Source organism: Parapedobacter sp., from assembly GCF_053550995.1.
Window position 1 is genome coordinate 1 of the sequence record NZ_JBMQOC010000053.1, and the last position, 55,409, is coordinate 55,409.

General features: G+C 49.7%; 52 protein-coding genes and 1 tRNA gene. 25 read left to right on the forward strand and 28 right to left on the reverse strand.

Going from position 1 to position 55,409, the window contains the following annotated elements:
• On the forward strand, positions 1-206 hold a 206-nt coding region (locus ACO1NT_RS07585), incomplete at its 5' end, for a crossover junction endodeoxyribonuclease RuvC (RefSeq protein ID WP_449047916.1).
• A 4-nt stretch (positions 207-210) separates the two neighbouring features.
• Here ACO1NT_RS07585 and ACO1NT_RS07590 read toward each other — a convergent pair.
• The gene (locus ACO1NT_RS07590; protein WP_449047979.1) at positions 211-1,254 is read right to left on the reverse strand and encodes a hypothetical protein; all 1,044 of its coding nucleotides are present in this window, start codon (positions 1,252-1,254) and stop codon (positions 211-213) included.
• A 181-nt stretch (positions 1,255-1,435) separates the two neighbouring features.
• Between ACO1NT_RS07590 and ACO1NT_RS07595 the strand changes: the two genes are divergently transcribed.
• A complete protein-coding gene (locus tag ACO1NT_RS07595; protein WP_449047917.1) occupies positions 1,436-1,909 on the forward strand; it encodes an Lrp/AsnC ligand binding domain-containing protein in 474 nt (157 codons plus the stop codon).
• Here ACO1NT_RS07595 and ACO1NT_RS07600 read toward each other — a convergent pair whose 3' ends face one another.
• Positions 1,910-3,208, reverse strand: a complete 1,299-nt coding sequence (locus ACO1NT_RS07600; protein WP_449047918.1) for an FAD-dependent oxidoreductase — start codon at positions 3,206-3,208, stop codon at positions 1,910-1,912.
• Between the two features lie 64 nt (positions 3,209-3,272).
• Between ACO1NT_RS07600 and ACO1NT_RS07605 the strand changes: the two genes are divergently transcribed.
• Positions 3,273-4,943, forward strand: a complete 1,671-nt coding sequence (locus ACO1NT_RS07605; RefSeq protein WP_449047919.1) for a glutamine--tRNA ligase/YqeY domain fusion protein — start codon at positions 3,273-3,275, stop codon at positions 4,941-4,943.
• A gap of 11 nt (positions 4,944-4,954) precedes the next feature.
• Here the strand turns inward: ACO1NT_RS07605 and ACO1NT_RS07610 are convergent, their stop codons facing one another.
• From ACO1NT_RS07610 to era, 4 genes are all read right to left on the reverse strand, one after another.
• Complete coding sequence (locus tag ACO1NT_RS07610; RefSeq protein ID WP_449047920.1) at positions 4,955-5,911, reverse strand: methylenetetrahydrofolate reductase; 957 nt, start codon at positions 5,909-5,911, stop codon at positions 4,955-4,957.
• A gap of 183 nt (positions 5,912-6,094) precedes the next feature.
• Positions 6,095-6,616, reverse strand: coding sequence for a ribosome maturation factor RimM (gene rimM, locus ACO1NT_RS07615; RefSeq protein WP_449047922.1), 522 nt, complete (start codon positions 6,614-6,616; stop codon positions 6,095-6,097).
• 93 nt (positions 6,617-6,709) lie between these two features.
• Positions 6,710-7,342 carry a 30S ribosomal protein S16 gene (locus tag ACO1NT_RS07620; RefSeq protein WP_449047924.1) on the reverse strand — a complete coding sequence of 211 codons (633 nt, stop codon included), beginning with the start codon at positions 7,340-7,342 and terminating at the stop codon, positions 6,710-6,712.
• 117 nt (positions 7,343-7,459) lie between these two features.
• Complete coding sequence (era, locus tag ACO1NT_RS07625; protein ID WP_449047925.1) at positions 7,460-8,338, reverse strand: GTPase Era; 879 nt, start codon at positions 8,336-8,338, stop codon at positions 7,460-7,462.
• A gap of 80 nt (positions 8,339-8,418) precedes the next feature.
• Here era and ACO1NT_RS07630 point away from each other — a divergent pair.
• A tRNA-Met gene (locus ACO1NT_RS07630) sits at positions 8,419-8,491 on the forward strand.
• A gap of 149 nt (positions 8,492-8,640) precedes the next feature.
• On the opposite strand, the gene ACO1NT_RS07635 is transcribed toward ACO1NT_RS07630, so the two are convergent.
• The 12 genes from ACO1NT_RS07635 to ACO1NT_RS07690 all read right to left on the reverse strand — a co-directional run bounded on the left by ACO1NT_RS07635 (position 8,641) and on the right by ACO1NT_RS07690 (position 21,073).
• On the reverse strand, positions 8,641-8,847 hold the full coding sequence (locus tag ACO1NT_RS07635; protein WP_449047927.1) for a hypothetical protein: 207 nt from the start codon (positions 8,845-8,847) through the stop codon (positions 8,641-8,643).
• A 17-nt stretch (positions 8,848-8,864) separates the two neighbouring features.
• Positions 8,865-10,331 (reverse strand): recombinase family protein, encoded by a 1,467-nt coding sequence (locus ACO1NT_RS07640; RefSeq protein ID WP_449047981.1) that lies wholly within the window; start codon positions 10,329-10,331, stop codon positions 8,865-8,867.
• A gap of 135 nt (positions 10,332-10,466) precedes the next feature.
• On the reverse strand, positions 10,467-10,820 hold the full coding sequence (locus ACO1NT_RS07645; protein WP_449047929.1) for a hypothetical protein: 354 nt from the start codon (positions 10,818-10,820) through the stop codon (positions 10,467-10,469).
• A gap of 276 nt (positions 10,821-11,096) precedes the next feature.
• Positions 11,097-11,462 carry a nuclear transport factor 2 family protein gene (locus tag ACO1NT_RS07650; RefSeq protein WP_449047931.1) on the reverse strand — a complete coding sequence of 122 codons (366 nt, stop codon included), beginning with the start codon at positions 11,460-11,462 and terminating at the stop codon, positions 11,097-11,099.
• Between the two features lie 190 nt (positions 11,463-11,652).
• Positions 11,653-12,429: an acyl-CoA desaturase gene (locus ACO1NT_RS07655; RefSeq protein WP_449047932.1), complete on the reverse strand. Its 777-nt coding sequence runs from the start codon at positions 12,427-12,429 to the stop codon at positions 11,653-11,655.
• 186 nt (positions 12,430-12,615) lie between these two features.
• A complete protein-coding gene (locus ACO1NT_RS07660) occupies positions 12,616-14,844 on the reverse strand; it encodes a glycosyltransferase (RefSeq protein WP_449047933.1) in 2,229 nt (742 codons plus the stop codon).
• 411 nt (positions 14,845-15,255) lie between these two features.
• The gene (locus ACO1NT_RS07665; RefSeq protein ID WP_374745198.1) at positions 15,256-16,116 is read right to left on the reverse strand and encodes a sigma-70 family RNA polymerase sigma factor; all 861 of its coding nucleotides are present in this window, start codon (positions 16,114-16,116) and stop codon (positions 15,256-15,258) included.
• A gap of 300 nt (positions 16,117-16,416) precedes the next feature.
• Positions 16,417-16,608 (reverse strand): cold-shock protein, encoded by a 192-nt coding sequence (locus tag ACO1NT_RS07670; RefSeq protein WP_188505341.1) that lies wholly within the window; start codon positions 16,606-16,608, stop codon positions 16,417-16,419.
• Between the two features lie 222 nt (positions 16,609-16,830).
• The gene (locus ACO1NT_RS07675; protein WP_449047934.1) at positions 16,831-17,919 is read right to left on the reverse strand and encodes a 3-oxoacyl-ACP synthase III family protein; all 1,089 of its coding nucleotides are present in this window, start codon (positions 17,917-17,919) and stop codon (positions 16,831-16,833) included.
• Between the two features lie 23 nt (positions 17,920-17,942).
• Positions 17,943-19,052 (reverse strand): fatty acid desaturase family protein, encoded by a 1,110-nt coding sequence (locus ACO1NT_RS07680; protein WP_325636707.1) that lies wholly within the window; start codon positions 19,050-19,052, stop codon positions 17,943-17,945.
• 154 nt (positions 19,053-19,206) lie between these two features.
• Complete coding sequence (locus ACO1NT_RS07685) at positions 19,207-19,776, reverse strand: hypothetical protein (protein ID WP_449047935.1); 570 nt, start codon at positions 19,774-19,776, stop codon at positions 19,207-19,209.
• A gap of 487 nt (positions 19,777-20,263) precedes the next feature.
• The gene (locus ACO1NT_RS07690; RefSeq protein ID WP_449047936.1) at positions 20,264-21,073 is read right to left on the reverse strand and encodes a DUF4382 domain-containing protein; all 810 of its coding nucleotides are present in this window, start codon (positions 21,071-21,073) and stop codon (positions 20,264-20,266) included.
• A 432-nt stretch (positions 21,074-21,505) separates the two neighbouring features.
• Here ACO1NT_RS07690 and ACO1NT_RS07695 point away from each other — a divergent pair, with 432 nt between their 5' ends.
• The 4 genes from ACO1NT_RS07695 (at position 21,506) to ACO1NT_RS07710 (ending at position 24,284) form a co-directional block, all read left to right on the forward strand.
• Positions 21,506-22,213: a hypothetical protein gene (locus ACO1NT_RS07695; RefSeq protein WP_449047937.1), complete on the forward strand. Its 708-nt coding sequence runs from the start codon at positions 21,506-21,508 to the stop codon at positions 22,211-22,213.
• 1 nt (position 22,214) lies between these two features.
• A complete protein-coding gene (locus ACO1NT_RS07700) occupies positions 22,215-22,634 on the forward strand; it encodes a hypothetical protein (protein WP_449047939.1) in 420 nt (139 codons plus the stop codon).
• A 165-nt stretch (positions 22,635-22,799) separates the two neighbouring features.
• On the forward strand, positions 22,800-23,132 hold the full coding sequence (locus ACO1NT_RS07705; protein WP_449047941.1) for a YegP family protein: 333 nt from the start codon (positions 22,800-22,802) through the stop codon (positions 23,130-23,132).
• A gap of 81 nt (positions 23,133-23,213) precedes the next feature.
• Complete coding sequence (locus ACO1NT_RS07710) at positions 23,214-24,284, forward strand: branched-chain amino acid aminotransferase (protein ID WP_449047942.1); 1,071 nt, start codon at positions 23,214-23,216, stop codon at positions 24,282-24,284.
• On the opposite strand, the gene miaA is transcribed toward ACO1NT_RS07710, so the two are convergent.
• From miaA to pdxA, 4 genes are all read right to left on the reverse strand, one after another.
• Positions 24,271-25,185 carry a tRNA (adenosine(37)-N6)-dimethylallyltransferase MiaA gene (gene miaA / locus ACO1NT_RS07715; protein WP_449047944.1) on the reverse strand — a complete coding sequence of 305 codons (915 nt, stop codon included), beginning with the start codon at positions 25,183-25,185 and terminating at the stop codon, positions 24,271-24,273. The two genes, ACO1NT_RS07710 and miaA, sit on opposite strands and share 14 nt — an antisense overlap.
• Positions 25,185-25,763: an IS1096 element passenger TnpR family protein gene (locus ACO1NT_RS07720; RefSeq protein ID WP_449047945.1), complete on the reverse strand. Its 579-nt coding sequence runs from the start codon at positions 25,761-25,763 to the stop codon at positions 25,185-25,187. The genes miaA and ACO1NT_RS07720 overlap by 1 nt, the downstream gene beginning before the upstream one ends.
• 55 nt (positions 25,764-25,818) lie before the next feature.
• The gene (locus ACO1NT_RS07725; protein ID WP_449047983.1) at positions 25,819-27,231 is read right to left on the reverse strand and encodes a CCA tRNA nucleotidyltransferase; all 1,413 of its coding nucleotides are present in this window, start codon (positions 27,229-27,231) and stop codon (positions 25,819-25,821) included.
• 81 nt (positions 27,232-27,312) lie between these two features.
• On the reverse strand, positions 27,313-28,368 hold the full coding sequence (gene pdxA, locus ACO1NT_RS07730; protein WP_449047946.1) for a 4-hydroxythreonine-4-phosphate dehydrogenase PdxA: 1,056 nt from the start codon (positions 28,366-28,368) through the stop codon (positions 27,313-27,315).
• Between the two features lie 102 nt (positions 28,369-28,470).
• On the opposite strand from pdxA, the gene rsmA reads away from it, so the two are divergent.
• Positions 28,471-29,250 carry a 16S rRNA (adenine(1518)-N(6)/adenine(1519)-N(6))-dimethyltransferase RsmA gene (gene rsmA / locus ACO1NT_RS07735; protein WP_449047947.1) on the forward strand — a complete coding sequence of 260 codons (780 nt, stop codon included), beginning with the start codon at positions 28,471-28,473 and terminating at the stop codon, positions 29,248-29,250.
• Positions 29,247-30,209, forward strand: a complete 963-nt coding sequence (locus ACO1NT_RS07740) for an NAD(P)-dependent oxidoreductase (protein ID WP_449047948.1) — start codon at positions 29,247-29,249, stop codon at positions 30,207-30,209. Before rsmA ends, ACO1NT_RS07740 begins: the two co-directional genes overlap by 4 nt.
• Before the next feature lie 5 nt (positions 30,210-30,214).
• Here the strand turns inward: ACO1NT_RS07740 and ACO1NT_RS07745 are convergent, their stop codons facing one another.
• Positions 30,215-31,084, reverse strand: coding sequence for a UbiA family prenyltransferase (locus ACO1NT_RS07745; protein WP_449047949.1), 870 nt, complete (start codon positions 31,082-31,084; stop codon positions 30,215-30,217).
• Positions 31,085-31,192: 108 nt separating this feature from the next.
• On the opposite strand from ACO1NT_RS07745, the gene acs reads away from it, so the two are divergent.
• On the forward strand, positions 31,193-33,112 hold the full coding sequence (acs, locus tag ACO1NT_RS07750; protein ID WP_449047950.1) for an acetate--CoA ligase: 1,920 nt from the start codon (positions 31,193-31,195) through the stop codon (positions 33,110-33,112).
• Positions 33,113-33,212: 100 nt separating this feature from the next.
• Here the strand turns inward: acs and ACO1NT_RS07755 are convergent, their stop codons facing one another.
• Genes ACO1NT_RS07755 through ACO1NT_RS07765 form a run of 3 tightly spaced genes read right to left on the reverse strand, consistent with a single transcriptional unit; the run spans position 33,213 to position 36,443 of the window.
• A complete protein-coding gene (locus ACO1NT_RS07755; protein ID WP_449047952.1) occupies positions 33,213-34,295 on the reverse strand; it encodes a metallophosphoesterase in 1,083 nt (360 codons plus the stop codon).
• A gap of 51 nt (positions 34,296-34,346) precedes the next feature.
• Positions 34,347-35,480, reverse strand: coding sequence for a glycerate kinase (locus ACO1NT_RS07760; RefSeq protein ID WP_449047953.1), 1,134 nt, complete (start codon positions 35,478-35,480; stop codon positions 34,347-34,349).
• A gap of 3 nt (positions 35,481-35,483) precedes the next feature.
• Entirely contained in the window at positions 35,484-36,443 is a 960-nt protein-coding gene (locus tag ACO1NT_RS07765; protein WP_449047955.1) for a D-2-hydroxyacid dehydrogenase, read from the reverse strand.
• A 143-nt stretch (positions 36,444-36,586) separates the two neighbouring features.
• Here ACO1NT_RS07765 and ACO1NT_RS07770 point away from each other — a divergent pair, with 143 nt between their 5' ends.
• From ACO1NT_RS07770 to mnhG, 7 genes are read left to right on the forward strand one after another with little or no spacing between them, the layout of a single operon-like run.
• On the forward strand, positions 36,587-38,896 hold the full coding sequence (locus ACO1NT_RS07770) for a putative monovalent cation/H+ antiporter subunit A (RefSeq protein WP_449047956.1): 2,310 nt from the start codon (positions 36,587-36,589) through the stop codon (positions 38,894-38,896).
• A 1-nt stretch (position 38,897) separates the two neighbouring features.
• The gene (locus tag ACO1NT_RS07775) at positions 38,898-39,311 is read left to right on the forward strand and encodes a Na+/H+ antiporter subunit B (RefSeq protein WP_449047958.1); all 414 of its coding nucleotides are present in this window, start codon (positions 38,898-38,900) and stop codon (positions 39,309-39,311) included.
• 2 nt (positions 39,312-39,313) lie between these two features.
• A complete protein-coding gene (locus tag ACO1NT_RS07780; protein WP_449047959.1) occupies positions 39,314-39,670 on the forward strand; it encodes a Na+/H+ antiporter subunit C in 357 nt (118 codons plus the stop codon).
• Positions 39,667-41,190, forward strand: a complete 1,524-nt coding sequence (locus ACO1NT_RS07785) for a proton-conducting transporter transmembrane domain-containing protein (protein ID WP_449047960.1) — start codon at positions 39,667-39,669, stop codon at positions 41,188-41,190. The genes ACO1NT_RS07780 and ACO1NT_RS07785 overlap by 4 nt, the downstream gene beginning before the upstream one ends.
• A gap of 11 nt (positions 41,191-41,201) precedes the next feature.
• A complete protein-coding gene (locus tag ACO1NT_RS07790) occupies positions 41,202-41,678 on the forward strand; it encodes a Na+/H+ antiporter subunit E (RefSeq protein ID WP_449047961.1) in 477 nt (158 codons plus the stop codon).
• Positions 41,675-41,947 carry a cation:proton antiporter gene (locus ACO1NT_RS07795; RefSeq protein ID WP_449047962.1) on the forward strand — a complete coding sequence of 91 codons (273 nt, stop codon included), beginning with the start codon at positions 41,675-41,677 and terminating at the stop codon, positions 41,945-41,947. The genes ACO1NT_RS07790 and ACO1NT_RS07795 overlap by 4 nt, the downstream gene beginning before the upstream one ends.
• Complete coding sequence (gene mnhG / locus ACO1NT_RS07800) at positions 41,944-42,315, forward strand: monovalent cation/H(+) antiporter subunit G (RefSeq protein WP_449047964.1); 372 nt, start codon at positions 41,944-41,946, stop codon at positions 42,313-42,315. The genes ACO1NT_RS07795 and mnhG overlap by 4 nt, the downstream gene beginning before the upstream one ends.
• A 57-nt stretch (positions 42,316-42,372) precedes the next feature.
• Here the strand turns inward: mnhG and ACO1NT_RS07805 are convergent, their stop codons facing one another.
• Entirely contained in the window at positions 42,373-43,494 is a 1,122-nt protein-coding gene (locus ACO1NT_RS07805) for a lactonase family protein (protein ID WP_449047965.1), read from the reverse strand.
• Between the two features lie 75 nt (positions 43,495-43,569).
• On the opposite strand from ACO1NT_RS07805, the gene ACO1NT_RS07810 reads away from it, so the two are divergent.
• The 7 genes from ACO1NT_RS07810 to ACO1NT_RS07840 all read left to right on the forward strand — a co-directional run bounded on the left by ACO1NT_RS07810 (position 43,570) and on the right by ACO1NT_RS07840 (position 54,466).
• A complete protein-coding gene (locus tag ACO1NT_RS07810; protein WP_449047967.1) occupies positions 43,570-43,938 on the forward strand; it encodes a hypothetical protein in 369 nt (122 codons plus the stop codon).
• Positions 43,939-43,941: 3 nt separating this feature from the next.
• Positions 43,942-44,409: a hypothetical protein gene (locus tag ACO1NT_RS07815; protein WP_449047969.1), complete on the forward strand. Its 468-nt coding sequence runs from the start codon at positions 43,942-43,944 to the stop codon at positions 44,407-44,409.
• A 14-nt stretch (positions 44,410-44,423) separates the two neighbouring features.
• Positions 44,424-45,608: a DUF2062 domain-containing protein gene (locus ACO1NT_RS07820; protein WP_449047970.1), complete on the forward strand. Its 1,185-nt coding sequence runs from the start codon at positions 44,424-44,426 to the stop codon at positions 45,606-45,608.
• Between the two features lie 433 nt (positions 45,609-46,041).
• Positions 46,042-49,719 (forward strand): 1-acyl-sn-glycerol-3-phosphate acyltransferase, encoded by a 3,678-nt coding sequence (locus tag ACO1NT_RS07825; RefSeq protein WP_449047971.1) that lies wholly within the window; start codon positions 46,042-46,044, stop codon positions 49,717-49,719.
• A gap of 70 nt (positions 49,720-49,789) precedes the next feature.
• Positions 49,790-50,284, forward strand: a complete 495-nt coding sequence (locus tag ACO1NT_RS07830) for a hypothetical protein (RefSeq protein ID WP_449047972.1) — start codon at positions 49,790-49,792, stop codon at positions 50,282-50,284.
• Positions 50,285-50,399: 115 nt separating this feature from the next.
• On the forward strand, positions 50,400-53,303 hold the full coding sequence (locus ACO1NT_RS07835; RefSeq protein ID WP_449047973.1) for a DNA gyrase/topoisomerase IV subunit A: 2,904 nt from the start codon (positions 50,400-50,402) through the stop codon (positions 53,301-53,303).
• 128 nt (positions 53,304-53,431) lie between these two features.
• Positions 53,432-54,466 (forward strand): threonine aldolase family protein, encoded by a 1,035-nt coding sequence (locus ACO1NT_RS07840; protein ID WP_449047974.1) that lies wholly within the window; start codon positions 53,432-53,434, stop codon positions 54,464-54,466.
• Positions 54,467-54,493: 27 nt separating this feature from the next.
• Here the strand turns inward: ACO1NT_RS07840 and ACO1NT_RS07845 are convergent.
• Positions 54,494-55,409 (reverse strand): phenylacetate--CoA ligase family protein (locus tag ACO1NT_RS07845; protein WP_449047977.1); only part of this gene is annotated, 916 nt, incomplete at its 5' end.

A 55,409-nucleotide genomic window follows, 5' to 3' on the forward strand; every position in this document is an offset into this window, starting at 1 on the left:
GCAACGGGAGCGCTGCCAAAGAACAAGTGGCAGCTATGCTGAAGACCTTGCTTAAATTTGATGAGACACCCCAATTTTTGGATGCCACCGACGGGCTGGCGGCGGCCGTATGCCATGCCTTCCAAAACCAACGGATGGCCGGTTCGAAAGGCAACTACTCCGGATGGGCTGCATTTGTAAAAGATAACGCCGACCGACTGAAGTAACGCGTCAAAGTTTGACCTGCCTAATGACATTCTTTATGTTGAGTTCGATGATATCGGTCATGGTGTGGCATTTCAGGTATTGGCTGTTGTCGTAATAAGCAGCATACCCTTCCCTCAGCTGCTTTACGTTTTCAGGGGTAGAAAGTTCCTCTGTGTTGGAAACATCACGTAACGCAGCGATGCGATGTCGCTCGCTGCGCACCCGGTGCACAATGGATGACCGCTCTTCCTGTTGGTATTGGAGTGCCGTCCGGTCGGTCAAATGCTCCATACACAACTGGACATATGCCAGGTTGTCTTTGAAGTACTGGGGCATATATATTTTGGGATTGCCCTCATAAAACTGCTGGTCAAAATCGATGGCCCGGATACGGAACTGGAAATCATCGAAATCGGGGGTAATCTGCACAACGAAATTATAGGATCGCATATCGCCTAGCAAGGTAATGATGCACCGTTCGTTAAACTTCACGAACTCCTTGGCGATCCGCTTGGGGTTATAATCTGGATTATGCATTAGCGATTTCGTAAATACGTCGCCGGGTATCCCTACAATATGTTCCTCCACAAGGGTCTGCCCACCCACCAGGTAATTCACCGTATTGGGCGATATGATCTGTTCCAATTCCAATCCATATATCCGTGATGCGTCGGCCTGCTTCACGTAGAAGTAGTCGTACACATCATTCAACCGGTTCACGATCCGGATCCGGAACGGATGCGTGTTGCCAAAAGCGCAGTATTCAACACGGTCGATGTATTTATGCTCCACAATGCGGGTATTGCCCGATGCCTTCAGTTCGGCATAGATGATTTTCAGCCCGTTGTATAAATTTTCCTGGACATGCGGCGGGTAAATGGGCGTTTCCCATAAGGTATCCCGGCCATGTTTATCGATTACCGGTAACGTCTCGTAAAAATCGAGCAGGTGTTCATAATCGATGGGCATACGCGCTTCCCGCTCGTAATGGCGTAAGTATTTTCGCAACGCCGGGGTGACGGCATATACCGGCTTCTTCCGGGAAATCTTGACATCTTCCATACGTATCCAGGGGTAACTTGTATTAGGTAAATATACGGTTTTGATACCCTACATCAACAAATTGAAATATTTTCATAAATAATCGAAATTTAGTGCCTAATTTTGAAGAATTGGCAACAAACACCTATTATAACGTTAAATTGAACAAATATCCAAAAAACAATTTGAGCTAATTACCAGATCAATTATGGAAAAACGAAACGACAATTACGAGCTAGATAACTTAGACACACAGATATTGTCTATTTTGATGAATAACGCATCCATACCCTATACCGAAATAGCAAAAAAACTGATTGTTTCCGGCGGCACCATCCATGTACGTATGAAAAAGATGGAAGAGCTAGGCATCATACGGGGATCCAACCTGATCATCAACCCACAGAAAATCGGTTTCGATATCACCGCATTCCTCGGCATTTACCTGGAGAAAGGCTCGCAATACAACAATGCGGTGGAACAATTGAAACAGGTGAAAGAGGTGGTCGAACTGCATTATTGCACCGGTACCTACAGTATGTTTGCCAAAATCGTGTGCCGCGACACCACCCATTTACGAAAAGTACTCAATGAAGACATTCAGGCCGTAAAAGGTATACAAAGGACAGAAACAATCATCTCATTGGAAGAGAGCATAAAACGGCAAATCAGCCTAACTTAATTATCGCTGGATGGACCCGTCCAACCCGACCTTCACATCGAACGGGTCGCAATAGGCATCGAGGAGGACCGCTACATGCGTCCGGGTTGCCTGCTGCTTTTCATCATATTCGCCTTGGAAATGGTACCTGCGCTTCCAATATTTTTCTACCTGCTCCTCCAATTCGTCTCCCCGTTGGCCCACAAACTTGATGTAGCTGAACAAGTCGGCCATGGTGAGCGTATCGACATCGTCGTGGTTGATAAACCAAATCTGGCTCCTCGAAAAAAGGCTATTGAGCACCGGTCGAACCTCATCGGCAGTGACAATCGCATCACCGTCAAAATAGAGCTGACCATCTTCACCCGTCCTGCCCAACAACATGGCGGTAGCGCCGACCCGTTGGACAGCGTCGAAATGCGGGCTTTCCAAGGGCACGTCCACAAACGGCAACAGTCGTACCCCATACTGCAGCAACTCGCCCTGCACACTGCGTGCGTCTAGCTTATCCGGTGTCGTTTTGAAAAATGCCGTATATGCGGCGGCGGCCCCGACCGCCTGGCCTACATGCATCAATAAAGGGATATCGGCTTCGGCGCCGGTGGCTAACTGCTGCACCGCTGGTATAAACCGGGTCAAAAACAGGTTTTCTTCGCCCCTAGGCACAAGTGCGCCCAATGGCAACGTATAACCGTACCCATCCTGCTCACCCACTGCGACCCCTGTGCGGGCGAGCCCCGCATCGGGCACCGACCGGAAATAATCCGCCGGAATATCTTTTCGGACACGGAAGCTATCCACTGTGCCATACACCATGCTGTAAAGCCGCGCATCCGTGGATGCATCGATTATGGCACGCACCTTGAAACGGCTCCGGTCGTTCAGCTCCACGCGCCAGTTTTTTCCCGATTTCTTTACCGAACGTAGCGTACCCCCCTCGATGACCGTTAGGTTGTCGAATGTTTTCAATATACTGTCGACAGCATTTTGGACCAGCTGTGGGTTTATTCGCCGCTTCACTACGGCCACTAGCGAATCGCTCGCCTTCTCCTTTTTGGTCGCCGCCAAGAGGTTAGCCCAAACTCCCGCATCCAAATGGGCATTGTTCGTTAGCGAAATGAACTCCGAAGTTAAATCTGGCACCAAGCGATCGCCGTTGACCACCCACACCGTATTTAAGTTCGACATTGCCGACTGTATCGCCGCCGCATACGCATCCGGCCCGTAGCCATACACCAACACTTGCGGCCGCTTGCGCTGCGCATTTCCCAAAAACGGGATCACCAAGAACATACAAAAGAACACGTATCGTTTATCCATATCGACCGATTTAGAAGAAAACGTAAAATTAGACATAATAGCCGAAAACAGCTACCTTTGCGCTATGGAAAATGAAGAAAAATCCCTCAATTTCATAGAAGAAATCATTGAGAAAGATATCCAAAGCGGCAAGCACGGCGGTCGGGTGCTCACCCGCTTTCCGCCCGAACCGAATGGCTACCTGCATATCGGCCATGCCAAATCCATTGTACTCAATTTCGGATTGGCCCAAAAATACGGCGGTGAGACAAACCTACGCTTCGACGATACGAACCCCTTAACCGAAGAAACAGCTTACGTAGAAAGCATTAAAAACGACATCAAATGGCTCGGATTTGAATGGGCGGAAGAATTATACACCTCCGACTACTTCGATATGTTGTACGACTTCGCCGTCAAACTCATCAAAAACGGTTTGGCCTATGTAGACGATAGCTCGTCTGAAGGCATTGCCGCTTCCAAGGGCACACCCACCGAGCCTGGTAAACCTTCCCCCTATCGCGACCGGAGTGTGGACGAGAACCTGCGCCTGCTTGAAGAAATGCGTGACGGAAAATATAGCGACGGTGCAAAAGTGCTCCGTGCTAAAATCGATCTTGCCAATCCCAACATGCACCTGCGCGACCCCCTGCTATACCGGATCAAACATGCACACCATCATCGCACGGGCAATAAATGGTGTATTTATCCAATGTATGATTTCGCACACGGACAAAGTGATTCGATTGAGCAGATCACCCACTCGGTCTGCACCCTCGAGTTCGTACCCCATAGGCCGCTATACGACTGGCTCATTGAAAAACTTGAGATTTTCCCTTCCAAGCAATACGAATTTGCACGGCTCAATTTGAATTACACGGTGATGAGCAAGCGGAAATTGCTCCAGTTGGTTAATGAGAAATACGTGGAAAGCTGGGATGATCCCCGCATGCCCACCATTAGCGGACTACGTCGACGGGGTTATACGCCGGCAAGTATCCGCAATTTCTGCGACCGTATCGGGGTAGCCAAGCGAGAAAACATCATCGATGTGGGGCTGCTGGAATTCTGCATCCGTGAAGACCTCAACAAAACCGCATGGCGTAGGATGGCCGTACTCGACCCCATCAAGCTCGTCATCACCAATTATCCCGCAGGTGAGGAGGAAGTCTTGTCCGGCGAAAACAACCCCGAAGCCGACGATGGTGAGGGCAGCAGGAGCATTCCATTCAGCAACACATTATGGATTGAGCGGGAAGATTTCATGGAAAATCCACCCAAGAAATTCTTCCGGCTTGGCCCAGGATTGATGGTTAGGTTGAAACATGCTTATATCGTCAAATGTGAGGATTTCCTGAAGGATGCGGACGGAAACGTCACCGAAATCCGCTGTACGTATATACCCGAATCGAAAAGCGGCGAAGATACGAGCGGCATCAAAGTAAAAGGGACCATCCATTGGGTGAGCGTACCCCATGCCGGAACCGTTGAAGTACGGCTATATGACCGCTTATTCAATGTAGAAAATCCAGCGGCTGAAGAAGATTTCCGAGCAACCATCAATCCGGACAGCCTGCAGGTCATCGAAACGGCGTATGTGGAGCCTGATTTGTTGAGTGCGGCCCCGGGGAAAGGCTATCAGTTTATCCGAAAGGGTTATTTTACGCTTGACAGCAAGTCGACACCCGATAAATTGGTATTCAATCGGACGGTAACCCTCCGGGATACGTGGGCAAAGGAAGCGAATAAGAATTAGGGAATGGCGGTTTAAAAAACCGCCTCTATAATCCGTTTGGTAGGCTTCGGATTACCCATGGTATAGAAATGCAATACCGGTGCGTCCATTGCCTTGAGTTCTTTACACTGTTGAATCATCCATTCAACCCCAACATCACGTACCTCTTGCTCTGACTTGCACGCATGTACGGCCTCGCTCAACTCCAATGGGATATCGAGGTGGAATATCTTGGGGAGGCTGACCAGCTGTTTGCTGTTCGTAAGTGGTTTTAACCCGGGGATGATGGGTATGTGGATACCGTGTGCCCGGCATTTGTCTACGAACGCTTTATACTTACTGTTGTCGAAAAACATCTGGGTAACGATAAAGTCGGCCCCCAGCTCCACTTTTTTCTTTAAGTAATTGAAGTCGGTATCCAGATTGGGCGACTCAAAATGCTTTTCGGGATATCCCGCCACCCCAATACAGAAGTCGGTCTTTTCCGAATTTTCCATATCCTCGTGGAGATATCGGCCATTATTCATGTTGACTACGTGCTGCAGTAGCTCCGAAGCATACGCATGGCCTCCGGGTGTGGGGATAAAGGAGCTGTCGCTCTTACGTGCATCGCCCCGCAACACCAATACATTGTCGATACCCAAAAACTGCAAGTCAATGAGGGCATTCTCCGTTTCTTCTTTGGTAAACCCACCGCAGATGAGGTGGGGCACGGCGTCAACTTTATACTTATTCATAATCGCAGCGCAGGTAGCCACCGTGCTTGGCCGCTTCCGGTAAGCCACCTTTTCCAACAGCCCATTGGAGTGCTGTTTGTAAATGTAATCCTCTCGCAGGTAAGTAACGTCGATGAAAGGCGGTGCGAACTCCATCAACGGATCGATCGCATTAAAAATAGACTGTATACTCTGTCCCTTTATGGGTGGGAGTATCTCAAATGAGTAAAGGGTTTTCCCTTTAGCATTTTTAATGTGTTCGCTTATTTTCATTCGAATAATTTGTTTCTTAAATAGCCCTGAAGCTGGTATAAATCATCCATATACGCTAACCCTGTCAGGCAGCCGCCAAACTTAGCCAAATTCTCTTTTAAAGCAAAGTGAATTTGTCGCGCGGCCCATGCGATTGGACTTCCATTTTCTGGTCAAAGGAGCCTCATACGCCAAGGGCGAATTTCATGAATAGATGTCGATCAGGCCTTCGGGTAGATCTACCTTGAGCGTGTTGTTTTCCCTATCGATTGTCAATATCCACTCATCAGTTAGCGGAAATAACACCTCGTTTCCCTGATGCATTACTGCGGCAACATACTGTTGCGGGTATTGGTGCACTTCGATGATCTCACCTAATGTACCATGCGCTTTATCGATCACCACGAACCCTTTCAAATCAGTCAGGCGGAAATCGTCGGGGTCCCGTTCAGGAAATTTGTTGTTCGGCAGGTAAACACGCTTTCGGACTAACGTTTTCGCCACCTCAATATGATCTACGTCGTCAAAAAACAAATAGGCGGTACGGTTAGGCAATATGGTCGAGCGTTCTACAAAATAAGGTACCAGCTTACCATTGACCTGCAAGAATAATACATCCAGTTCCAGGCTCCTATAGTCGTCAAACTCAAAAAACAGCTGCACCTCGCCTTTTAATCCACGGGTCTTGCTGATGTATCCAATATAAAAATGGTCGGCTATTTCCATTTCAACATGCCTTATCGGCCCAAAACAAAAGCCGCTCGGGGTGGATAGGCTTCCCTCCTGAGCGGCTTTCTTCCATACTGACTAAATAAAATGCTATTCTTCCGCTTTCTTTTCTTCGTCAGCAGCAGCTTCAGTCACTTCTCCTGCAGCAGTCTCGGTTGCTTCGGCGGCAGGTGCATCGGATGCGGCATTTTCTTCCGCTACCACTGGTGCTTCAGCTGTCGCCCCTTCAGTTGCTTCTTCGGCTTCGGGCGTCTCCTCCACCGGTGGCGTGTTCTTGGCAGCTACCGCGGCAGCCACAGCTGCTTTGCGCTTCGCTTCGGCGGCCAACGCAGCCTTCTTAACTTCCGCCTTCGTTTGGGCTAAATTCTCTTCCTTGCCTTGTATTTTTGCCTCTTTGGCTTTCAGCCATTCTTCAAATTTGGCATCAGCGGCAGCTTCATCAAACGCACCTTTCTTCACACCGCCCAATAAATGCTTTTTGTAAAGCACTCCTTTGTACGATAGGATCGCCCGGGTTGTATCCGTGGGTTGCGCGCCTTTGTCCAACCAATCAAGGGCCTTATCAAAATTCAAATCGATGGTTGCCGGATTTGTGTTGGGGTTATAAGAGCCGATACGCTCGATAAATTTACCGTCGCGCGGTGAACGCGAGTCGGCCACTACTACATGGTAGAAAGGCCTTCCCTTTTTACCGTGTCTTTGCAATCTAATTTTAACTGCCATTTTTCTATTAATAATTATGTATCCAACATAGTTCCCGGTAGCCTTGTGCTGCGGGGCTGCAAAGATAATTAATTATTTGATAACTAAGCGTAACGACCATTTTTATTTTTCATCGGCCTACTGTTCGTAGCCAAACCGCTTCAGGTAATTGTCTTTTTTCCGCCAATCGGGAATCACCTTCACGAAGAGCTCCAAAAACACCTTCCTTTGCAGGAATTCCTCGATATCCTGCCGCGCGTAGGTTCCCACTTTCTTGATCATGCTGCCGCCTTTCCCTATGATGATATTCTTTTGTGAATCGCGCTCAACGATGATCTCTCCGCTGATACGTGTGATATATTGTTCCTCTTTGAATGCGGTGATGACTACCTCAGTGCTATATGGAATTTCCTTTTCATACAGCTTGAACACTTTCTCCCGAATAATCTCCGACACAAAAAAACGCTCATTTTTATCCGTAAGTGCATCCTGCTCGTAATAGGGTGGGTGCTCGGGCAAGTGATCGAGGATAAATTGCATCACCGCTTGGATATTGTGGTCGTGCAGCGCGGATATGGCCAGGATTACCTTCGGTGATACCGTCTCTTGCCAATAGGCGATCTTGCTTTTCACTTCCTCGGCCGTAGACTTATCGATTTTATTAATCAGCACCGCCACCGGCGATGCTGTTTTCTTGAGTTTCTCGATAATATCGCTTTCATCGTACCGCTCATGTATATCGGTAACGAGCAAAATGATATCGGCGTCGATTAACGAACCTTGCACGGCACTCATCATCGACGTCTGCAGCGTATAGGTCGGTTTGATTACGCCGGGTGTATCTGAAAACACAATTTGGTACCCTGGCTCATTGACAATACCAATAATACGATGCCGCGTCGTCTGGGCTTTGGGCGTGATGATCGACATCTTCTCGCCGACTAAAGCATTCATTAAGGTAGACTTACCTGCATTGGGCTTTCCGATAATGCTGACAAAACCTGCTTTGTAGGGCATTTTTTTCAAATCTGATTTGTTTTGCAAAGAAACAAATTATATCTTTGCAGTCCAATTCGGAAACAGAATTGAAAATACAGTGCGGGGTGGAGCAGTTGGTAGCTCGTCGGGCTCATAACCCGAAGGTCATTGGTTCGAGTCCAATCCCCGCTACATAGGGAAACACCATACAATGGCAGTTTCCCTTTTTTATGCCAATAAAATCCTGTTGCCCAAACTATTACAAGTCGGCCAAAGCCAGTTCGACAATCACTACAACGCTTCTTATACTTTTATCCCTATCAGTCTAAAAAGTAATATTATCAACGACCTGATGATGTTTTTAGGGAGTTCGACATCTCCTTTGGGATATAGGTTTCTTGTACAGCCTCTCTCTTTCCGTAATTCTTTGCTACTAGATAGAGAAAATCCAAGATGACGCCGGCTTCCTGCTCATCAACTTCAACACCATTCTTAGACAGAATTGAAATTGTCCTTTTAACGGAAATCTTTCTTTCTACAAAGTTCATTTTAATAATTTAATCCCCTATTTCAATACCAGTATTTTTGACAATGCACTACTAAGTTCCAAAGAAAGCTCACCCGTTACGAAATTCACTTCCGCTGGAGGAATGAATTTTAGAAGGTATTTTTTATCGGCTGTATCCAATAGTTCGTATCCACTGAAAATTTCTAATAAGGAGCCGTGATCCAACCGGCGTTGCAGGTCAATACCATTCAGCTTTTCAATATTATCACCTAGTTCTTTTTTCAGGCGAGCACAACACGCGACGTATTCGCTTTTGAATTCGCTATAGTCGTCAAACTTCAACATATCTTCAACGAATAGTTTCCTGGCTTTGGAAAGTGCTAATTGTCGCCTAGCCAATTGCCTCAGGATACCAGCTCTTTCGTTGAGACAAGCAGTCCTACTCGTATTTAGATTAGCATCATCCAAAATATAATTAAAAAGCTGGACCGCCTTACTCGAAAGCATAAGCTGTCGAAGTTGGCTTTCATAACTGTAGTTTAGCAAAACAGCATTGGTTCTGGCTCTACATCTTCCCCGACAATGGTAATAAGGATATCTATATCTTGACCCTTTGGAAAAGCTACCGCAAATCCTTTTACCACAAAGCGGACAAGTCAAAAAACCCGTAAGAAAAAAAGTAGCTTTTAGCTCTTCGGACCTTTTTGACATCCTTATTTTTGTATTTATAATATCCTGTACCCGATAAAAAATAGACATGGATATGAGTGCTTCATGGTTCCCTTTTACCATCTCCTTTTCGTTATCACCTAACACTATCGGAATCAGACCGCAATAGACTGGATTTCGGATAAGCTTGGAAAAATTGGACGAAGAACAGTGAAAGCCCTGTGTGGCGGCCATTCTTCTTATCTCTGTCATTTTGTAGATGTTTTTTGCAAGCTGAAGGAATATCCATTTGATAATGCCAGCTTCCGGCTGCTTTGGAGCGATATATTTTTTTCCATCCGTTGTTGTAAGGTTCGAATATCCTACTGGCGCTTTATTAGGATGTCTCCCCATTTGCCTTGCCCTACGCATTCCATTTGCTGTATTCATTGCACGCCTGCTATTTTCTGCTTCCGGAACCGACAGGTAAACGGCGAGCATCACCGAACTCTCCGGAATATCCAGATCAACCGGCTGGTCAATAGCCATCACTTTGGCATGGTATTTCCTTAATATTCCTATCATCTCATATGCGTATTGTATGTTACGGCTGAACCGATCCCATTTGATAAATAGGATATTCTTCTCTTCCTTGCCACGCTCCTTTTTAATTACGGAAATTAGCTTCTTCCACTCTGGCCTGTTGAAGTTCTTTGCGGAAAAATCCTCACGGTATATCCCTTTAACAAGAATATTATTGGATTCACAATATTTAAGTAACCGGTCTTCCTGTTCCGGCAGGGAATAACCCTTTCTTTTTTGTTCGTCCGTGCTGACACGGACGTATAAATAAGCTGATTTGATAAAACGGGAAATATAACTTCAATTATCCTAACAAATAAAGACCGGGTATGGGTTTAAGATAATATACCCGGCAAAATATCATTATGACTGAAGATATTTTTTCCAGCAATGTATAGCGGTGCTCATACCCAATATTGGGATGAAGGCTTAAAGAAATATTTGCTGATCGACTAATGAATCGAGAAACGATCTTACTTTATCAACAAGCGCTGTGTACAGCTTAGAGTCAGCAACTGTTTCGGAAACCTTCTGCTCGCCCTTGTCTAGTCCCTCAAACTCGATTTTATCCTTTCTGAGGAACCTACTTACTTCATATAGCTTGGCATAATCAGCACTTCTTGACAATTTATGATAGGGTGCTAATTTTACTTTCCTTAGTTTTCCCTTATTTACCCAAAGAAGAGACCTTTCATTTTTATCTTTCGTATATCCGATAATTAAATCACCAATGAAATCCATCTTTTCATTGAAACAGGATTCATGCTCAATTTGATTAAACATTGTTTTAGTTAGCCGTTTGTTACCTACGACAACCTCTTCTTACGACATTTAGGTTTTCCAGAATCATCTGCTCATCTTCGGCCGAGTATTTTAGATTATTCAGTAAGTTATGCCAGATACTCCCATGATAGCTTCTTCGGAAATCCGGACTTTCGACGAAATTCATAGACCTTATGCCCAATTGTACATTTTTTGTGATGTATATCCGCTGTCGGTTGTACAGCTGTGTTGTTTCGAATCCTAACCGACTCAATAATCACTTCAGCTAATGATTTTTCAGTTTGATTGGAAAGAAAGCTGTTCTGATTTTAGGCGTGGTAATTTTTCCTGATAACTCCGTTGGGAAATTATCTTGTTGCGCTTAAACTGTATGACTTCGCAGGCAAAAAATCCCGCGGTATCCTTCCATTCAAGAATCAGGTTGTCGCCGTCTTCAAAAATGTTTTTCGGGATGCATGTCCTTTCCCCCGATGAAAATAGCCAGCGATATATTTTTCGTATGCTATTTCTTCCGATTCCGATTAACGGATACTTCGCCACGAGACAAAGCGCAGCAGTGTCCGCGTAAAGTTCCATGATTGCCTCTATGTTCTCCGAGTTGAAGGCGTCAACCCATTCCGTTAAAATTTCCCTATTAGCCATTATAAACTACTATTCCTTCCCGACATCCGGCCCCATAACGCGGTAATCTTAGCGGTATCGTTGCAATCAAGCAGACCTACAGAAGATAACAACGATGAGTATAAAAAGTTATTTTTTTGGTTTGAGCAAATAATAGCTTCGGATTCCCGCCTTCCCTTCGAGTATTGGATGATGCCAAACTTCTTCATTGTTAAATTTGATTTGACGGATCGTCTGGACGAACCTCCGGAGCCGACATGCTTGCCTTCGGGAAATTGATAACCCGTAGCCACTTCAATAAGAGGACAACAGGGTATACCGGATCGATTTCGTGCCAGCGCCTACCGAAGTTAGCCGAAGAAGGATGTTTATGGTGATTGTTGTGATAAGACTCGCCGAGCATCAGTACGTCAACCACCAGCAGGTTGCGTGAAGTGTTTTTAAGCCTGAAATTGATGTAACCGTATTTATGCGCAAACCAATTGATCACAGCCCCGTGGAAGGCACCCATGGTAATGACGATGGGAAGTAGCAGGAACCACCACAAGCTGCTGGAAAACAGCAGAAAAAAGGCAATGTAGGCGACTCCCCACAGCACCCTCGAAAGCGGGGAATTGCCCCACCGATCAAGCCGCTCCCAGTTTGGTAGGTTTTTTGTAAATCGCTCCTCCACCTGCATACGCCGCCTGTCAATGTCGAGGTAGATGTTCCGTGTACGCCACATCATGGCAAAGATATTTGATGAGAAGTTAGGCGAATGGGGATCCCGCTCGGTATCGGTATACGCGTGATGCATACGGTGCATGATGGCGTAAGCCCGTGGGCTCATGTAGGAAGAGCCCTGCGTAATATATGAAAACACGAAGAAAAAACGTTCCCAGAACCGGCTCATCGTAAATGAGCCATGCGCTGCATACCGATGCTGGAAAAAGGTCTGCGAAAACAACGAGAGATACCATATCCCTATGAAAAAAAACAAAATGACCATGATAATGGGCTTTAAAATGTAAACGATGGATGCAGAGATCGAATATTAAAGCCCACTTTGGCTGTGGTAAGAGGAAAGTGGTAACCCGGAGACGTGTATCTGTATCTTATTAATTATCATAAAGGTAGGTTATTTAGTTGGAAAACACCAAACTAATGCCTGTATTTATTTTCTGATCGCGCCCATTCATGATACGATGCTGCCGTAGGGCTTTTCAAAGGTATGTTGCAGCGCCAGATACGAAATAAGATACGCCAGCGTGCTTTCTGCACCCTGGTTACGATTTACGCCGTCGCGTTGCAATCCATCGCAGCAACCGTGGGTGTCAAAATCATACATACTCACGCGGAGATCGTTCTCGCCCAAGAACCACATGAATGACGTATACAGCCGGCTGAGGTAACGGGGATCTCCTGCATAGCTGTAGGCCTGGAAGTAAAGCAGCACCATAGCCATGGCATCAACAGGCTGTTGGGCAAATGGTGAGGGAACGCCGGTTTGCCTGTACCAATTCTCATTGCCGATGAGGCTCAGATGTCCTTTGGAAAGCGTATGCGATTCCAGGAATTCCAGACTTTCAAATGCCACATCCCTGAACGACGCATTGTTTGTCACCTCTGCGGCACATAGCATGGCCATGGGCAGCAGCCCATTGTCGTAGGCCAAAAGCGATTCATACCAATGCCAGGTGTCTGTCCGGTGTAGCTGATAGACATCATTAAGACGTTGGGCCAGCTTCCGCGTTAGTTCGGACATCTCTTCGTTTGACGGATTGTCTTTCAAATAATAATAGAGACCGATAAGCGTATTGGCAATGCTCCGGATGGACTTCAGGTGTTCAAAATGGGGCGCTGCATTGGAGAACAGCCGTTGCACAACCTGATAATAGGCATCCATCGGCGAATAGGCAATGGCATAGCCGAGCGCCCAGATAGCCCTTCCAAAGGCGTCCTCCGAGCCCACATCATCGAGGAAACTCCGATTGAACCCCATAAAGTTCCGGAAGGTGCCATCCGTGTTCTGCGCATAATTCAGGTAGCCAAGGTAAACAGCGATATATTTGAGCGCCTGCTCGCTGTTGGTCCGCCTATAAGCCATCAGCATCATGAGCAGTGCCCGTGCATTGTCATCAAGGCAATACCCTTCGTTGTAATTCGGAATCCCGAAGTTGGCATGCTGGAATATGCCCACACGATCCGTGAGCCGTTCGATGTGGTCGAAGCGCAATGGAGGCAGTATGCTGCGGTCCAATGCCGGATCCTTTTTGAGGATCGCTTTGGGGACGTTGCCCATGAGATCCTTGGTAAGTTCATGGTATCTTGCACCCGTTTTCGGCCAGGTGATGGTTTTTCCGTATTCTCCCGCCTTATCCCGCAAAGCTTCTAATTTATCAGGATGTGCAAGTAAATCTACCAATAGGTTGGTCAGTTGCTCCTCATCAGCAAAGTTAAATAACTCTCCCCGTCCTTCGGCCAATAGCTCGGCCGCGTGCCAATAGGGAGTGGATACGACGGCCGAACCGACACCGACTGCATAGGACAGGGTGCCGCTGGTAATCTGCGCCTCATTGAGGTAGGGTGTGAGGTAAATGTCGGAAGCGGCGAGGTATTTGAACAAATCGTCTTCCGACGCGTACTGGTTGAGGAATACCACGTGGTCTTCGAGGCCCAGTTTCTTGACCAACCGGTGCAAAAACAACCGGTATTCTTCGCCCGCGTGCTTGACCACATTGGGATGTGTTTTTCCAAGTACAACGTACACGACGTCGGGGTATTTCGCTACGACCCTCGGCAAAGCGCATATAGCGGTTTCGATCCCTTTGTTGCGACCAATGAAGCCAAATGTCAACAATACCTTTTTCGTCTCCAGCCCCAACTCCAGCCGGGCTGCCGTCCGATCGTACCGGATGGGCGGCACACCGTGGGGCACCAGTTCGATTTTTTCTGCCGGTACCCCGTACGTTTGCCGCAGTATCTCCGCTGCCTTGTGGGCCATGACGATTAATTTGCTGGCTACCCTGGTGATTTCTTTCATCACCGCCAGCTGATTGTAGGATGGCTTATTGAGCACGGTGTGGAACGTAGCCATCACAGGAACCTCCAGACTATGCAGCAACGTCAGGATGAATATGCCGTTCTGTCCGCCGAAAATTCCAAATTCGTGCTGGACAATACATACATCCACCTGGTTTTGGTTAATGAACTCAGCCGCCTTGAGGTACGTGCCATGGTCGTCCTGGTCGATGATAAATTTCACTTCCGGAGGATACACATAAGTACTGCCGGGATCATTGATGGCGACGACAAAATTGCCTGATGTCCCGGAACCGTCGCCGGTAGATTGGAAGAGGTGCTGTGTAAATGACCCGATACCGCATTGGCGGGGGGCGTAAGTGCCTATAAAAGCGATTTTCATCTGATTAAATTATTTGTGAGTGTAGGTTTTCACCGTCTGTTTGTTTTCAACCGCACTCAAGCGATTGCTTTAATTTATTGCCTTTTATTTATGGCAATTTATACACGTCTCTTGGGTGTAATTATTTAACGGTCGAAAACGCTAGCATGAATTGTTCCCTGGATGTGATGACTGGATTGGTACGGAAGCGGGGAAGAACCAGTCGATCAATACGAAGTTGTTAAATGTAGTCATTTTTGGCTACATATCTGGTATTTCATTTAAATACCTTATCTTACAAGAAATAAACTATACGATCATGACAAAAGATAAAGGATCAAAGAAAGAAGGCGGCAAAAAGACCGCCGTAAAGAGCTTGAAGGAAAAACGTGCTGACAAGAAGGAAAAACAGGCAGAGAAGCGCAGGAAAGATTAACTCCTGAAGTGGATCAGCTTTTTCCCTTCCGTAGAATGCTGCAACCAAGCCAATGCCTTGGTTTTGATCTGCCTCACACGTTCGGTAGTCAATCCCAACTGACGGCTGATTTCTTCAAGGTTTTTCGGTTCAGCCCCGCCGAGTCCGAAAAATAGTTTCAGCACCAGTTGCTCCCGTTGGGGGAGCCTGCGTATTGCATCCCCGACAACGATTTCCAATGAGTCGCTCATCGCTCGATGGTCCGTCGGCACCCCGCCGTCCGGCAACGAATCCAATAAGCTCATTTCGGGCGAATGAAGGGAGGGCGCATCTACCGAAACCTGCTTATTGCCGTTTAACAATATGCGGGCCAATCGCTCAGACGAAACGCCAAGCACCCCGGCCAGCTCCTCCACGGTGGGTTCACGCTCCAACTGCTGCTCCAGCTCGGATTGCGACCGCTTCACTTTGACCAAATCAGCAATCTGGTTTAATGGCAGACGGACCGTGCGCGACTGCACGGAAATGGCCGACATAATGCTCTGCCTGATCCACCAGACGGCATAGGATATAAATTTGAAACCGCGTGTCTCGTCAAACCGTTTCGCCGCTGTGACCAGCCCAAGGTTTCCCTCGTTGATCAGATCTTCAAGCACCACGCCTTGATGCTGGAATTGCTTGGCCACCGAAATCACAAACCTAAGGTTGCCATTGACCAACCGGTTCAGCGCAGCAGTATCTCCCGTACGTATCCGGACGGCCAGCGCGACTTCTTCCTCGCCGGTAAGCATGTCATATTTACTTATATCATGCAAATAGCTGTTCAGGGATCGGTTTTCGCGGTTGGTAATCGATTCGGATATTTTCAGTTGTCTCATGTGCTGCTTTCGTGTGAAGGTATGCTGTAAATGTAGGCAATTAAGTCGGACAAATTGGAGAAACCCCGATAATACTCTACCGTTGCGCCATCCCTTCTGAATACCCGTGCTCAACCAGGTGTGAGTGCTGTCGTGTGCTAACACTTATAAAACAAGTCATCGCAAGTTACATCATTCAATAACTGTAAATAGTAAATAACTAAGATCTGGTTGCACCCTGCAAGCGCGGTGTGGAAAGAACAAAAAAAACCACCAAGGATTAGCCCTGGTGGTTTTCATACAATATCTGAAAAATAGAAATTAATTCAATTTTACGTTTACTGCGTTGAGGCCCTTTTGGCCCTGCTCGACTTCAAATGAAACATCATCATTTTCGCGGATCTGGTCTTTCAACCCGGAAGAGTGAACAAATACCTCTCGTCCACCGTCTTTGGGGGTGATGAAACCAAAACCCTTAGTCTCATTGAAAAATTTTACTACGCCTTCTTGCATGGCTTTTGAATAAAAAATTAATTGAATTATTAATTGGCTTAAAGGTAAGAATAAAATATTGTAATTCAGCGTTTTTTATTTCGGTTGAGCGAAATCCTATGCTCCCAAGTATACCGCGGAAGTTGATGGATGCTGCAAGACACCATATTTTGATATAGTAAAAAAATGCAACACCTTTTGCACAAGCGGAAACCTGCGCGACACTGATAATGGAGCAGGCGGTTAAGCGGTAGGTATTTTATACGCCACGGCATTCATATTCACGCCGGCGCCCATGGAGGCAAATACTACCACGCTTCCTTTCTGCAGGGCTTGATCAATTAATTTCCCTTTATGCATCAAGTCGTATAAAGTGGGTAATGTTGCCACAGAACTGTTCCCGAGCCATGAAATCGTCATGGGCATCATGTCTTTTGGCGAGCTATTCAGGCCATATAGTTCAAATAGGTTCCTCAGGATCGCCTCGTCCATTTTTTCATTTGCCTGATGGATCAGCACTTTATTGACTTCCGAGACTGATAGACCCGCTTGGTCAAGACACTCCTTAATGGTTTGTGGCACGGCCTTTAACGCATACTCGTATAGCTTCCTACCATTCATTTTGAGAAACAGGTGATCATGGCGGTATTCAGGATTGGAAGATTTACCCATGCGTAATACATAGGCCAGTTCGTCGGCGTAAGACTTAGTGGCATGGCTCAGAACGCCCACCGGTGTGTTACTCTGCCTGGCTTCCAAGACGACAGCCCCGGCTCCATCGGCGTAGATCATACTATCCCGGTCGTGCGGATCGGAGATCCGTGACAGTGTTTCCGTTCCGATAACCAATACCCGTTTGGCACTGCTGTTGCGGATGTAAGTATCTGCTTGGATCACACCTTGTAACCAGCCAGCACAACCGAAAGGCAAATCATAGGCGATGGTTGACGGGTTTTTGATAGTTAAACGATGCTTGACCCGGGATGCCAAGGCCGGCACGAATTCACTTCTGCGGTTATCCGCCTTTATGTCGCCAAAGTTATGGGCAACGATGATGTAATCCAATGTTTCCCCGTCTATCCCGCTGGACACCAGCGCGTCCTGTCCGGCGAATGCGGCAATGTCAGACGCTACCAGGTCATCGGTCACGTACCTTCTTTCCTGAATACCGGTAATCCGGCCAAATTGCCTGATGATCTCCGCATTCATTTTTTTCAGCTTGGTACCATCCTGATCATAAAAGGCATGTTCAAGGAAATCGTCGTTTCGTATCTTTCTCGTCGGAATATAACTGCCGCTTCCAACAATAACGGCATAAGTCGGATGATCCATCGCATTCGTGGTATGTATGTGAATTATTCCTTTCCAAGGAGCTTTAACATTTTTGCATGCAAGAGCAGGGCTTTCATAAATGTTTCCTGCTCATGATAAGGCAGCCCGAATGCTAAGGCCGTCGATTTGACAACCGGCGCGATTTTGGGATAATGAACATGACAGATTCCCGTAAAGAGATGATGTTCGATCTGAAAATTGAGGCCCCCAATAAACCAGGATAATATACGGCTCTTCGGTGCAAAGTTGGTCGTATTGCCCAATTCATGGATTGCCCAGCTATCTTCCATCCGCATCTTTCCTTCCGATTCGACAGGTGCTGCAAAGGCGGATGTCTCCATGATATGCGATGGTTGGAAAACACAGGAAAGAAATAACCCTGCCGTAAAATGCATGAGTAGGAATCCTGCCAATACCAAGTACCATGGCATGCCTGAAAACAAAATCGGCAAGATCAATATATAGGCATAGTAAAACAGCTTGTACATCGTAATGCGGAATATGGCCTGACCAAAAGAAACTTTCTGTTTGGCCAGCAGGTTATGCCTTTTGTAGCGTATTACCTGTAGGTAGTCCTTCGCCGTCATCCAGAATAGGGTCATGTTCATATAAAAAAACCAAGCATAAAGATATTGGTAACGATGGAACCAATACCAGGGCTGCCGAGGAGAAAAGCGCAGCAACTTAATACTGCTGATGTCATCATCTAAACCTTCAATGTTGGTATAGGTGTGATGTAATAGATTGTGCTGGATTTTCCATGTTGCCGAATAACCACCTACAATTTCCAGGATGTGTCCGATCAGACTATTTACTTTTTTGTTGGGCGAGTAGGTTCCGTGATTGGCATCATGCATGACTGCCGTACCTATGCCTACCATTCCCCACCCCATCAGGAACCAAAGCGCGAAATACAGCCAATAATTACCCGCTGCCTGACCTGTAACCATCAGGACATAGGGCACCACGTAAAGCAGCAACATGAAGTATGTCTTTATCCACATGGTTGTATTTGCATAGCGAGAAATATGATTCTTTTCAAAATAAGCTGAAACTTTCTCTGTTACAGCTTCGTAGAAGCTATCTGCGCCTCTGGGTGCGAAACGTACAATGGGTAGCTTTTCCGCCTTCATCTGAACAACATTTTAATTTGCAGATCGGATTATTTGCCCATTGAAGAATACAAACCAGCAAAAGTATTGTTTAGCGAAATTTAAATCGGACCGGATTTCTATTTTAATTAGGGGTTGTGTTGCGGAGATACCGCGAAAGCACCATGGGTGGTTTTTAACTTCGTCCCAAGTAATCACTGACGAGAATGGAGGGCTCTTCGTAATCGGGATGATCCTTTATAAATTGATGAAAATCATCTACTACTTTTCGGGTTAGCGAACTTGCTTGATAAAATTCTTTATGTTGCAGTATTGCAACTAGTCTTATATCATTGGTCACTTCCCACTTGCTGTATGTGATACGTTTGACCCCACAGGTGGTGTTGTCTCGGAGCCAAAGGCAGGCTTCCCTCGACACAATCAATCGCTCACTTTCTAAATCCCCCAGCTGTAACTCTTCTGGCACCATACTTCCATAAAACATGGTTTGATACGGGGTGCTGGCTCTCTGATAGGATGTATTGAATTTTTGGGGTTTGTAACAATGGGATGAACGGGTAATATATGGCCATTGGTCATCTTCCGGGCGTGCCCTGAATATGGCTTTTCCGGGATGCAGTTTGTACTCGATGATCACAACTTTTCCAAATAACGGGATAAGCTCTTTGATTTTTTCTACTGGATATTTGCTCAAATCAAGCCCTTTTAACATACTGATTACCGCTTTCAAATGCTCCATTCTCATCTGCCTGTCCTTATAATTTAAATCAACTAAAAATACAACATTGGAATTGACTTGTCTTTGGTTATTTTTAAAATCTTTGGTGGGGGTTCATTCACAACTAGAAAATTGGAATAATTGCGTCATAAAAAACACCGTTTCGAAAAGCGAAACAGACTGTTCGATCGAAATATGATATTCAGCTAGCAGAGGTGGTTCTTGACATTCAGTATAGCTTCGTAATCCTCCAAAAAGTTAGACATTTGTAAAGTTCCCTCTACTACGAAAGAAAGGTTACCCCTCGGTAACCTTTTCTTTTTTGATGCCAATTTAACCAGTACCATGCGATATCAACGTCTACCAACGACACTCATTATAGCAGGTGTGAATTGCGAATGTAAAGAACAATAATCATAAATCATTTTCCAGCAAACGTTGTCCGCAGGTCAAAAAAAAGGCTGCCCTTTTGGACAGCCCCTTCGATAAATAAAGTACGCTTTGGTTGCAACGACTATTCTTCTTCTGCTGCCTCCGCGGCCAACGTTAGGGTACCGATATCAGCAATAACACCGAATTCAACTGACGCATCAGCTTCCATACTTGCTAAACCGGAAGCATCGTCTTCAGCGATCACGGTATAATCTCCTTCAGGCAGACCAGACATCAAGAAGTAGCCGTCGGCATTCGGAATAGCAGTAGCGGTGTCCGTTGCACTGATGGCCGTGACGATCACCGAGTTTTCAGGTGACATCGGTGAAACCATACCTTCGATCCGGCCGTTGGTAAGCTCCGTGAATACCCGGATTACCGGTTTCACGATAAATGAACCATTGCCTTGTTCCACAATCGACTTTGCGACATCAAAATCCGTCCATACGGTATAAGAACCGTTAGGGGCGAGCTCCTGCTGCACGTCGAATTTCAATCCACTCTTTTGCCCGGACGGAATCTCAAACTCAGTTTCCACACCATCGATGACGAACGAGTTCTCGTCGCCCAGGATTACCCGCACTTGAGAGAGCCGTCCGGTGGGAAGCGTCGAGCTGGCAATCAGGGAGTCCACCCCATTCCGAAGTTCAAGAACGTCGTAAACACCCGGGACTATGACATCTGCGGTTTGCCATCCACCTTCATCTGTATGGAATTCGATTCCCTCGATATCCACGTATACGTGCTCAAAAGGGCCTGGTGCATCCGTCAACCGGAGATCCACCTTAGCCGTTCCCGATCCTCCGGGAGACTCGGTCTCGTTACATGCACCGAAAAATAAGACGGTACACAGCCCTACCAATGCGGGCAACACAAATTGCTTTTTCATCATCTTGAATTAAATTATAAATTATTAAACCAAAGCCTTATTTTCAATGACCGGATACGTGGTCATGCCCAGATTTTTCCCTGTCATTTTCTTAGCCTGTCCCGGAGAGATTCGTCTTCCGACAGCATGGAGAGATGTGCCGCGCAGTATCCAATCGAAAGACCGTAAAGCTAAGAGCCAGTATCCTCAAATAACTTTCCGTGGTAGATGCTATTCACCCTATTCAAAAAACCTGCCTAAATTATTAAAACATCAAAAAAAAGTGTATTTACGCAGTTAACGCCGCATTTAGCACCGATAAAAGGAAAATCGTATTGTACGTTTTTTATTACAAAGGCAGGGTTGATAAACCAAAAACTACTTGAATAGATAAAAATAGACAGGTAGGGGGTGTTTAGGGTTTGGTACGCGATTTGCCACTGTCATGGCATGTCTATGAAAAGCAAAACGATCCTCCTCACGTTTGCCCTTTTAAATCTACTATCGGCTCACGCGCAACAAACGGCCCACTTCAATGAAAACCCCGCATATAAACCCGCTTTTGGGGGGCTCATCGGTACCACGGGGGTCGGTGTGGCCTTCTACCATCCTCTCGGTTCCCAATTCGGCGTGGAGGTGGGGGCTGAGTTCATGCCGTACAATATGCAGGTCGTGGGAACCTATGGCGACTACCCCACGCGGTCGACGGCAAGGGCTAGGCTGCATAATGCACACCTTCTGTTCGGTTGGGTTCCCTTCCATGGTGTCAAAAACGGCTTCCGCCACCTAACTATCAATCTTGGTGTCGGCTACCTATTCAAGGCCGAAGGTACCCTCGCCACCCAATTGCGTGATCCCCAAAGTTATGGCGACATTGAGCTGCAGCCGGAAGAGATCGGTACCATGTATACCACAGTGAACTGGAAAGAGGGGGTGGTTCCCTATGCAGGGCTTGGCTTCAGCGATATGCGCATCGATGAGCATTTTGGTTTAAATATCGCTCTCGGAGCGTATTTCCTTTCGCAGCCCAGCGTAGCGGTTAGCGGCACCGCCATGCTTGACGGTAATGAGATCAATCAGGGGGTTATCGAGCATAACATCCAGAATTACCGATATTTACCCAATCTGAAATTAGGAATTGCCTATCGTTTTAACGCCTACTGATATGAAAATCCGTCAATACTTTGTTATTCTGTCGACTGCCGCTGCACTGTTTACCACACAGGGCTGCGAACACCCCTTAAAAAACGTGGAGGTGGAAGTCAATACAGACCCGTTCGCCTATGGTATATTGCTGCGGATTACCGATGAGCTCGACAATCCGGTGAGCGATGTTACGGTAACGATCGGTGGTGAAGACGCCGAATACATTTACAACCAAAACGGCTACAAGCAATTTGACGTCGAAAACGGCACACTCATCTTAGGCATACATCCGCTCCACCGGCCCACCGAGACCAAGTCGGTCACCTTTTCGGTACAATTAAGCGGATCGGGTTACATCACGAAGACGGTACCCTTTACCATCACGGCAGAACAGTACGCCAGTGCGTACTCTATACAGATTCACCGGTCGGGAATCTAGGAACGAGACCAGGGAGGTGGTGAAAGATAACATACGTATCCAAAACTGAGGACTAACCTGACATCAAATGACCATTTCATTTTTGTTTTAAAAGACAGTTCCTTAAATTAGCCCTACAAAACATCCGTATTATTTAACTTATCATAAATCAAAATCAGTAGAATCATGGGAAAATTTGTGGTTTTAACGCGTAAGAATGGGGAATTCCAATTCAATCTGAAAGCCGGCAACGGGGAAGTAATCCTGTCCAGTGAAGGGTACACCACCAAAGCATCGTGCCTTAACGGTATTGAGTCGGTAAAGAAAAACAGCGCTGACGACAACCGATATGATCGGAAAGAGGCAAAAAATGGAAAGTTCTTCTTCAACCTCAAAGCCGGCAACGGCCAGATCATCGGATCGAGTGAAATGTATGAATCCGCTGCTGGTCGCGACAAGGGAATCGAATCCGTGAAAAGGAATGCCCCTGACGCCCAGACGGACGACCAATCCGAATAAATACCGGACGGCGGATTGGAGTGAAATCTTTTCTTCCAATCCGCTTTTTTTCCTAACTTGCCACCCTAATAACGCATAGCTATGAGCGAGGCAGTAACAACAGCAATCCGGGTGGAGCAAACGCGACAGTCAAGACTGCCGCAAGTCGATTTCAACAATTTAAAGTTCGGTCAAATCTTTTCAGACCACATGCTGGTGGCAGATTATGCCAACGGTGATTGGCAAGATGTGCGTATTGTGCCTTATGGCAACTTGTCGCTCAGCCCGGCCACGTCTGCGCTTCATTATGGACAGTCCATTTTCGAAGGCCTAAAAGCCTATAAATTCGCCGATGGCACGGTGAGTACTTTCAGGCCAGACAAGAACCGGGAGCGGTTCAACAAATCGGCGGCACGGCTGGAAATGCCTGAACTGCCCGAAGAACTATTTATCGGAGGCATCAAAACATTGCTCGATCTCGATCGCGGTTGGGTGCCGCAGCATGAAGGCGCTTCGCTGTACATCCGTCCGTTTATGTTTGGCACGGAGGCCGCCTTGGGTGTACATCCTTCCGATTCCTATAAATTTATCGTTATCACGGGGCCGGTGGGTGCGTATTATAACAAGCCATTGCGCCTGAAAATCGAAACCCATTTCACCCGCGCGGCCTCCGGCGGTGTCGGTTTTTCGAAAAACGCAGGCAACTACGCGTTATCGCTCCATCCTACACGCCTTGCCCAGGCGGAAGGCTTTGACCAACTGATGTGGACGGACGCGAACGAACACAAATACATTGAAGAAGCAGGTACAGCCAACTTACTGTTCCGGGTGGGCGATACCATCATTACACCATCGTCAGAAACGATATTACACGGCATCACCCGCCGTTCCATCATCGAAATAGCGCGGCATTGGGGTTTTCAAGCCGAAGAGCGTAAAGTATCCGTACAGGAGCTGATTGAAGGCATCGAAAACGGCAGTGTCACCGAAGCTTTTGCCGCCGGTACGGCAGCTACCCTTACACCCATTTCGGAAATCGGCTTTGATGGTCAGGTATACACCCTACCGGATCCCGCCAAACGCGAGTTTTCAAACCGGGTGCTCCAATATCTCAACGACCTCCGCTACGGCCGTATCGATGATGAATTTGGATGGAACGTTATTGTAGGCTAATTCGCGAAGCGATATAAGCAAGTATCCCTTCCATATTATCGGGGGCAAACCATGCCGTGGTCTTATCCTTTCGAAACCACGTAAGTTGGCGTTTAGCGTATCGCCGGGTGTTTTGTTTTATTTTATCGACGGCATTTTCCAACGTGCACTTCTCGTCAAGATAGTCGAATAATTCAACATAACCCACCGTCTTCAATGGAGGTTTGTCGCGATACGGCAATAATGCGCCCACTTCTTTTAGTAATCCTGCCGCCATCATGGCATCCACCCGGGAGTTGATACGTTGATACAACAGCCCCCGATCGGTATCCAACCCGATATTGACCACACGGAAGGGTCGCGCCGCGGTCAGTCCATGCCGAAAATCGGAAAACGGTCTACCCGTGCTCTCATATACCTCAAGTGCACGGACAACGCGCTGTGGGTTTTGGCTATCCATTTCGCTGAAATATTCTGGGTCAATTTGTTTGAGTAACGCCTTGAGTGGTGCTAACCCCTGTTCTCGGTAAAGACTATTCAGGCGCTCGCGTACGCCCGGAAGGGGTTTGGGCAAAATGTCCATACCCTGGCAAACCGCACGGACGAATAATCCCGAGCCGCCCACCAATATCACCACATCGTGGTGCAAAAACAAACCATCCAACAGGGCCAATGCATCGCGCTCAAAGTCGCCCGCCGAATAGTCTTCCGTTATGTGGTGGGAATTGATAAAATGATGGGGCACCAGGGCCAACTCGTCTTCGGTGGGTTTGGCCGTACCTATCGTCATCTCTCGATAAAATTGCCGGGAATCAGCAGAAAGGACAGCCGTTTGAAAATGCCGAGCAAGACGTATGCCCACTGCCGTTTTCCCTACTGCGGTGGGGCCAACCACACACACCAATGTCTTTGCAAAACCCATTAATAATCTTCCCCGTACCCATCTTGCCCTTCTTCTTTGCCGCCCTCCTCATCTTCGTCGAGCATGTCCAAATCCTCCTCCTCGTTGATGCCATATTCCGTCTCTCCTAAGAAGTCATAGGCATCGTCTTCTTTCTTCGTAACGGTATCGTCCGCGATAACCTTGGCACCGGGCAACTTTGGGGCCTGCCCAGCACTTTTGAACAGCGCGGGATATACCTTGCCTTCCTCTTCCTTCATGATCTTGATCAGTTGCACGTGGAAATCAAGCGGGCGGTCAAGGTTATATACGTAATAGAATTTCTGATGGGGATCGTTAACAAACTTGTTCAATTTCGACTCCTCCATCAAAGCTACACCTTGGCTTCTCTTCAATTCACTGGGCAAATAGGCAATTTCCGTCCCTTTTTTCCACCGGTCGTTACTTACGTAAAATGAAGACGACAATTCGGGATCATAGCCCGTTGCTGCATGCAACGCTTTATGGAGGTCTAAAAAGGTATGCTTCGGCAGCACATCGATTTCGCGGGTCACGTCATCATAATCTTCGAATGAAACTCTAAAACGATAGATAGCCATAATACTTCCTTCCAGTTTGTTTTACCTGAACTTGTACAAATATCTAAAAATATCCCTACACCTCCACTTTCGGTTTCAACCCCAACGTTTTACCTTTATTTAGCATGAATCGATAAGCTTCCCCCCGGCTATTGGGGATATCGCCTTCCAATATCGCTTCACGGATGGCATTCTTAATGGTACCGACCATTTTACCGGGCTTTAACCCGAAGGCATCCATCACGTCCTGGCCCGTTACAGGAGGCTGCCAGTTACGGATTTGATCCCGCTCTTCCACATCTTTCAGCTTTTGCTTGACGAGTTCAAAATTCTGCCGGTATTTTTTCTTTTTATATTCGTTTTTAGTGGTCACATCCGCATGGCATAATAGCATCAGGCTATCGATGTCATCTCCCGCTTCAAACAGCAACCGCCTAACCGCCGAATCGGTCACGGTATCCTGTGCCAATACGATGGGGCGCAGGTGCAAGGCAACCATTTTCTGCACGAACTTCATTTTATCATTAAGCGGCAACTTCAATTCGGCAAAGAGTTTTGGCACCATCCGGGCTCCTTTATCTTCATGGCCATGGAAGGTCCACCCATGTCGCTTATCGAAGCGCTTGGTGGCCGGCTTCGCAATATCGTGCATAATTGCTGCCCACCGAAGCCACAGGTCGGTGCTGAGCCCGGCCACATTATCCAACACCTCCAACGTATGGTAGAAATTATCCTTATGTCCCTTTCCGTTAATGACCTCCACTCCATAGAGGTTGGCCAAGGCAGGGAAGACCAGTTGCAGTAAACCTACGTCAAACAGGTATTTGAAACCGATGGAAGGCTTCGCGGCCAGCACCATCTTATTGAGCTCGTCAATGACCCGCTCGCGCGAGATGATTTTAATCCGTTCCTTATTATCGGTTATCGCCTTGATGGCCTGCACATCGATCTTAAAGTGCAATTGCGTGGCAAAGCGTATGGCCCGCATCATGCGAAGGGGATCATCGCGGAAGGTCACATTGGGATCGAGTGGTGTCCGGATGATACGGTGTTGGATATCGGCACGGCCGTCGAAAGGGTCGAGTAACCTTCCGAAATCGGCCATATTGAGTGACAACGCCATCGCGTTGAGGGTGAAATCACGCCGGTTTTGATCGTCTTCCAACGTGCCGTCTTCCACAATGGGCTTGCGGGAGTCAGCCCGGTATGATTCTTTCCGGGCGCCTACGAATTCGAGTTGCAACCCTTCGTGATGAAGGGAGGCCGTTCCGAAGTTCTTATACACTGCCACGTTCGCATCCAACCGCCTACCTACACGCGTAGCGAAATCGATACCGCTGCCCATCACCACCACGTCGATATCATTCCTGAAATCGCGTCCCATGATCCGGTCTCGCACATACCCCCCCACTACAAAGCATGCCACCCCCGCTTCACGCGCAACATCGCTGAGCAGCGAGAATATCGGATGGTCCAGGTAGTCGCTCATGATTGTCTCGGGCATCGGCAATTCGTATTTTGACGGCAAAAATACATATTCGTCGGCTAATCCAGTGCCCCAACAAGGGGATTAATCCCGATCGCGCGACAAGCGCCTAGAGACCAACGGATTTGACAATAGCTCATCCAGTTCGCGCCTGTGGGCTACAATATGTACCGCCGAGAATAATGCTTCTCGAAACGACATTTCCGAGGCAACGTTCTTGCCGGCGATATCGTATCCGGTACCATGGTCGGGCGATGTGCGTACCACGGGAAGGCCAGCAGTGAAGTTAACGCCACTGCGGGCAGCGATGTGCTTAAATGGAATCAGGCCCTGGTCATGATACATCGCCAATACGGCATCAAACTTCGTATAGGTCTCTGATGCGAAGAAACCATCGGCAGGGTAAGGACCGAAACAAAAGACTCCTTTTGATTTCGCCTCGGCAATGGCCGGTGCGATGATTGTTTCATCTTCCGTACCAATCAATCCATTGTCGCCGGCATGCGGGTTCAATCCCAATACCGCGATCTTCGGTTTCCGTATCCAGAAATCCCGTTTCAGGCTGGAATCCATCAATATCAACTTGGACACGATTGCTTCAGTCGTAATATTCGGCGCAATATCTTTTACCGGAATATGACCAGTAACCACACCAACGCGCAGCTCTTCGCTAATCATAAACATGAGGGCATCGCTACTTCCGGTCCTTGCTTGCAAGTATTCGGTATGGCCCGGGAAATCAAATTCCTCCCGCTGTATATTATGTTTATTGATCGGCGCGGTAACCAATGCATCAATGTCGCCAGCCATCAAATCATCCACAGCTCGCTTCAACGACAGGAAGGCATACTTACCGCCGGTTTCATTTTCCTCTCCAAGCGTAATTTTCACGTCGTCGTGCCAGCAGTTAATCATATTGGCCCGCTTGAGATGAGCCTGCTGTGCTTCATTGATCACATTGAAACTAAAATCATTAATGCCCAACGCTTTACGATGGAATGACGCAACTTTGGTACTTCCGTAAACAATGGGGGTGAAATATTCCAGCACCCGGCTGTCTATCAACGTCTTAATAATCACTTCGAGCCCAATACCATTTACGTCGCCTATCGATATCCCTATTTTCAGTTTTTCACTCATATCCAATGTGTTCTTTGGCTACCAAAAGTAGGAATTTTAGGGTGCAATCCGTAAAGTTACAAAAAAAGGTTACTTTTGCTCGGCTTACAGCAATCCAACACCATGAGCAGCGTCCGCGCAAAAAAACACCTCGGGCAGCATTTCCTAACGGATAGGCACACCGCCGCCAAGATTGTGGCAGCTCTGCGGCCACAACTGGGCTACGGCACCGTATTGGAGGTCGGACCCGGTATGGGCATCTTGTCGGACATCCTCCTGTTGGAAAAAGACTACCAGACGCTACTCATTGATGTGGATGGCGAATCCGTGCAATTTCTACGCAATCGGTACCCGGAACTGGGCGAAAAGCTTATCCACGGTGATTTCCTGACTCTCGATTTCGGTGCTCACGTCACCGATAAATTGGCCATTATCGGCAATTTCCCCTACAACATCTCCTCCCAAATCCTGTTCAAGGTGCTGGACGAGCGCCAGCGGGTGGCCGAGGTGGTGGGCATGTTCCAGAAAGAAGTGGCCGAGCGCTGCGCCGCCCCGCCAGGGGGCAAGGAATACGGCATCCTCAGCGTACTGGTTCAAGCCTATTACACCGTAGAATACCTTTTCACCGTCAAGGCCGGTGCATTTTCGCCACCCCCAAAGGTGCTGTCGGGCGTCATCCGGCTCACTCGCAAGCCCGTCGAAGCGCTAGGGTGCGACGAAAAGCTATTTTGGCGCGTGGTTAAAGCCAGTTTCAACCAACGCCGTAAGACCCTACGGAATGCACTATCCGGCGTCATTCCCAAAGATAAAATGGGAGAAAACCCATTTTATGATTTGCGGGCAGAGCGACTCTCTGTTGCAGATTTCATCACATTAACCAACGACATTGCTCAACGAATATGACTAAACTCACTACCCGACTGCTTATCGTAGACGATATCCATCCCGTTTTTACCGAAAAACTCACTACAAACCACATCGCATTTGACTACCTACCTACCATCGGGAAGGACGAGGCATTGCAGATCATCGAACAATACAGTGGATTGGTTATACGCTCCAAATTCAAAGTCGATGCTGCATTTATGGATGCTGCTCCGGGCCTTAGGTTCATCGCGCGGGGGGGTGCCGGTATGGACAACATCGACGACACCCATGCAAGGAAAAAAGGGATTGCCCTTATCAATGCGCCTGAAGGTAATCGGAACGCCGTGGGCGAACACATGGTAGGCATGCTGTTGGGATTGATGAATAACCTCTATCGCAGCAACACCGAAATCGGAACCGGCTTGTGGCGACGCGAAGAGAATCGCGGACTGGAGTTGACCGGCCGCACGGTGGCCCTTATCGGCTATGGCAATAACGGAGGGGCCATGGCCCGCAAACTCATGGGGTTCGACGTCCGGGTGATTGCCTACGACAAGTACAAAACCGGATTTAGCGATGAATACGCTACGGAGGTGACCATGGACGAGGTGGTGGAACAAGCTGACGTGCTCAGTCTACATATTCCACTTACCGACATGTCGCGCGGTATGGTAGACGAGGCCTACCTTGCGCGTTTCCAGAAACCCATCTTCTTTCTGAATGGTGCCCGGGGTGAAATCGTACACATACCTGCCATATTAAACGCGCTCGACGAAGGACGGGTATTGGGTGCAGCCTTCGATGTGCTACCCGTTGAAAAATTTCCGGGGTTGGCCGAGCAATCGTGGTTCGGGCCCCTCACAGCACACGAAAAGGTAGCATTAAGCCCCCATGTGGCAGGCTGGAGCGTAGAAAGTTATTTTAAGATCGCCGATGTGCTCGTTCAGAAAGTGATTGCTCACCTAGCGGGCGGAGCCTACCCTATAAGACCGTAAGGTATTTAGGAAGCCATCCAAACGGCAAGGAACTGGATAAGCATCGTTCCATCCAGAAAGAGAAAATAATAATACTCATTCTTTTTGATGGGCGGCACTAAAATAAAGGAAAGGCATAGGCCTGACGCGACAATCAACGCCAACCGGACGTCCAATGGATAATCGCTGAACCACACCCACACCATCTGCCCCGCCAGCAATATCGTGGAAAGCACCAATGCCTTCTGTTCGCCAAACAAAACGGGGATGGTTTTCAATCCGTAATACCGGTCCTGGTAAATATCTCGGATATCAAACGGAATGGTAATCGCCACCACAAACAGGAACACCCATGCCATGAGTTCCCATACATGGGGCCATACGATGGTGAGGGTGTCGTGGTAAGCTTCTGCCACGGGGAGCAGCACGCTACTCATCACCCACACCAAGCCGATGTAAAACAGCTTCAATCCGGTTATCTGTCGCAGACCTGCCCGGCGCCCCTTGCCAGCCACCCGCACAATGGGTAGGTTATAGGCCACGCCCATAACGCCCATCGCCCCCAGCAATACAAATGATGGTATGTGCAATCGTAAGCCGAGCACAAAGGCCGTGACCAACGCCACGCCGGTCCACACCCATAGCGACCGCTCGTGCCTGAATACCCACCGTACGCGTCGGAAAGGAGATTTCTCGGGATGCTGCGGCCGTGCCAAGATCATGCTGAAGTTATACAGCGCCAGCGTTGCACATCCCAAGATAGCCAGCACCACGTAATCCACAGGTAGCGACAGCAAAATGTATGTCATCCCCCCCTGTGCCACGGCGCAACAGGCGATAAACACATTGCTGAAGAGCAAGGTATCGAGAAACCGTCGATTGTAATTTGGCAGCAAGGGCAGAAAATTCGCTTTTTTATAAAAAGTATGTAAATTAGCCCGCTCTATACACCGAATAGGCCAATTTATTGTCCGACAAAATAACACAAAAAAGTTAAACTAAATATGGATTTACAAATCAAATCATTTGACGAATATCAACAGGTTTACCGAGACAGTGTAGAAAAACCTGAAGAATTCTGGGCAGGGATTGCCGATCATTTCTATTGGCGACGCAAGTGGAATAACGTATTGAACTGGAATTTCAGGGAACCTTCCATCAAATGGTTTGAGGGCGCCAAGCTGAATATCACCGAAAATTGCTTGGACCGCCACATCTATCAACTGGGCGATAAGCCAGCCATTATCTGGGAGCCCAACGATCCTAATGAAGCCCACCGGGTGCTGACCTACAAGCAACTTCTCGAGAAAGTAGAGCAATTTTCCAATGTACTGAAAAATAACGGGGTACGGAAGGGCGATCGGGTGTGTATTTACCTACCCATGGTGCCCGAGTTGGTCATCGCCGTGCTGGCATGTGCCCGTATCGGTGCCATCCATTCGGTAGTCTTCGGCGGCTTTTCAGCACAATCCATCGCCGACCGTATTAACGATACCGAGTGCAAACTGGTCATCACTTCTGACGGCGGATTCCGTGGCACGAAAACCATCGAACTTAAAAACATCGTGGATGATGCGTTAGTGCAATGCAAATCGGTAGACCGTGTCATCGTGCTCACTCGCACCCGGACGCCTGTTTCCATGATTAAAGGGCGCGATGTATGGTGGGAAGACGAAATAACCAAAGTAGAAACCCAGGGTAACCCCAGCTGCCCCGCTGAGGAGATGGATGCCGAGGATATGTTGTTCATCCTCTACACATCTGGTTCAACAGGTAAGCCAAAAGGCGTGGTGCATACCTGCGGAGGGTACATGGTTTACACTGGCTACACTTTTTCCAATGTATTCCAATACCAGCCCGATGAGGTGTATTTCTGTACGGCCGACATCGGTTGGATTACGGGCCACTCGTACATCATCTACGGTCCACTGTCGCAAGGTGCCACCTCATTGATGTTCGAGGGCATACCTACATGGCCCGATGCGGGACGTTTTTGGGATATCGTTGAAAAACATAAAGTAAACATCCTATATACGGCCCCTACTGCCATCCGCTCCCTGATGGCTGCCGGTGATGAATATGTCGACGGAAAAGACCTCAGCAGCATCCGTAAGTTAGGCAGTGTTGGTGAGCCTATCAATGAAGAAGCTTGGAATTGGTACAATGAAAAAATCGGGAAGAGGGAGGCGCCTATTGTCGATACGTGGTGGCAGACTGAAAATGGAGGCATCCTTATCTCTCCTATTGCAGGCGTCACCCCCACCATTCCCAGTTTCGCCATGCTCCCACTCCCGGGCATTCAGCCGGTCTTGGTAGACGAAAACGGAAAGGAGTTGGAAGGCAACGACGTCAGTGGCAACCTGTGCATCAAGTTTCCGTGGCCCGGCATGATCCGAACAACCTATGGGGACCATGAGCGCTGCCGGCAAACCTATTTCTCTACCTACGAAAACATGTATTTCACGGGCGATGGTTGCCTACGCAACGAAGATGGCTACTATCGCATTACAGGTAGGGTGGACGATGTATTGAATGTATCGGGCCACCGCATTGGTACGGCCGAGCTGGAAAATGCCATCAATATGCACAGTGATGTCGTCGAATCCGCTATCGTGGGATATCCCCATCCCGTGAAGGGCCAAGGCATATATGCCTACGTCATCGCTTCCAGCCATCATGTGGATGAGGACCTTACCCGCCAGGACATCAACCAAACGGTCAGCCGTATCATCGGAGCCATTGCTAAGCCCGATAAAATACAGTTCGTCAGTGGCCTGCCGAAGACAAGATCAGGCAAAATCATGCGCCGTATCCTGCGGAAAATAGCGGAGGGCGACACCTCTAATTTAGGAGATATCACCACCTTGCTCGACCCAGCCGTGGTTGAAGAAATCAAGAAAGGTGCGGAGAAGCTAAGAGGGTAACCGTTAAACGAACACGGATGGCATAGATTTAGCCGATAAGCACGGATTATCCGTAGGAATCTGCTAGGTCCGCGCCATCCGCGTTCCGTTTCTATACTTGTTAGTCCAACGCAAACGAAAACTCGTCGTATTCGGCCGTACGCCAAGCCAAGTGCCGCGTGGCAGGTGATATGGCAAATAAAGGTGAAAATGTCTTCACCTTCACCGTCTTACCATCGGGAAGGAATTCCAGGTAACGCAACCAGCCGTCGCCGCCATTACCATGCCAACCGCCTCCTAGTGCCTGCGCATTAAACACCATTTGCTGTACCTTTTTGCCACCGGCGTTGGTATCCGTACGGAAACCGATATGGCCCAGTATATCATCTGGCTTGCCGATATGGCCACTAAATACCAACTGGATGTTTTTTGAAGGTTTCACCAGCTTCTCCCATATGGCGGCACCATAATTACCATCGGTAATCGGATAACCCTCCTTCACGATATGCTCGCTTGCCGAGTTGAGGTATGAGTGGGTAAGTAAAATCACGGTGTGCTCGGCATAGCGTTCCTGATTGACGGTTTGGAGTGCCCATTGTAACACGGTATCGCGCGGCGCGAATTCCAGCACCATTACGAGAAACTGCCGTCCGTGGGGTGATGTAAACTCATAGGTGGCATTCGTGAGTGAAGGATAGCCGTCGTTGTCTATTCCAACGTCGCGAAGCAGCTTTTGTGCTAAGGGGTTCTTATCTACCGGAAAATATTGGTTATAATTTGTCCGGCGATACTCAATGCTTTTCACACCATAGTCGTGGTTACCGGTTGCTGCTACATACGGGACTTTCCCATCCAGTCGCCCAAAAGCACGCGCCACGGCTTCCCATTGTTGCTTACCCGGCTGGTTGGCCTGCGTGCCATTTGGGTTGAGCCAGTCGTTGTGCTCCACCAAATCGCCCGTACAAAGCACCATCCCGATATTCAATGGTTCGATTTGCTCACTAATCCAACCTGTCATCAGTTCGAGTACACCTTGATTGCGTTCAAATTTCACATAACTTTGCGGGTCGGGTATCAGCACCAGCGACCAAGAATCGGGGTTACTCAATATTGGTGGTTTATATTGCGTTTCTTGGGCATAGCTACCCACCCCAAAAAGACACAACAAACACAACATCAATAAGAACAATGGGCTTTTCTTCATTTTAGTATCTTTAATTAGCAATGTTAATGGATTTCCTACAAACATAAAAATTCAGGGCGAAACAGCCAGCAAGTTCCCTAATTGCGTAGCGGTTCGGGTCAAGTTATCGGCAGTGGCGGCCAGCGCGTCATTCAGCGGCGACGGTTGGTTGCCAATAGCCAACAATATGTCGAAATACGCGGCAAGCTCGGCGCTTACCGAAACAGGTATATTACCCGCCAGTCCAATCACCGGCAGGCCCAACCGCTTAGCACGACGGGCAACACCATAAGGTCCTTTGCCTTGCAGCGTTTGGCTGTCTATGCTCCCTTCACCGGTAATTACCAAGTGGCTTTTGGACAGAGCGGCATCAAATTGGGTCAATTCGAAGAAGTAGTCGATGCCATCGACCAACGTTGCCCCCAACAACGCTGCGAGCCCAGCACTGGCGCCGCCAGCCACCCCGCCAAAACGTCGGGTAGCCATATCTTTCCCTGTAATGTCCTGTATTACGGAAACGTATCGGGCCAACAAGTTATCCAATTGTTTCACCTGTTCGGGAGACGCGCCTTTCTGCGGCCCGAATACCTGAGCTGCCCCGTTTTGGCCCAGCAGCGGATTATCTACGTCACAAAGCACGATTACCCGTACCTCTCGCAGCCGCCCATCCAAGCCAGACAGGTCAATCGTATGCAACGCTTCCAGCCCGGCCGGCAAATCCGTAATCTCCTTCCCTGCCCTGTCGAGAAATCGTGCGCCAAGGGCCCGAAGCATGCCACTGCCGCCATCTACCGTCGCCGACCCGCCCATGCCAATGATAATCTCCTCGGCACCAAGGTCTAACGCAGCACGGATCAGTTGGCCCGTTCCGTACGAATGGGCATGCAACGGATCCCGTTCCATGGATTCCAACAGATGTAATCCCGAAGCATCGGCCATCTCCACGACGGCCATCTTCCTGTCGCCAACGAATCCGAATGCGGCCGTTAAATGTCGGCCCAACGGATCCAACGCCCGTACCTCCACCAGCTCGCCCTGCAAGCGATCGATGACCAATCGGCAGGTGCCGTTGCCGCCATCGCCTATCGGAAAACACGCGCTGGTGCAGGATAGCCGGCTGGCCTGCAGCCCTCGCTGGATGGCTTCTGCCGCCGTGGCCGCATCAACTGCGTGTTTAAAAGCATTGGGAGCAATAAGGATGTGCATCACTTATGGATTGACTACATTGATGGGCTGCCCCGCCAAGTAGGCCTTCAGGTTTTCGTCGACGGCACCCATCAGCCGGGCACGGGCCTCTTTTGTAGCCCAGGCAATATGCGGGGTCACCAAACAGTTTTTCGCGCCAAACAATGGGTTATTGGCTTTAGGTGGCTCCACCGCTAATACGTCCAACCCCGCACCGGCCAGCTTACCGGCATTCAACGCGGCAACGAGGCTCTCCTCCTCTACCAACGGCCCTCGCGAGGTATTCAGCAAAAACGCACTCGCTTTCATCAAAGACAGGGTATCGGCGTTTACCAACCCTTGCGTTTGCGGTGTCAGCGGGCAATGCAGGCTCACCACGTCAGACTGTTCCAGAAGTTCGTCCAACCCCACCCAACGGAAATTGGCCCGATGCGATTGGTCCGTCTCCGTACGGCTGTTGGCCATCACCCGCATACCAAATGCCGTGGCGATGTCCGCCACTTGTTTGCCGATATCACCAAATCCGACGATGCCGATGGTCTTTCCCCCTAGTTCCACCAATGGATAGTCCCAAAAGCTGAAATCGGGCGACTGCGACCATTTGCCTTCCTTCACCCGATCGCTATGCCGTTGTACGTGGTGGCAGAGTTCCAGCAGAAGGGCAAACGTCAATTGCGCCACCGACCGGGTGCTATAACCCGGCACATGGGTTACCACAATACCGCGTTCTTTAGCATAGACCGTGTCGATGATGTTATATCCTGTAGCCAATACACCAATATATTTCAGGTCGGGTAGTTGGCGCAGCACGTCGGCACCCAGCGACACCTTATTGGTCAGTAAGGCCGTCGCACCGGCCGCCCGTTCGACCACCTCGGCGGCAGTGGTACGCTCGTGTATGGTCAGGTCCCCATATTTTTCCAGGTATTCCCAATCCAAGTCGCCCGGATTCAATGGGTATCCATCTAATATCGTTATTTTCATCTGTTGTCCGTTTACATATAAGGTGTTTGAGAACAGCCAATATTAAGAAGAACCTTCAACTATTTCAACTTTAATACAATCTTCTTACGTAAATTTATATATTTTAGTACCCTCGGAGAGCACGGATTAAACGACGATGATTGATGCTGATAGCGGTACTTGCGGGCCTAATTGTTTCCATCTTATATATTCCATTTGGTAAATACCTAAAGGGTCGGTTGGCCATATGTTCCTCGCTGCTGCCTATCAGTTTATTCGCTTATTTTGCGGGCTTCATTCCAGCGATCCAGGCCGGTCAAGACTTTCATTTCCATCAACCGTGGGCACCTTCATTGGGCGTCAATTTCGACTTCCATCTGGATGGCCTTTCCCTATTATTTAGCTTGTTGATTACGGGCATCGGATCGCTGGTATTTCTCTACGCGGCACCGTATCTCAAGGGCCACCGGTATCTCGATCGGTTCTATGCATACCTCAGCCTCTTTATGGCGGCCATGCTGGGTGTGGTATTATCGGACAATGTATTGCTGCTTTTCATCTTCTGGGAGCTCACTAGCATCAGTTCGTTTTTTCTCATCGGGTTCAACAACGCCAATGCCGCATCACGCAAAAGCTCGTTGATCGCATTGGGCGTTACTGGCGGTGGGGGGTTCCTCCTCATGGCGGGATTGATCCTGATGGGTCATCTGTCGGGCAGCTACTCCATCCAAGAGATGTTGGCCACCAACGCGCACCTGAAAAGCCATGCCCTCTATGGGCTGATCCTGCTGCTGGTCTTTGCCGGCGCTTTCACGAAATCAGCCCAGTTCCCATTCCACTTTTGGTTACCGGGGGCTATGAAAGCACCCACGCCGGTGTCGGCCTACTTACATTCGGCCACCATGGTCAAAGCGGGGGTATACCTCCTCGCCAGGCTCCAGCCCGTGCTGGGCGGCACCGACCTGTGGATGTACCCACTTGTCGCCGTCGGTGGCATCACCATGCTATACAGCGCCTTCCATTCCATCTTCCGGACGGACCTCAAGTCGATTTTAGCGTATTCCACTATTGCGGCTTTAGGCATGCTGGTCTTTCTCATCGGCATCGCCACCACCGAGTCGCTACTGGCCGCATCGGTTTTTATTCTGGTGCACGCGCTATATAAAGCATCGCTTTTCTTAACGGCAGGCGCCATTGACCATGAAACGGGTACGCGTGACATCACACAGCTTTCGGGCCTTCGCAAGGTGCTGATGCCGCTTGCCATCGCAGGAATTCTCGCTGCACTGTCAAGCGCCGGCTTACCGCTCACCTTCGGCTTTATCGGCAAGGACCTCATTTATGAGGCCACCTTGCATACCAAAGGAATCTTAACCGTGGCGCTCACCGCATTGGCGGTTTTAACCAACGTTTTCCTGCTATGCGCGGGGTTTATGGCGGGCATCAAACCATTCACGGGCACACTACCCGAGCGGTACAGCCATGCACACCTACCTCATGGCTTGATGTGGGGTGCTCCGCTGCTGCTGGCGCTGTTAGGCATTATTTTCGGCTGCGCTCCCTCGCTGGCCGATGCAGCCCTACTCAATCCGGCGGCCCAAGCGATGCACCAATCGGAAATCGATTCGCCGCTGAAACTTTGGCATGGCTTCAACCTGGTATTGCTGTTGAGTGGTATCACGCTCCTGTTGGGCACAGTCCTGTACGTTACCCGGCGGCCTTCGGCGGGCAGTCTAGCCGGCATTGAGCGCTACAATGTAGTAGCGCCCAAGCATATCATTGGTCAACTGGCACGATTTGCCCGAAAAATAGCCATCCGGTACACCCGTACCTTACACAACGGTTACCTCCGTGTGTACCTGTTGCGTATCATCGTGGTGGCTGTCGTATTGTTCGCGTTAAGGCTGGGTATCGGCGGGCCAATACAATTTACCCTCGAACGCATCTCGCCGGTAACCATCTACGAAGTGGTGGTGGCCGCCATCCTCATCGCCGCCGTATATATCACGGTCACGGCGGCTTCGCGCCTCACCGTGGTGGTGGCCACCAGCGTGCTCGGCTACTGCGTGTGCCTGCTGTTCGTCTTTTACAGCGCCCCCGATTTGGCCATGACCCAATTTAGTATCGATACGCTCACCGTGGTATTATTCGTGTTGGTGTTGTTCCGGCTGCCCCCGTTCCTCAATTTCGCCAATAGCGGCATCCGGCTGCGCGATGGACTGGTAGCGTCGTCATTCGGCCTCATTATCGCCCTGATTGCCATACAGGTGTTGAACCAACCCGTTGACCAGGAGGTCAGCAAATTCTATGGCGATAATGCATACACGCTGGCGAAAGGAAAGAACGTCGTCAACGTTATCTTGGTCGATTTCCGGGGACTCGACACCATGTTTGAAATCGTGGTGTTGAGCATCGCCGCCATCGGCGTGGTCAGTTTATTGAAATTACGACTTAAAGCAACGGAGAAAGAATGATATGAACAGTTCCATCTTAAAAACCGCATCCAGTTACCTGCTACCCATTTTGCTGCTTTTCTCGATATTTATCTTACTGCGGGGGCACTACCATCCGGGTGGTGGTTTTGTGGGCGGACTTATTGCGGCCATTGCCTTTGTTCTCCATAGTTTCACCCACGGCAATGCGGCCACACTCAAGCTGCTTCGCACCCACCCGAATGCGTTTATCCCCCTGGGTCTTGGGTTGGCGGCACTCAGCATGTTTGCGCCCATGCTCGGTGGCGAGCCCGTGATGACCGGTCTATGGTTCAATGAGCCATTCCCGGTGATCGGCATGATAGGCTCGGCCCTTTTTTTCGACCTGGGGGTGTACTTGGTTGTCATCGGCGTGGTCCTTACCATCTTGTTTACCATTGCCCAATATAGCGAGTAACCATGGAAATCGTATTTATCATACTGATTGCCGTACTATATGCCGGTGGCATATTCATGCTCCTCCGGCGTAGTATGGTTAAGCTACTCATCGGCATCACCCTGTTGGGCAACGGTGCCAACCTCTTGATTTTCCTGTTGGGGAACATTACGAAGGGCAAGCCACCGGTCATCGATAGCGCAGCCAAGTTATTCACCGATATTTATGCCGACCCCGTTCCACAAGCCTTGATATTAACGGCCATCGTTATCGGTTTCGGTATCCAGTCCTTTGCCATCGTTTTGTTAAAGCGGGTGTATGTGTTGGTCAATTCGGACGACCTTGATGATTTGAATACGCCGGAAGAAGAAGATATATGATCGATAACACCATTGTTTTTCCCGTTGTTGTCCACCTGTTCACCGCCATCCTGCTGTTGTTTTTTTGGCGCAAAACCGTTGCCCACCGCATCATCAGCATCGCCGGAAGCGCCATCGGCATGCTGGTGGCTATCCGGCTATTCAGCACCGTGTGGCGAGGCGGCATCCTCACCATGCAAGCCGCCGGTTGGGATTCGCCCTTCGGCATCACGTTCGTAGCCGATGTATTCAGTAGTAGCATGGTGCTCCTCACCTCCTTTTCGGGTCTCGCCGTTTCCGTCTTCTCAGCTACCGGTATTGCGCGCAGCCGCATTATATACGGTTATTTCCCTATCTTCCATTTCCTGTTGATGGGACTGAATGGCGCTTTCCTTACGGGCGATATCTTCAATCTCTACGTGTGGTTTGAGGTCATCATCATCGCGTCATTTGTATTGATGACCCTCGGTGGTCGCAAAGCGCAAATCGAGGGTTCGGTAAAGTACATGGCCATGAATATCCTGGCTTCCACGTTTTTCCTTACCGGCATCGCCATCCTGTACGGCATCACGGGCACACTCAATATGGCCGACCTGTCGCTCAAGGTGGCAGCATTGGAAAACCAGACCTTGGCAAACATCACTGCGATGTTTTTCATCATCGGCTTCGGCATCAAATCGGCAGTATTCCCGCTTTATTTCTGGCTACCCTCGTCATACCACACCCCACCCTCGGCCGTAGCGGCCATCTTTGGTGGTTTGCTCACCAAGGTAGGCATCTATGCCCTTTTCCGGATGTTTACGCTCATTTTCATCCCCGATGAATTCACTCGCACCTTGCTCATCGGCATCGCCATCTTTACCATCCTCACCGGTGCTTTCGGTGCTATCATCAAAAATAACATCCGGCGCATGTTTTCATACCTCATTGTGTGCCATATCGGGTTCATGGTGGGTGGCTTGGGCATGTATTCGGAGGTTGCCCTCACCGGCGCATTGTTTTACCTATTCCACGATATCATGGTCAAAACCAACATATTCCTTATTGCCGGGCTTATCCGAAAGCTTCGGGGCACGATGAACATGGATAAGCTTGGTGGCCTGTACGCCCAGTACCCACTTTTATCGCTGGTCATGGCCATCGTGCTCTTCTCTTTAGTAGGTATCCCGCCGCTATCGGGTTTCTGGCCCAAAATCCATTTATTCGAAGCTGGCTTTATGGATCACCAGTATACTTTGATAGCGACCATCATTATCGGTAGCTTTGCTACCTTGTATGTTATCTCCATGATGTGGGCCAAGGTCTTTTGGAAAGACCGGCCGACGGTGAAAGGTGAGACGGTGTCTAGAGATGATTTCCAGCAGTTAAGTCCCTCCCGGAAATCGCTGCTCGTGGCACCTATTGTTTTTCTGGCCGGCATCACGCTTTACATTGGACTGGGCGCCGAAAACATCACGGCAGTGGCCCGGCATATTGCAGGTGAGATGAAAGACACCACGCCTTACATCGATGCAGTTTTGGGAACGAATGAATCACCGTAAAAGGTACAGCTATGGTTAAGCATTTTTTAATGAACCTATTACTCGCCTTTACCTGGGTCGCTTTGACAGGGGTATTATATTACTCGAATTTCTTGTTCGGATTTGCCATCGGTTTTTTCCTCCTGTGGCTGATGAACCGTAACGAAACTGACCAGCGGTATTTCAACCGGGTTCCTAAAATCATCGGGTTCGTTTTGTATTTTATTTATGAAATGGTGAAAGCCAATATCCAAGTAGCCTACGATGTGGTGACGCCGAAATTCTTCATGAAGCCCGGTATCGTCAGGTATCCCATGGAAGCAAAGAGCGATTTCGAGATCAACATGCTTTCCACGATGATTGCGTTAACGCCGGGCACACTGGTGATTGACGTGAGTAAAGACCGGAAGGCCATCTACATCCATGCGATGTACATGAAAAGTAGGGAAGATTTTATCGAACAGATTAAAGAACGCGTTGAGCGAAGACTATTGGAAATTATCCGATGACATTAGACAGTTACATTGATTATGTGATTTTACCGATACTAGCGGTATCACTGCTGTTGGTATTTGTCCGGCTCTTCAAGGGGCCCGACATCGTAGACCGCGTCATCGCGTTAGATCTACTCATTACCATCGGCATCAGTGTCATCACCGTTTATAGTATCAGTACCGGCAAATCGACACTGATCGACGTGGCCATGATCTTGGCCCTCATAGCCTTTCTAGGCACGATCGCGTTTTCCTATTACATTGAAAAAAGGGGGCGGAAATGATAGATATCATCATCGGCGTGCTCTGCACCATAGGGGCACTCGCCATTCTCATCGCCGCAGTCGGTATTTTAAGGATGCCCGATTTTTACCTGCGATTATCCGTTACGGTAAAGGCCGCTACATTGGGTGGCGGATTGTTGCTGCTAAGCGCAGCCTTTTATTTTCCGGAGGAAGTGTCCGTCACCACGAAAGCACTGGCCATTATCTTTTTCCTGATACTCACTGCCCCCGTAGCCGCCCACCTCGTCGCGCGTACCGCTTACCTAATCAAGACAGATCAGTGGGAAGGTACTGGCCAAGATGACCTGGCCGGCAAGTATGATGAAGAGACGCATGAACTCGATAGTGGTGAATCTGCGGGAGAATGAGATTGTAAACATGTACGCATGTGACTTTCCGCGCTTCAGACCAACCATTTCACAGGTTCACAGATCAGCAAAAACCAGACAAACCGGCGATCCGACGTTTATCCGTTTGCCCGTATCCGCAAGCAACCCTGTGGCGGTATCCCGTTCAAAGACAACCACCTCATCGGATTGTTGGTTGGCCACCAGCAGGTATTTCCCATCGGGCGACAAGGCAAAGTTCCGCGGCCCACGGCCCAGCACTGACTGGTTTCCGATCTTGGTCAATTTGCCCGAAGCTGTATCCACCCCATAAATCGCCAGCGTATGGGCATCGCCGCGGTTGGATGCGTAAAGGAATTGACCATCGGGCGATAGCTTGATATCCGCCGCGCCATCCGCGCCGGTGAAATCCGCTTCGTTTATCGACACCTCCTGAATGGCCTCCCAGCTCTTCTCGCGCTGTTGGTAAACCACCACCGTGGCAGCCATCTCCTGCACCAAATAAATAAATCGGCCATCGGCCGACAACGTTATGTGACGCGGGCCACCACCGGGCGTAGCTGAAATGAAAGGCTGCGCCGCGACTGCCAATGGCTCACTGGCTTCCTCCGGCCGGAAATCGTAGATATGCAACTTATCGGTGCCCAGATCCTGTACAAACAATTGTGTTTCGTCTGGATTGAAAAAAGCAGAATGTACATGCGGAGCCAACTGCCGTTGCGGGTCGGGACCGCTACCCTGGTGGTGAATTTGCTGCACCAAACCGCCCAAACTTCCCGACGGGCCAATAGGGAACACGCTAACGCTACCCCCTGAATAGTTGGAGACGATAACATGGGTGCCCGCTCGGTTGGTCGCCACATGGCAGGGGTGATCACCCAACGTTAGCTGCCGGTTTAGGAACGTCAACTTACCGGTCTCGTTGTCGTAAGCATAGGCACTCATCGCCCCTTTCCCCTCGCCGTTCTCATTTACGGCATAAACATGCGTTCCGTCCGCACTCAGCGCCAAAAATGACGGGTTTTCGGATACCATGCTGCTTACCAGCGTGGCGTCGCCGGTTTCAAGGTCAAAATCATACACATACATACCTACACTTTTACCGCTCTGGGTATACGTGCCGGTAAGTAAACGGATATGTTGGGCAAATATCATCAGCGGGGATGCCATTAAAAATAAGCAAATTTTCAGGAATTTCATACGCTTGTCATCGTGAATCTTTCAATATTAACAAAAATCCACTTATATTCCGGTTCTTTTTTACTTTTGCTCCTTATGTCGCTGTTACAGGATTTTTATTCGGTCATTGCCTTTACCACAGATGGGGCCAAGGTATCGGCATCGATTTCACTCAATGGTAGCCATTCGGTGTTTCAAGGCCATTTCCCCGGCAACCCGGTAACGCCCGGCGTATGCATGATGCAAATCATCAAGGAACTGGCGGAAAAGTGGGCGGCATCTCCATTGATGTTGAAAAAGGCACGGAACGTCAAGTTCATGGCTATCATCAATCCCATACAACATCCAAACATTCAGGTCGAATTGGATGTTGAAGAGGAAGATGGGTTGCTTTCCATCAAGAGCACGACATCATTTGAAGACACCACAGCCCTTAAATTCAGTGGTATTTTCCAAAAAGTTTAGGTTATGAAGAAGCTGTTTTCGCTCATCCTACTTCTATCCTACACCGTGATCGCCGGTGCTCAAGACCTCGATACGCTTCGGCTGCTTTATCGGAATGCGACCCAATCGAAAGAGCAAGCACAAGCATTTTACGGCCCATTGGCCAAGGTGACCAAAAATGACCAGCCGGTACGGGTAGCTTACAAAGGTGCTGGACTCATGCTGCTGGCCCGCTACGAAAAACTGACCGACCGGGGGCCGAAAGTAAAGGAAGCTATCACCTGGATCGAGCAGGCCGTTGCCGACGATCCGGATAATGCAGAGATCAGGCTTATTCGGCTCAGTGTGCAAGAACACCTGCCCAAGTTTCTGAAATACAATGCCAACATTGAAGATGATCGGCTATTCATCCAACAGGCATTGCCCGCACTGGAAGACGCAGGATTGAAAGCCATGATCAACGGGTATTTCGATACGTTTTCAACCGACTGAAAGAATGAACCTGAATGACCAGTAACGAGGTACTCGCTTCCATCGATGGCTGTGTAATCATTCCCACCTACAACAACGCCAAAACGCTGGCGCGGGTGCTGGATGGCGTCAGGCAATATACGGTGCGGATCATCGTCGTTAACGACGGGTCCACCGATGACACGCCGAGCATCCTGGCCGCATATACCGACATCACCGCCATCCACCTGCCACACAATAAAGGCAAGGGCCACGCCCTGCGCACTGGCTTCCGGGAGGCGGAGGCGCAGGGGTTCGACTACGCCATAACCATCGACTCGGACGGCCAGCATTTCCCCGATGACATTCCCATATTCGTTCGCGCTATTGAGACCGAGGGCATGGCGTTGCTGATTGGCGACCGCAATATGGAGCGCGATGGCATCCCTGGAAAGAGCAGCTTCGGCAACCGTTTTTCCAATTTCTGGTTCCGTTTCGAAACCGGCATTTCGTTATCCGACACGCAATCAGGCTTCCGGCTATACCCACTCAACGCCCTGCGGAATATCCGTTTCTATACCTCCAAGTTCGAGTTTGAGATCGAAGTCATCGTCAAGGCAGCTTGGCGTGGCATACCGGTGCGCAATGTGCCCATCAGGGTGTTGTATGACCCTACGGAACGCGTGTCGCACTTCCGGCCATTCCGCGATTTCACCCGCATCAGCATCCTCAACACGTGGCTGGTGCTGGTTACATTACTTTATATCCGGCCGCGCGACTATTTCCGGACCTTCCGGAAGAAAGGGTTTCGGCGTTTTTTCTTTGAAGACCTATTGCACAGCGATGATCCCGCCTGGAAAAAGGCTTCGTCCGTGGCTTTGGGCGTATGGATCGGATTGTCGCCGTTCTGGGGCTTCCAGACGATTATCGTGTTGTTTCTGGCCGTAGTCTTACGCCTCAATAAACTCATTGCTTTCGCTTTTTCGAATGTCAGTATCCCCCCCCTTATTCCGTTCATCATCTATGCATGTATTCAAATAGGTTCCTTCGTGGTGGGGTCGCCAACCGAGACCGCTTTTAACTGGCAGGAAATCGACACGTACCGACCGTTTATCCGACAGCACCTCACGGAATATCTTTTGGGGAGCACGATATTGGCTACCACCGGCGCCGGTATATTCGGTTTGGCAAGCTATTTCGTGCTGACTTGGCGTAGCCACCACCCCCCGAAAATACAATAATCACCCACGAGGTGGGTATCAACGATCGGGTTATTCGCTGCCCCGATGGTGGAGAATCGTACCAGAACTCACACAAGGCTGTGGTATTTTTGGCACGATTTGACACCTCAGCGTATTTTCTTACCAAAGAAAAATACCTAACTTTCTGATTACCAACTTAAATTGGTCAATTATTTCCGAAATCTGATTTGATTTGAGATAAATCAACAAATCAGATCAACTCTGTCGCAAATCAAATCAACTTTACCACGCATCCAATCAACTTTACCACGCATCCAATCAACTTCATCACACATCAAATTTACTTTGCGTCAAATCCAATCAACTTTGCGCTGCATCCGACCAGCCCTATTGCCGATTTGTTCGCCCCCGCTATCTTATCATACGCCATTGCGATAAATCTCCTACCTTTGCCGAGACAAATTGCGTGCAGTTGGCCTCATTCTTTTATTCCATATATAACTACCTGAAGAAGCATCGAGCCGTGTTCTTTGTCTCCATGCCTCTGGTGTTCATCGTGATCGCGTACTGGGCCAGTAGAATCCGGTTTGAAGAAGATATCACGAAGCTTATTCCTACCGGGGACGATGCCGCGCACGTGACCGAAGTGCTGAATTCGGCTAATTTTGCTGACAAGATAGTCATCAACATCGCCGCTTCGGAAAAGGGCGACGTCACCGCACTCAAAGCATATGCCGATAGCTTCGCAACAGTCATCGGAGGAGCAGCTGCTCCTTATATCCAACGACTGCAGGTGCGGCTCGGAGACGATCAGCTTTCCGAGCTCTTGGCGCTGGTGTCGGATAACCTACCGCTCTTCCTCGATGAAAACGACTACCACCGCATCGATTCATTGCTACAGCCCGACTCGATAGCGTCCATCGTGGCCCGTACTTACCGGGCCATCACCGCTCCGCAAAGCTTCGTTACGGCGCCGATGCTCCGGCAGGACCCGCTAGGCCTTGCCTCCATGGGGCTCCGCAAATTCCAACGGTTGCAATCGGACGATGGAATCACTCTTGACGACGGGTATCTGCTTGCAGGTGGGGGTAACAACCTGCTTGCGTTCATTTCTACCAGCGCCGGGGCCAGCGAAACCGCCCGGAACACCGAGTTCGTCCGCATCCTCGACAGCACCATCACCGGGTTGAACACCGCCTTTGAAGGTCGCGCCACCGCCGAATACTTCGGGGCTACCGCCATGGCCGTAGCCAATGCCCAGCAGATCAAACACGACATCCGCAATACGTTATCCATCGCCTTGGTAGCCCTGATTGCCCTGTTCATCTATTTTTATCGACGGATTACCATCCCACTCATCATCATCCTTCCAGCCGCCTTCGGCAGCCTGCTGGCGATCGCGGTGCTGTACTGGCTCAAAGGCACCATATCGGCCATATCCATTGGCATCGGCTCGGTACTATTGGGGCTTACGCTCGACTATTCCCTGCACATCCTCACCCATTATCGCGGTACCGGCGATGTAAAGCGGCTGTTTGAAAGCACCACCAAACCGTTACTGATGTGTGCCATTTTCACGGCCGTCGATTTCCTGTGCCTACTGTTCCTCCATTCCGATGTACTGAAGGATCTTGGCATATTCGCCGCCGTGAGCGTGCTGGGCGCAGCACTTTTCTCGCTGGTTTTCATCCCACAGGTGTATTCGCCGCGACGTGAAGTGACCTTGCGCCAAAACACGTTCATCGACGCTATTGCACGGTATGACTTCAGCCGCAACAAATGGGCATTAGGGATCGGTGTTTTGCTTACCCTCATGAGTTTGTTCACATTCCGACAGGTCGGCTTCAATGACAACCTCGCGACGTTGAACTATCAGCCCGAACCCCTCAAGCAGTCGGAGCAACGACTCGACTCGCTTATGGAGTATGCGGCCAAGTCGATTTACCTCGTAGCCTACGGCTACGACACCGAAGAGGCGTTGGCACGCAATACCGAACTTTTCCAGCAATTGGAGCGCTTAGAAGCCGAAGGTGCCATCCTGGGTTTCCAGTCGGTTGGCGGCATTGCCAGTGCCCCCGCCCAACAGCTAGCAAAAATCGAACGTTGGAACCGATTTTGGTCGGCCGACAAGAAAGCGTACCTCGTGCAGCAACTCCGCACCGAGGGAACCCGTGCGGGTTTCAAAGACAATCTCTTCCAGCCTTTTTTTGAAACGTTATCGCAATCCTTCACGTCATTAGGTAAAGCTGACCAGCAGCTGCTTGACACACTCTTTCTGGTCGATTTTATGAGCCACGGTCCCCAACTCACCACGGTGACAACGATTGTGAAGGTTGCAGAGGAGCAGGCAACGCAGCTCACGCAGTCCTTTACCGATGCCGACCGCGGCATCGTGGCCATCGACCGTAAACAGGTACAGGAAGCGCTGTTGGGCAATCTCGAAAAGGACTTCAACAACCTCTTCTTCATCGCCTCCATCGCCGTCTTCATTGTTACCTTCCTCTTTTTCGGCAGCTTGGAGCTCACGCTCGTCACCAACCTCCCTATCTTTCTGGGCTGGCTGGTTACGTTGGGCCTCATGGGCTTGTTCGGTATCGACTTCAACGCCTTCAACATCATCATTACCACATTGATTTTCGGCCTAGGGGTCGACTATTCCATCTTTGTCACGAAGGGGCTGCTCGAACAATACACCTACGGCCGAGCAGATATGCCCGCTTATAAATCGGGTGTCGTGATGTCCGCGCTTGCCACCATGCTCTGTTTTGGCATCCTGGTCTTCGCCAAGCATCCTGCTATCCATTCCATCTCCATCATCCCCCTTATTGGATTGTTAGTGGTGGTGCTCATGTCGTTCTCCATCCAGCCTTATCTTTTCCGCTTGTTTATCAGCGGGCCGCAGGCCAAGGGCAACACCCCTTGGCGGCTTGTCAACCTCATCCTCACTGGTTTTACCTTTGGCTATTTCTTCCTTGGGGGAATGGCTGTTAGCGTTCTGGGGCGCTTGCTCATCCCCATGGTACCTATAAGCAGGAAGAAGAAATTCAGGGCGTTCCACCGTGTGCTGCAGCTATTTTTCCACAACCTCATGTACCGTACGCCGGGTATCCACATGGCTGTGCTGGACCGCAACGACGACGCGCACCAATCGCCCGCCATCATCATTGCCAATCACACATCCATTTTGGATACGCCTACCATGGGGCTCTTGCACCCCATGCAGGTATTCATGATGAACGACCGCCAGTTGCACTCTCCGTTCTTCGGCCGTGCCATGCGCATGGTGGGTGCCCACCCCGCGTCGGGTAACCGGCCCGATGACCTCGACAAGCTACGCATGAAAATCAACCAGGGTTATTCCGTCATCGTATTCCCCGAGGGCACACGCTCGCGCACCACCGCTATCCAACGATTCCACAAAGGGGCGTTCTACCTCGCGGAGCAGCTCCAGGTCGACATCCAACCTGTGCTGATCCACGGCAACGTCCATGCATTGCCCAAGAACGACAATATGCTCAAGCCGGGGCCGATTACGATGAAGTTCCTGCCGCGGATTACGCCCAGCGATACCACCTTCGGCACCGGCTATGTCGAGCGTACCAAGAAGATTTCCGCGTATTTCAAGCAGGAATTCCGGGCACTGCGCAACGAGCGGGAGCCGGCAGACTACTTCAGGAAGAAACTTCTGCTCAACTACGTGTACAAGCCGAAAGCCATCCAGCGGGAGGTGAAGGCCGTTTTCCACCAGCGCAAGGACGGCTACCACCGGCTGTTGCGGCTGTTGCCGCTCAAGGGCACGTTCTTGCACCTGGGCTGCGGCTACGGTGTATTGGATTTCCTGTTGGTGTACGACAGTGCCCTGCGGCAGGTAACGGGCTGGGATCCTGATGCGGAGCGGGTAGCTGCCGCGCAACATACGTTTACGGTAAACCGCTACCCCCTGCGGTTCACTGTCGACATGCATGCATTTGAGGGATATGACGTGCTGATCGTGTCCCCTAGTGCCAACATCGATTGGCAAGCGGTTCAGTACCTTCCGGCGTGGGTCGTGCTGGAAGATGCTTCTGCGGATGTGCCGGCGTTATTACGGAGGCGGGGGTACGTACTGAAGTTGGAGGCAGCGGGATTGGCAGTGTACACCACGAGCTAACACAAAAATTATTAACTTTATCATCAAAACCGGTTCATTGTTTTTGTGACACAACTTTACGTCTTTTAATATGGTCAGTTTTGAATTTTCACTTATCTGGTTTTCGAAGTATGCGGCAACCTTAGGAAAAGGTTGGACTCGAGTCGTTATTATGATCATCACATTTTTATCCATGATAAATACCGGCATCTCCCAGGAACTCCCTAAAATCGGCCAGATTTGGAGGGGAGAAAAGACAGGTCGAAAAATTTACCTTCCGCCACCAGCAGATTTTGCAGATGAAGTTGCTTTTTCTATAGAAGGCGTCGTGTTCAGAGGTGGGGTTTCGGACGATAATGAAATCATTTCCGTTTCAACGGTGGACTCGACTTTCGAGATTAATGGAAAAACGTATATAAATAATCAGCTTGGCGATTTTAGGAATAAAGACGAAATCAAGTTAGTCCCCGGATGGGGGCATTATCTTCCCTTGGACGACGGCTGGTATGCCTGTTTCCATTATCATCGGCCTATTGCTGACTCTTCCAAGGTACTTTTTGTTTTCAAGTATAAATTTTCTTACTGAACCAGAAAAATGACATTTAAGGAATTGTATGCCATTTAACCAAGAGACTTGCGAAAAAAACCAACTTTGACTAAGTTTGGGTCGCGATTAACGGAGATAACAGCGACACGATTTCATGAGCGACGAAACGAACCCCGTACCCAGCGACAGCGGGGACAATGATACGACAGATCAACTCGGCGGCAGCCAAACCATCCCCCTATCGGGGCTTTACGAAAACTGGTTCCTGGACTACGCTTCCTACGTCATCCTCGACCGGGCCGTGCCCCACATCAACGACGGTTTCAAGCCCGTACAACGGCGTATCCTGCATTCGCTGAAGGAGATGGACGACGGCCGGTTCAATAAGGCGGCCAACGTGATTGGTAATACCATGAAGTACCACCCGCACGGTGATGCATCCATCGGCGATGCCATGGTGCAGATCGGCCAGAAAGACCTTCTTATCGACCGACAAGGCAACTGGGGTGACCCTATTACCGGCGATTCGGCCGCTGCACCGCGCTACATCGAGGGTCGTCTCTCCAAATTCGCAAACGACGTGGTTTTCAATCCTGATACCACGGAGTGGCAGCTCAGCTACGATGGCCGTAACCGCGAACCGGTTACCCTGCCCGTCAAGTTCCCGCTCCTATTGGCCCAAGGAGCGGAGGGGATTGCCGTGGGACTGGCGACCAAGATCATGCCACACAACTTCATCGAGCTCATCGATGCGTCTATCGAGGTGTTGCAGGGCGGGCGCCCCAATCTATTGCCCGACTTCCCTACCGGCGGCCAGGCCGATTGCTCCGCCTACAACGAAGGCCAACGTGGCGGCAAAATCCGCGTGCGCGCCAAGATCGAAGAGCGCGACAAAAAAACACTCGCCATCACCGAGATCCCCTACGGAACCACCACCGGCGGGCTCATCGACAGTATCGTTACCGCCAACGATAAAGGCAAAATCAAAATCAAGAAAATCGAGGATAATACGGCGCAAAACGTGGAGATCATCGTCCATCTGGCACCGGGCATCTCGCCCGATATGACCATCGATGCCCTATATGCATTCACCTCGTGCGAAGTGTCCATCTCGCCCAACACCTGTGTGATACGCGGTGATAAACCACACTTCATGAGTGTGAACGACATCCTTATTGCCAATACGAAGCAGACGAAAGCCCTCCTCAAGCAGGAACTCGAAATCCGCCTCAGAGAGCTGCAGGAAAAGATATTCTTCAGCAGCCTCCTCAAGATTTTCATCCAAGAGGGGATGTACAAACACGCTGAGTACGAAAACTCGGGCGACTTCGATACTGTAGTGCAGGTACTCACTAAACTATTTACCCCATTTTTCGACCAGTTTTACCGCGAAATCCTACCTGACGATTACCGTAAATTAATTGATAAGCCCATGAGCAGCATCACCCGCTTTGATGTGAAAAAGGCGGATGAACAACTGGCGGCGCTAGAGGAAGAGATTAAAAAGGTACGCCACCACCTCCGGCATCTCACGGATTATGCCATCGCATGGTTCGAGCGCCTCAAAAAGCAATATGGCAAGGGGCGCGAGCGGAAAACAGAACTGCGGGCGTTCGACCGGGTCGAGGCAGCCCAAGTAGCATTGGCCAACGTAAAGCTATACGTGAACCGTGTGGACGGATTCGTCGGTACCGGCCTGCGCAAAGATGAATACGTAGGTGACTGCTCCGACCTCGACGACATCATCGTCTTCCGCAACGACGGCAAATTCCTAGTAACCAAGGTACAGGATAAAGTGTTTGTGGGCAAAGACGTTATCCACGTGGCCGTATTCAAAAAGGGCGACGACCGTACCGTGTACAACCTGATTTACCGCGATGGGAAGACGGGCACATCTTATGTAAAACGGTTTTCGGTATTGGGGGTTACGCGCGACAAGGAATACGACCTCACCAAAGGCGAGAAAGGATCGCGCGTGCAGTATTTTACGGCTAATCCCAATGGCGAGGCTGAGGTAGTGGGCATACAACTCAAGCCGCAGTCGAAGCTCCGTAAACTGCAATTCGATATCGATTTTGCAGAGGTAGCCATCAAGGGCCGGAGTTCGCAGGGCAATATCGTTACCAAATACCCAATCAAAAAAATCACCTTGAAAAGCAAGGGTGTATCCACCTTAGCTGGCCGTAAGGTGTGGTTCGATGATGTACTCAAGCGGCTCAATGCCGACGGTCGCGGCCAGTATCTCGGGGAGTTTGACGGCGACGACAAGATCCTGACGGTAATGGCCGACGGCACTTACGAGCTGACAAGCTTCGACCTGAACAACCACTTTGACGACAAGTTGCTCCGCATCGAGCAATACAACCCCCAACAGGTATACAGCGTGGTGCACCGCGATGGCAAGTCGAGCATTTACTACGTAAAACGGTTCGTGTTTGACGACCTGCCCATCGGCAAGCGCACCTCGATCATCAACGACGAGCCGGGCTCCAAATTGATTCTCATTACCAACGCAGCTACCCCCATCGTACAAGTAGACATCCGCAAGGGGAAATCACGCACGGCCGAAAGCGTAGAGCAGAACCTTGTTGACATCATTGATGTAAAGGGAATGAAGGCACAGGGCAACCGGTTGAGTTCGCACGACGTGGCCAAGGTAACGTTACTCACTGCGGAGGAGCCGGCGACGGAAACACCGATGGCGGCGGCGCCCGCGCCTGTGGACCAACCGGAAAGTACCCCCGAAAATGCACCAGTGCCCGAAGGCGAATTGAAAGCGACACCGATACCCAAAGAAGAACCGATACCTACGGATGCCCCGAAAACCCAAAAAGAAGCGGAAAAGCCAGCGCCCAAAGCACCAAAGCCAGCCGATAAGGCTGAAAGCATAAGAAAGGAAACTCAAAAAGGAACACCGGAAAAGGAGCCTGGACAGGAAGAAAAAAAGGTGGAGGATACGAGCACTCCTTCGGCCAAGCCAAAACCAAAGGTCGATTTTGAAATCACCAACCCCGATGACATCCGTGTGGACGACAACGGGCAGATGGGATTGTTTTGATAGTACTCCCGCCATCATTCCACCATACCGTAGCGGATGCTTATATCAAGCCGCAATACCGAGCGCCCTGGGTTTTTCCCACCGTGTGACAGTGGAAAAATATTATAATTACCCATATAACAACGGAGATGAGTGCATTTATCCACTTTTTCAGAGACGACTACAGCGAAGGCTGCCACCCCAATATCTTGCGTGCACTGGAAGAAACCGCACTCATCCAGCAAATCGGCTATGGCCGTGATGACTATTCCATCGAGGCCAGAGCGGCAATTGCTAAACTGATACCGGGATACGATGCCGACATCCATTTCGTATCCGGCGGCACACAGGCTAACCTGGTCGTCATCGCAGCAGCACTGAAACCTTACCAATCTGTCGTCGCGGCGCAGACCGGGCACATCAACGGACACGAAGCGGGCGCCATTGAGGCGACCGGGCACCGCGTGGAAATCGTCGATACGACCGACGGTAAAGTAACCGTGGACCGGCTGGAGCCGCTGGTAGCCCAATTGGGCAACGCCAACAGTACCCAGCCTAAGATGGTGTACCTATCGAACACGACCGAACTGGGCACAGTATACAGCAAAGTGGAACTCACCGCCCTATCCGCCTTCTGTCGCACACAGGGATGGTACCTTTTCCTCGATGGAGCACGACTGCCAGCAGCGCTGACTGCGGCTGGCAACGACCTGACATTGGCAGACATTGGGGCACTCACTGATGCATTTTCCATTGGCGGCACCAAGAACGGCGGCTTATTCGGTGAAGTGCTGGTGATGGTCCACCCCGAACTGCGGAGCGGCTTTGGCTACCATCTCAAGCAGCGGGGGGCCTTATTGGCAAAAGGCCGGGTGTTGGGGCTACAATTCCGCGAACTATTCCGCGATAATCTGATCTTCGAGTTGGCGGGCCACGCCAATGCGCAGGCACAAATCATGGCCCAGGCCCTTGAAAAGCTGGGTTATCCCTTTCTCGTGCCGCCGTGCTCCAACCAGCTTTTCCCGATATTGCCTAAATGGGTTATCGACAAACTCGCGGAAAAATACCTATTCCACGTTTGGCAACCGATCGACCGGGAACACGCGGCCATTCGGCTGGTAACCTCATGGGCGACCACCGAGGCGGTCTGTACGCAATTCATACGTGAGCTTATGAGCGTATAAGTATGTGGGTTTCGAAAACTATGGAGCTCAACGCGGCTTGCGGCGATCGAACAACGTCACGCTTTTTCGGGAGTTTTCGGGAAACTTCATCCGGTTGATGTCGTCGATGGATGCAAAAACAATCTTGGGGCTGACCCGGAGTTTTGCGCGGAACCGATCCTTGATTTTCAACAGCAGCTCGTCTGATACTGTACCGGCACCGACCTTTACCGTAATTTCGTCTTCGCCAAACTCATCGGAAGCGATTTCAATCACATAATTCACAATCTCTTCCATGTCGTTCAGTAAATCGAACAGCGCCGGCGGATACAGAGTGGTGCCTTTGTATTTGACCATCTGGTTTTTGCGGCCGATGACGGGGCCGAGCCGCAGGGTGGTCCGCCCGCACGCACAGGGCGCATAATGGGGCTGCACGATATCGCCGGTTTTAAAGCGCAACAACGGCATGCCTTCCACGCCCAGCGTGGTAACAACCAATTCACCCGCCTCACCTTCATCCACCGGCCGGCCTTCCTCGTCCACAAACTCGGTAATGAGGAGCTCGGGGTGGTGGTGCCCCCCTGCCCCATGAGCGCATTCGGTAAAGGCCGTGGCCATCTCCGTAGAGGCATAGGTAGAAAAAAGCTGGATGTCCCACTTGCTACTTATCCGGCTGGCCAATGCATTGAGCGAGAAGTCGGGGTTACGGATGGGCTCACCGATGCAGAGGGCCTTCTTTATGCTGGTTTGCCGGTAATCGATGCCGTTGGCTTCGGCAAATTCGATCATTTTCAGCAAGAACGAGGGTACGCATACCAATGCATCGGGTTTTACGCTCGCGATGGTGCCCCACTGCAGCTCGGGAACACCCGACCCCACCCGCACCACGCCGATACCGGCCCTGCGGGCGCCCAGAAAATAAGCCAGACCGGCCACAAAACCGCGGTCGAGGGTGGTGGTGAGC

Excerpts from the sequence above, each read along its gene's own strand:
- ACO1NT_RS07595 (WP_449047917.1), top strand. The coding sequence starts at position 1,436 with ATGGAAAAACGAAACGACAATTACGAGCTAGATAACTTAGACACACAG.
- ACO1NT_RS07600 (WP_449047918.1), bottom strand. The coding sequence starts at position 3,208 with ATGGATAAACGATACGTGTTCTTTTGTATGTTCTTGGTGATCCCGTTT.
- ACO1NT_RS07605 (WP_449047919.1), top strand. The coding sequence starts at position 3,273 with ATGGAAAATGAAGAAAAATCCCTCAATTTCATAGAAGAAATCATTGAG.
- ACO1NT_RS07610 (WP_449047920.1), bottom strand. The coding sequence starts at position 5,911 with ATGAAAATAAGCGAACACATTAAAAATGCTAAAGGGAAAACCCTTTAC.
- rimM (WP_449047922.1), bottom strand. The coding sequence starts at position 6,616 with ATGGAAATAGCCGACCATTTTTATATTGGATACATCAGCAAGACCCGT.
- ACO1NT_RS07620 (WP_449047924.1), bottom strand. The coding sequence starts at position 7,342 with ATGGCAGTTAAAATTAGATTGCAAAGACACGGTAAAAAGGGAAGGCCT.
- era (WP_449047925.1), bottom strand. The coding sequence starts at position 8,338 with ATGCCCTACAAAGCAGGTTTTGTCAGCATTATCGGAAAGCCCAATGCA.
- ACO1NT_RS07635 (WP_449047927.1), bottom strand. The coding sequence starts at position 8,847 with ATGAACTTTGTAGAAAGAAAGATTTCCGTTAAAAGGACAATTTCAATT.
- ACO1NT_RS07645 (WP_449047929.1), bottom strand. The coding sequence starts at position 10,820 with ATGTTTAATCAAATTGAGCATGAATCCTGTTTCAATGAAAAGATGGAT.
- ACO1NT_RS07650 (WP_449047931.1), bottom strand. The coding sequence starts at position 11,462 with ATGGCTAATAGGGAAATTTTAACGGAATGGGTTGACGCCTTCAACTCG.
- ACO1NT_RS07655 (WP_449047932.1), bottom strand. The coding sequence starts at position 12,429 with ATGGTCATTTTGTTTTTTTTCATAGGGATATGGTATCTCTCGTTGTTT.
- ACO1NT_RS07660 (WP_449047933.1), bottom strand. The coding sequence starts at position 14,844 with ATGAAAATCGCTTTTATAGGCACTTACGCCCCCCGCCAATGCGGTATC.
- ACO1NT_RS07665 (WP_374745198.1), bottom strand. The coding sequence starts at position 16,116 with ATGAGACAACTGAAAATATCCGAATCGATTACCAACCGCGAAAACCGA.
- ACO1NT_RS07670 (WP_188505341.1), bottom strand. The coding sequence starts at position 16,608 with ATGCAAGAAGGCGTAGTAAAATTTTTCAATGAGACTAAGGGTTTTGGT.
- ACO1NT_RS07675 (WP_449047934.1), bottom strand. The coding sequence starts at position 17,919 with ATGGATCATCCGACTTATGCCGTTATTGTTGGAAGCGGCAGTTATATT.
- ACO1NT_RS07680 (WP_325636707.1), bottom strand. The coding sequence starts at position 19,052 with ATGAAGGCGGAAAAGCTACCCATTGTACGTTTCGCACCCAGAGGCGCA.
- ACO1NT_RS07685 (WP_449047935.1), bottom strand. The coding sequence starts at position 19,776 with ATGAGAATGGAGCATTTGAAAGCGGTAATCAGTATGTTAAAAGGGCTT.
- ACO1NT_RS07690 (WP_449047936.1), bottom strand. The coding sequence starts at position 21,073 with ATGATGAAAAAGCAATTTGTGTTGCCCGCATTGGTAGGGCTGTGTACC.
- ACO1NT_RS07695 (WP_449047937.1), top strand. The coding sequence starts at position 21,506 with ATGAAAAGCAAAACGATCCTCCTCACGTTTGCCCTTTTAAATCTACTA.
- ACO1NT_RS07700 (WP_449047939.1), top strand. The coding sequence starts at position 22,215 with ATGAAAATCCGTCAATACTTTGTTATTCTGTCGACTGCCGCTGCACTG.
- ACO1NT_RS07705 (WP_449047941.1), top strand. The coding sequence starts at position 22,800 with ATGGGAAAATTTGTGGTTTTAACGCGTAAGAATGGGGAATTCCAATTC.
- ACO1NT_RS07710 (WP_449047942.1), top strand. The coding sequence starts at position 23,214 with ATGAGCGAGGCAGTAACAACAGCAATCCGGGTGGAGCAAACGCGACAG.
- miaA (WP_449047944.1), bottom strand. The coding sequence starts at position 25,185 with ATGGGTTTTGCAAAGACATTGGTGTGTGTGGTTGGCCCCACCGCAGTA.
- ACO1NT_RS07720 (WP_449047945.1), bottom strand. The coding sequence starts at position 25,763 with ATGGCTATCTATCGTTTTAGAGTTTCATTCGAAGATTATGATGACGTG.
- ACO1NT_RS07725 (WP_449047983.1), bottom strand. The coding sequence starts at position 27,231 with ATGAGCGACTACCTGGACCATCCGATATTCTCGCTGCTCAGCGATGTT.
- pdxA (WP_449047946.1), bottom strand. The coding sequence starts at position 28,368 with ATGAGTGAAAAACTGAAAATAGGGATATCGATAGGCGACGTAAATGGT.
- rsmA (WP_449047947.1), top strand. The coding sequence starts at position 28,471 with ATGAGCAGCGTCCGCGCAAAAAAACACCTCGGGCAGCATTTCCTAACG.
- ACO1NT_RS07740 (WP_449047948.1), top strand. The coding sequence starts at position 29,247 with ATGACTAAACTCACTACCCGACTGCTTATCGTAGACGATATCCATCCC.
- acs (WP_449047950.1), top strand. The coding sequence starts at position 31,193 with ATGGATTTACAAATCAAATCATTTGACGAATATCAACAGGTTTACCGA.
- ACO1NT_RS07755 (WP_449047952.1), bottom strand. The coding sequence starts at position 34,295 with ATGAAGAAAAGCCCATTGTTCTTATTGATGTTGTGTTTGTTGTGTCTT.
- ACO1NT_RS07760 (WP_449047953.1), bottom strand. The coding sequence starts at position 35,480 with ATGCACATCCTTATTGCTCCCAATGCTTTTAAACACGCAGTTGATGCG.
- ACO1NT_RS07765 (WP_449047955.1), bottom strand. The coding sequence starts at position 36,443 with ATGAAAATAACGATATTAGATGGATACCCATTGAATCCGGGCGACTTG.
- ACO1NT_RS07770 (WP_449047956.1), top strand. The coding sequence starts at position 36,587 with ATGCTGATAGCGGTACTTGCGGGCCTAATTGTTTCCATCTTATATATT.
- ACO1NT_RS07775 (WP_449047958.1), top strand. The coding sequence starts at position 38,898 with ATGAACAGTTCCATCTTAAAAACCGCATCCAGTTACCTGCTACCCATT.
- ACO1NT_RS07780 (WP_449047959.1), top strand. The coding sequence starts at position 39,314 with ATGGAAATCGTATTTATCATACTGATTGCCGTACTATATGCCGGTGGC.
- ACO1NT_RS07785 (WP_449047960.1), top strand. The coding sequence starts at position 39,667 with ATGATCGATAACACCATTGTTTTTCCCGTTGTTGTCCACCTGTTCACC.
- ACO1NT_RS07790 (WP_449047961.1), top strand. The coding sequence starts at position 41,202 with ATGGTTAAGCATTTTTTAATGAACCTATTACTCGCCTTTACCTGGGTC.
- ACO1NT_RS07795 (WP_449047962.1), top strand. The coding sequence starts at position 41,675 with ATGACATTAGACAGTTACATTGATTATGTGATTTTACCGATACTAGCG.
- mnhG (WP_449047964.1), top strand. The coding sequence starts at position 41,944 with ATGATAGATATCATCATCGGCGTGCTCTGCACCATAGGGGCACTCGCC.
- ACO1NT_RS07805 (WP_449047965.1), bottom strand. The coding sequence starts at position 43,494 with ATGAAATTCCTGAAAATTTGCTTATTTTTAATGGCATCCCCGCTGATG.
- ACO1NT_RS07810 (WP_449047967.1), top strand. The coding sequence starts at position 43,570 with ATGTCGCTGTTACAGGATTTTTATTCGGTCATTGCCTTTACCACAGAT.
- ACO1NT_RS07815 (WP_449047969.1), top strand. The coding sequence starts at position 43,942 with ATGAAGAAGCTGTTTTCGCTCATCCTACTTCTATCCTACACCGTGATC.
- ACO1NT_RS07820 (WP_449047970.1), top strand. The coding sequence starts at position 44,424 with ATGACCAGTAACGAGGTACTCGCTTCCATCGATGGCTGTGTAATCATT.
- ACO1NT_RS07830 (WP_449047972.1), top strand. The coding sequence starts at position 49,790 with ATGGTCAGTTTTGAATTTTCACTTATCTGGTTTTCGAAGTATGCGGCA.
- ACO1NT_RS07835 (WP_449047973.1), top strand. The coding sequence starts at position 50,400 with ATGAGCGACGAAACGAACCCCGTACCCAGCGACAGCGGGGACAATGAT.
- ACO1NT_RS07840 (WP_449047974.1), top strand. The coding sequence starts at position 53,432 with ATGAGTGCATTTATCCACTTTTTCAGAGACGACTACAGCGAAGGCTGC.